This is a genomic window from Microbacterium saperdae (genome assembly GCF_006716345.1).
Classification (GTDB): Bacteria; Actinomycetota; Actinomycetes; order Actinomycetales; family Microbacteriaceae; genus Microbacterium; species Microbacterium saperdae.
In genome coordinates, this window is sequence record NZ_VFOX01000001.1 from 55,165 (window position 1) to 110,553 (window position 55,389).

55 protein-coding genes (2 of these 55 cut by a window edge) are annotated in these 55,389 nt (G+C 69.3%); 28 read left to right on the forward strand and 27 right to left on the reverse strand.

Annotated features, from left to right (window positions below; genetic code table 11):
* Together FB560_RS00280 and FB560_RS00285 are read left to right on the forward strand one after the other, a co-directional pair.
* Positions 1-298, forward strand: partial view of an ABC transporter ATP-binding protein gene (locus FB560_RS00280; RefSeq protein WP_141870529.1) — the 3' portion only. 1,154 nt of this gene lie to the left of the window's left edge; 298 of the gene's 1,452 nt are visible here — the last part of the coding sequence; the start codon falls outside the window, past its left edge; its stop codon occupies positions 296-298.
* Positions 295-1,074 carry an energy-coupling factor transporter transmembrane component T family protein gene (locus FB560_RS00285; protein WP_141870530.1) on the forward strand — a complete coding sequence of 260 codons (780 nt, stop codon included), beginning with the start codon at positions 295-297 and terminating at the stop codon, positions 1,072-1,074. Before FB560_RS00280 ends, FB560_RS00285 begins: the two co-directional genes overlap by 4 nt.
* A gap of 4 nt (positions 1,075-1,078) precedes the next feature.
* Here the strand turns inward: FB560_RS00285 and FB560_RS00290 are convergent, their stop codons facing one another.
* Positions 1,079-1,417 (reverse strand): CHY zinc finger protein, encoded by a 339-nt coding sequence (locus tag FB560_RS00290; RefSeq protein WP_233444064.1) that lies wholly within the window; start codon positions 1,415-1,417, stop codon positions 1,079-1,081.
* 2 nt (positions 1,418-1,419) lie between these two features.
* Entirely contained in the window at positions 1,420-2,145 is a 726-nt protein-coding gene (locus FB560_RS00295) for an aminoglycoside 3'-phosphotransferase (protein ID WP_141870531.1), read from the reverse strand.
* A 168-nt stretch (positions 2,146-2,313) separates the two neighbouring features.
* Between FB560_RS00295 and FB560_RS00300 the strand changes: the two genes are divergently transcribed.
* Entirely contained in the window at positions 2,314-3,072 is a 759-nt protein-coding gene (locus FB560_RS00300) for an SDR family NAD(P)-dependent oxidoreductase (protein ID WP_141870532.1), read from the forward strand.
* Between the two features lie 30 nt (positions 3,073-3,102).
* Complete coding sequence (locus FB560_RS00305) at positions 3,103-3,933, forward strand: SDR family oxidoreductase (RefSeq protein WP_141870533.1); 831 nt, start codon at positions 3,103-3,105, stop codon at positions 3,931-3,933.
* 32 nt (positions 3,934-3,965) lie between these two features.
* Here FB560_RS00305 and FB560_RS00310 read toward each other — a convergent pair whose 3' ends face one another.
* The 3 genes from FB560_RS00310 to FB560_RS00320 form a co-directional block, all read right to left on the reverse strand.
* Positions 3,966-4,715 (reverse strand): sulfite exporter TauE/SafE family protein, encoded by a 750-nt coding sequence (locus FB560_RS00310; RefSeq protein ID WP_141870534.1) that lies wholly within the window; start codon positions 4,713-4,715, stop codon positions 3,966-3,968.
* A complete protein-coding gene (locus tag FB560_RS00315) occupies positions 4,712-5,299 on the reverse strand; it encodes an ankyrin repeat domain-containing protein (RefSeq protein ID WP_229673355.1) in 588 nt (195 codons plus the stop codon). Before FB560_RS00315 ends, FB560_RS00310 begins: the two co-directional genes overlap by 4 nt.
* A gap of 185 nt (positions 5,300-5,484) precedes the next feature.
* Positions 5,485-6,123, reverse strand: a complete 639-nt coding sequence (locus FB560_RS00320; protein ID WP_141870535.1) for a bifunctional 4-hydroxy-2-oxoglutarate aldolase/2-dehydro-3-deoxy-phosphogluconate aldolase — start codon at positions 6,121-6,123, stop codon at positions 5,485-5,487.
* 213 nt (positions 6,124-6,336) lie between these two features.
* Between FB560_RS00320 and FB560_RS00325 the strand changes: the two genes are divergently transcribed.
* From FB560_RS00325 to FB560_RS00345, 5 genes are all read left to right on the forward strand, one after another.
* Positions 6,337-7,677, forward strand: a complete 1,341-nt coding sequence (locus FB560_RS00325; protein ID WP_141870536.1) for a purine-cytosine permease family protein — start codon at positions 6,337-6,339, stop codon at positions 7,675-7,677.
* 64 nt (positions 7,678-7,741) lie between these two features.
* Positions 7,742-9,301 (forward strand): hydantoinase/oxoprolinase N-terminal domain-containing protein, encoded by a 1,560-nt coding sequence (locus tag FB560_RS00330; RefSeq protein WP_141870537.1) that lies wholly within the window; start codon positions 7,742-7,744, stop codon positions 9,299-9,301.
* Entirely contained in the window at positions 9,294-10,394 is a 1,101-nt protein-coding gene (locus FB560_RS00335) for a DUF917 domain-containing protein (protein WP_141870538.1), read from the forward strand. Before FB560_RS00330 ends, FB560_RS00335 begins: the two co-directional genes overlap by 8 nt.
* 28 nt (positions 10,395-10,422) lie before the next feature.
* Positions 10,423-11,481: a DUF917 domain-containing protein gene (locus tag FB560_RS00340; protein WP_141870539.1), complete on the forward strand. Its 1,059-nt coding sequence runs from the start codon at positions 10,423-10,425 to the stop codon at positions 11,479-11,481.
* Positions 11,478-13,031, forward strand: a complete 1,554-nt coding sequence (locus FB560_RS00345) for a PucR family transcriptional regulator (protein ID WP_229673357.1) — start codon at positions 11,478-11,480, stop codon at positions 13,029-13,031. The genes FB560_RS00340 and FB560_RS00345 overlap by 4 nt, the downstream gene beginning before the upstream one ends.
* A 29-nt stretch (positions 13,032-13,060) precedes the next feature.
* Here the strand turns inward: FB560_RS00345 and FB560_RS00350 are convergent, their stop codons facing one another.
* The 3 genes from FB560_RS00350 to FB560_RS00360 all read right to left on the reverse strand — a co-directional run bounded on the left by FB560_RS00350 (position 13,061) and on the right by FB560_RS00360 (position 18,941).
* Positions 13,061-13,798, reverse strand: coding sequence for an SDR family oxidoreductase (locus FB560_RS00350; RefSeq protein WP_141870541.1), 738 nt, complete (start codon positions 13,796-13,798; stop codon positions 13,061-13,063).
* A gap of 130 nt (positions 13,799-13,928) precedes the next feature.
* A complete protein-coding gene (locus FB560_RS00355; protein WP_170197994.1) occupies positions 13,929-18,167 on the reverse strand; it encodes a DUF4838 domain-containing protein in 4,239 nt (1,412 codons plus the stop codon).
* A gap of 216 nt (positions 18,168-18,383) precedes the next feature.
* The gene (locus tag FB560_RS00360) at positions 18,384-18,941 is read right to left on the reverse strand and encodes a ribosomal protein L7/L12 (protein WP_141873047.1); all 558 of its coding nucleotides are present in this window, start codon (positions 18,939-18,941) and stop codon (positions 18,384-18,386) included.
* A gap of 71 nt (positions 18,942-19,012) precedes the next feature.
* Here FB560_RS00360 and rlmN point away from each other — a divergent pair, with 71 nt between their 5' ends.
* Entirely contained in the window at positions 19,013-20,257 is a 1,245-nt protein-coding gene (gene rlmN / locus FB560_RS00365; protein WP_141870543.1) for a 23S rRNA (adenine(2503)-C(2))-methyltransferase RlmN, read from the forward strand.
* A gap of 31 nt (positions 20,258-20,288) precedes the next feature.
* Here rlmN and FB560_RS00370 read toward each other — a convergent pair whose 3' ends face one another.
* On the reverse strand, positions 20,289-21,197 hold the full coding sequence (locus tag FB560_RS00370; protein ID WP_141870544.1) for a LysR family transcriptional regulator: 909 nt from the start codon (positions 21,195-21,197) through the stop codon (positions 20,289-20,291).
* A gap of 92 nt (positions 21,198-21,289) precedes the next feature.
* Here FB560_RS00370 and FB560_RS00375 point away from each other — a divergent pair, with 92 nt between their 5' ends.
* The 3 genes from FB560_RS00375 to FB560_RS00385 are packed head-to-tail and all read left to right on the forward strand — an operon-like array spanning position 21,290 to position 23,993.
* On the forward strand, positions 21,290-22,060 hold the full coding sequence (locus FB560_RS00375) for a 3-hydroxybutyrate dehydrogenase (protein ID WP_141870545.1): 771 nt from the start codon (positions 21,290-21,292) through the stop codon (positions 22,058-22,060).
* A complete protein-coding gene (locus FB560_RS00380) occupies positions 22,057-22,929 on the forward strand; it encodes an alpha/beta hydrolase (protein WP_170197995.1) in 873 nt (290 codons plus the stop codon). The genes FB560_RS00375 and FB560_RS00380 overlap by 4 nt, the downstream gene beginning before the upstream one ends.
* A complete protein-coding gene (locus FB560_RS00385) occupies positions 22,926-23,993 on the forward strand; it encodes an alpha/beta fold hydrolase (protein WP_141870547.1) in 1,068 nt (355 codons plus the stop codon). Before FB560_RS00380 ends, FB560_RS00385 begins: the two co-directional genes overlap by 4 nt.
* Positions 23,994-24,012: 19 nt before the next feature.
* Here FB560_RS00385 and FB560_RS00390 read toward each other — a convergent pair whose 3' ends face one another.
* Positions 24,013-24,573 (reverse strand): NAD(P)H-dependent oxidoreductase, encoded by a 561-nt coding sequence (locus FB560_RS00390; protein ID WP_141870548.1) that lies wholly within the window; start codon positions 24,571-24,573, stop codon positions 24,013-24,015.
* 65 nt (positions 24,574-24,638) lie between these two features.
* Here FB560_RS00390 and FB560_RS00395 point away from each other — a divergent pair, with 65 nt between their 5' ends.
* Together FB560_RS00395 and FB560_RS00400 are read left to right on the forward strand one after the other, a co-directional pair.
* Positions 24,639-25,205, forward strand: a complete 567-nt coding sequence (locus FB560_RS00395) for a TetR/AcrR family transcriptional regulator (RefSeq protein WP_141870549.1) — start codon at positions 24,639-24,641, stop codon at positions 25,203-25,205.
* Positions 25,206-25,354: 149 nt separating this feature from the next.
* On the forward strand, positions 25,355-27,019 hold the full coding sequence (locus FB560_RS00400) for a DUF4407 domain-containing protein (protein WP_141870550.1): 1,665 nt from the start codon (positions 25,355-25,357) through the stop codon (positions 27,017-27,019).
* Here the strand turns inward: FB560_RS00400 and FB560_RS00405 are convergent.
* Positions 27,007-27,315, reverse strand: a complete 309-nt coding sequence (locus tag FB560_RS00405; protein WP_141870551.1) for a hypothetical protein — start codon at positions 27,313-27,315, stop codon at positions 27,007-27,009. The genes FB560_RS00400 and FB560_RS00405 overlap by 13 nt on opposite strands.
* Before the next feature lie 19 nt (positions 27,316-27,334).
* On the opposite strand from FB560_RS00405, the gene FB560_RS00410 reads away from it, so the two are divergent.
* The 3 genes from FB560_RS00410 to FB560_RS00420 all read left to right on the forward strand — a co-directional run bounded on the left by FB560_RS00410 (position 27,335) and on the right by FB560_RS00420 (position 30,461).
* The gene (locus FB560_RS00410) at positions 27,335-28,825 is read left to right on the forward strand and encodes an aminotransferase-like domain-containing protein (protein WP_170197996.1); all 1,491 of its coding nucleotides are present in this window, start codon (positions 27,335-27,337) and stop codon (positions 28,823-28,825) included.
* A 78-nt stretch (positions 28,826-28,903) separates the two neighbouring features.
* Positions 28,904-29,395, forward strand: a complete 492-nt coding sequence (locus FB560_RS00415) for a hypothetical protein (RefSeq protein WP_141870552.1) — start codon at positions 28,904-28,906, stop codon at positions 29,393-29,395.
* A 52-nt stretch (positions 29,396-29,447) separates the two neighbouring features.
* Positions 29,448-30,461 (forward strand): aldo/keto reductase family protein, encoded by a 1,014-nt coding sequence (locus FB560_RS00420; protein ID WP_141870553.1) that lies wholly within the window; start codon positions 29,448-29,450, stop codon positions 30,459-30,461.
* Between the two features lie 116 nt (positions 30,462-30,577).
* Here the strand turns inward: FB560_RS00420 and FB560_RS00425 are convergent, their stop codons facing one another.
* The 4 genes from FB560_RS00425 to FB560_RS00440 all read right to left on the reverse strand — a co-directional run bounded on the left by FB560_RS00425 (position 30,578) and on the right by FB560_RS00440 (position 35,050).
* A complete protein-coding gene (locus tag FB560_RS00425; RefSeq protein ID WP_211349928.1) occupies positions 30,578-31,483 on the reverse strand; it encodes a carbohydrate ABC transporter permease in 906 nt (301 codons plus the stop codon).
* Entirely contained in the window at positions 31,480-32,427 is a 948-nt protein-coding gene (locus tag FB560_RS00430; RefSeq protein WP_141870554.1) for a carbohydrate ABC transporter permease, read from the reverse strand. The genes FB560_RS00425 and FB560_RS00430 overlap by 4 nt, the downstream gene beginning before the upstream one ends.
* Before the next feature lie 3 nt (positions 32,428-32,430).
* Complete coding sequence (locus FB560_RS00435; protein ID WP_141870555.1) at positions 32,431-33,741, reverse strand: ABC transporter substrate-binding protein; 1,311 nt, start codon at positions 33,739-33,741, stop codon at positions 32,431-32,433.
* 73 nt (positions 33,742-33,814) lie between these two features.
* Positions 33,815-35,050, reverse strand: coding sequence for an aminotransferase class V-fold PLP-dependent enzyme (locus tag FB560_RS00440; protein ID WP_141870556.1), 1,236 nt, complete (start codon positions 35,048-35,050; stop codon positions 33,815-33,817).
* A gap of 164 nt (positions 35,051-35,214) precedes the next feature.
* On the opposite strand from FB560_RS00440, the gene FB560_RS00445 reads away from it, so the two are divergent.
* Positions 35,215-35,898, forward strand: coding sequence for a FadR/GntR family transcriptional regulator (locus FB560_RS00445; protein WP_141870557.1), 684 nt, complete (start codon positions 35,215-35,217; stop codon positions 35,896-35,898).
* 120 nt (positions 35,899-36,018) lie between these two features.
* Here the strand turns inward: FB560_RS00445 and FB560_RS00450 are convergent, their stop codons facing one another.
* From FB560_RS00450 to FB560_RS00470, 5 genes are all read right to left on the reverse strand, one after another.
* Entirely contained in the window at positions 36,019-36,534 is a 516-nt protein-coding gene (locus tag FB560_RS00450; RefSeq protein ID WP_141870558.1) for a glycine cleavage system protein R, read from the reverse strand.
* A 183-nt stretch (positions 36,535-36,717) separates the two neighbouring features.
* Positions 36,718-37,776 carry a PLP-dependent cysteine synthase family protein gene (locus FB560_RS00455; protein ID WP_141870559.1) on the reverse strand — a complete coding sequence of 353 codons (1,059 nt, stop codon included), beginning with the start codon at positions 37,774-37,776 and terminating at the stop codon, positions 36,718-36,720.
* Positions 37,777-37,818: 42 nt separating this feature from the next.
* Positions 37,819-38,667 carry a GntR family transcriptional regulator gene (locus tag FB560_RS00460; RefSeq protein ID WP_229673360.1) on the reverse strand — a complete coding sequence of 283 codons (849 nt, stop codon included), beginning with the start codon at positions 38,665-38,667 and terminating at the stop codon, positions 37,819-37,821.
* 1 nt (position 38,668) lies between these two features.
* On the reverse strand, positions 38,669-39,073 hold the full coding sequence (gene rbsD / locus FB560_RS00465; protein ID WP_141870560.1) for a D-ribose pyranase: 405 nt from the start codon (positions 39,071-39,073) through the stop codon (positions 38,669-38,671).
* A gap of 31 nt (positions 39,074-39,104) precedes the next feature.
* Positions 39,105-40,067, reverse strand: a complete 963-nt coding sequence (locus tag FB560_RS00470; protein ID WP_141870561.1) for a ribokinase — start codon at positions 40,065-40,067, stop codon at positions 39,105-39,107.
* Between the two features lie 123 nt (positions 40,068-40,190).
* Here FB560_RS00470 and FB560_RS00475 point away from each other — a divergent pair, with 123 nt between their 5' ends.
* Positions 40,191-40,853, forward strand: a complete 663-nt coding sequence (locus FB560_RS00475; RefSeq protein ID WP_141870562.1) for a transaldolase family protein — start codon at positions 40,191-40,193, stop codon at positions 40,851-40,853.
* 110 nt (positions 40,854-40,963) lie between these two features.
* On the opposite strand, the gene FB560_RS00480 is transcribed toward FB560_RS00475, so the two are convergent.
* Positions 40,964-41,641 (reverse strand): FadR/GntR family transcriptional regulator, encoded by a 678-nt coding sequence (locus tag FB560_RS00480; protein ID WP_141870563.1) that lies wholly within the window; start codon positions 41,639-41,641, stop codon positions 40,964-40,966.
* 46 nt (positions 41,642-41,687) lie between these two features.
* On the opposite strand from FB560_RS00480, the gene FB560_RS00485 reads away from it, so the two are divergent.
* Complete coding sequence (locus tag FB560_RS00485; RefSeq protein ID WP_141870564.1) at positions 41,688-42,656, forward strand: amidohydrolase family protein; 969 nt, start codon at positions 41,688-41,690, stop codon at positions 42,654-42,656.
* Between the two features lie 148 nt (positions 42,657-42,804).
* On the opposite strand, the gene FB560_RS00490 is transcribed toward FB560_RS00485, so the two are convergent.
* The gene (locus FB560_RS00490; protein WP_141870565.1) at positions 42,805-43,557 is read right to left on the reverse strand and encodes an SDR family NAD(P)-dependent oxidoreductase; all 753 of its coding nucleotides are present in this window, start codon (positions 43,555-43,557) and stop codon (positions 42,805-42,807) included.
* The gene (locus FB560_RS00495; RefSeq protein WP_141870566.1) at positions 43,554-44,414 is read right to left on the reverse strand and encodes a fumarylacetoacetate hydrolase family protein; all 861 of its coding nucleotides are present in this window, start codon (positions 44,412-44,414) and stop codon (positions 43,554-43,556) included. The genes FB560_RS00490 and FB560_RS00495 overlap by 4 nt, the downstream gene beginning before the upstream one ends.
* A gap of 121 nt (positions 44,415-44,535) precedes the next feature.
* Between FB560_RS00495 and FB560_RS00500 the strand changes: the two genes are divergently transcribed.
* From FB560_RS00500 to FB560_RS00510, 3 genes are read left to right on the forward strand one after another with little or no spacing between them, the layout of a single operon-like run.
* Positions 44,536-45,831, forward strand: a complete 1,296-nt coding sequence (locus FB560_RS00500; protein WP_141870567.1) for an L-fuconate dehydratase — start codon at positions 44,536-44,538, stop codon at positions 45,829-45,831.
* The gene (locus FB560_RS00505; RefSeq protein ID WP_141870568.1) at positions 45,818-46,798 is read left to right on the forward strand and encodes an aldo/keto reductase; all 981 of its coding nucleotides are present in this window, start codon (positions 45,818-45,820) and stop codon (positions 46,796-46,798) included. The genes FB560_RS00500 and FB560_RS00505 overlap by 14 nt, the downstream gene beginning before the upstream one ends.
* A 36-nt stretch (positions 46,799-46,834) precedes the next feature.
* Complete coding sequence (locus FB560_RS00510; RefSeq protein ID WP_141870569.1) at positions 46,835-47,254, forward strand: RbsD/FucU family protein; 420 nt, start codon at positions 46,835-46,837, stop codon at positions 47,252-47,254.
* A 120-nt stretch (positions 47,255-47,374) separates the two neighbouring features.
* Here FB560_RS00510 and FB560_RS00515 read toward each other — a convergent pair whose 3' ends face one another.
* Positions 47,375-48,376 (reverse strand): LacI family DNA-binding transcriptional regulator, encoded by a 1,002-nt coding sequence (locus FB560_RS00515; protein ID WP_141870570.1) that lies wholly within the window; start codon positions 48,374-48,376, stop codon positions 47,375-47,377.
* A gap of 159 nt (positions 48,377-48,535) precedes the next feature.
* Here FB560_RS00515 and FB560_RS00520 point away from each other — a divergent pair, with 159 nt between their 5' ends.
* The 4 genes from FB560_RS00520 (at position 48,536) to FB560_RS00535 (ending at position 53,332) form a co-directional block, all read left to right on the forward strand.
* On the forward strand, positions 48,536-49,456 hold the full coding sequence (locus tag FB560_RS00520; RefSeq protein ID WP_229673362.1) for a sugar phosphate isomerase/epimerase family protein: 921 nt from the start codon (positions 48,536-48,538) through the stop codon (positions 49,454-49,456).
* 200 nt (positions 49,457-49,656) lie between these two features.
* Positions 49,657-51,159, forward strand: coding sequence for a sugar ABC transporter ATP-binding protein (locus FB560_RS00525; protein ID WP_141870571.1), 1,503 nt, complete (start codon positions 49,657-49,659; stop codon positions 51,157-51,159).
* Entirely contained in the window at positions 51,159-52,193 is a 1,035-nt protein-coding gene (locus FB560_RS00530) for an ABC transporter permease (protein ID WP_141870572.1), read from the forward strand. Before FB560_RS00525 ends, FB560_RS00530 begins: the two co-directional genes overlap by 1 nt.
* Before the next feature lie 143 nt (positions 52,194-52,336).
* Complete coding sequence (locus tag FB560_RS00535) at positions 52,337-53,332, forward strand: ABC transporter substrate-binding protein (RefSeq protein ID WP_141870573.1); 996 nt, start codon at positions 52,337-52,339, stop codon at positions 53,330-53,332.
* A gap of 148 nt (positions 53,333-53,480) precedes the next feature.
* On the opposite strand, the gene FB560_RS00540 is transcribed toward FB560_RS00535, so the two are convergent.
* The 3 genes in view from FB560_RS00540 to FB560_RS00550 are tightly spaced (at most 32 nt apart) and all read right to left on the reverse strand, a layout consistent with a single transcriptional unit that may run on beyond the window.
* Entirely contained in the window at positions 53,481-53,777 is a 297-nt protein-coding gene (locus FB560_RS00540; RefSeq protein ID WP_141870574.1) for a putative quinol monooxygenase, read from the reverse strand.
* A gap of 32 nt (positions 53,778-53,809) precedes the next feature.
* Positions 53,810-54,757 carry a phosphotriesterase family protein gene (locus FB560_RS00545; protein WP_141870575.1) on the reverse strand — a complete coding sequence of 316 codons (948 nt, stop codon included), beginning with the start codon at positions 54,755-54,757 and terminating at the stop codon, positions 53,810-53,812.
* On the reverse strand, positions 54,754-55,389 hold the 3' portion of the coding sequence (locus tag FB560_RS00550; protein WP_141870576.1) for a shikimate dehydrogenase family protein. It continues 330 nt past the right edge of the window; 636 of the gene's 966 nt are visible here — the last part of the coding sequence; the start codon falls outside the window, past its right edge — the gene reads right to left on this strand; its stop codon occupies positions 54,754-54,756. Before FB560_RS00550 ends, FB560_RS00545 begins: the two co-directional genes overlap by 4 nt.

Sequence of the window (55,389 nt, forward strand, 5' to 3'; positions counted from 1 at the left end):
CGTCGTCGACGAGCTGCTGGAACGATTGGGGCTCGCTCCCCTCGCCCTCGCCAACCCGTTCACGCTCTCGGGCGGTCAGAAGCGGCGCTTGTCCGTGGCGACGGTGCTCGCGGGGGCGCCGGAGGTGATCGTGCTCGACGAGCCGACCTTCGGGCAGGACCGGCGCGGATGGATCTCGCTCGTCGCCCTCCTGCAGGAGGAGATCGCCCGCGGTCGATCGATCGTCGCGGTCACGCACGACGACGCGGTGATCCGGCATCTGGGCGGACACCGCATCGAGCTGGCGGCGGCCTCATGACCACGACCGAGACGGCGCGCACGGTGTGGCTCGACGGCGTCAATCCCGTGACGAAGCTGCTGCTCGCGGTGCTGCTGTCGGTGCCGCTGTTCGCGTCGATCGACGTCACGAGCGCCCTGGCCGCGATCGGGCTGCAGCTGCTGTGCCTCCCGCTGACCGGGCTGCGCCTGCGCACGGTGCTGAAACGGCTGCTGCCGATCGTGATCTTCGCGCCGATCGCCGGCGTGAGCATGCTGCTGTACGCCGAGCCCGCCGGCCACATCTACTTCACGTTCGGTTTCGCGACGATCAGCGACGACTCGATCACGCTGGCGATCGCGGTCAGCCTGCGCGTGATCGCGCTCGGTCTGCCCACGATCCTCCTGTTCGGCGGGACCGATCCCACGCAGCTCGCCGATGCTCTCGCCCAGGTCGCGAAGCTGCCGAGCCGCTTCGTGCTCGGCATCCTGGCGGGCACCCGGATGCTGGGACTGTTCCTCGACGACTGGCGCACCATGAGCCTGGCTCGCCGCGCCCGCGGCGTGGGCGATCGCGGCGTGCTGCGCCGGTTCTTCTCGATGGCGTTCGTGCTGCTCGTGTTCGCGGTGCGCCGCGGCTCCAAGCTGGCGCTGGCGATGGAGGCGCGCGGCTTCGGCTCCGGCATCCCGCGCACCTGGTCGCGACCCTCGCGACTGCATCCCCGCGACGCGGTCGCCCTGCTCGGGGGCATCGCGATCATGGCGCTCGCTCTCACGGCTGCGGTCGTGGCCGGCACCTTCCGCTTCGTCTGGAGTTAGTTGGCTAGCCCGGGCCGAGCTGGAAGTAGTGCTCGCGGTGCAGTTCGCATCCTTCGTTGAAGAGTGCCGCACATTGAGGGCATGCCGTGGCGGCGAAGTACTCGGTGATCGTGAGCTCGTGCCCGCAGGCCCCGCAGAGGATCGCCTCCCTGTCGTGCTGATCCGTCGCCCACTGCTGCGCAGGATGTCCCGCCGTCTCCTCGTGGCAGAGGTGGCACGGATAGTACTCGCCGCAGCAGGCGAAGCGGATCGCGACGATGTCGGTCGCGCCCTGGTAGTGCACGCAACTGGTCATGTCGTCGACGACGGGGCCGAGCACCCGCGGCCGTTCGGGAGACGTCACAGTCAGCTCTCGTTCCAGAGGCGGCGGTAGTAGGCGAGCCGTTCGCGGTCGGGTTCGATGCCGTACGCCTCGATCAGCGTGTCCTCCCAGCCCGGTCCGAAGTTCCAGGCAGTGCTCATCGAGGCGACCGCGATGTCGGCCCAGCGGTCCGCGGTGCCGAGGGCGGCGAGATCGACGAACCCGACAGGGCGACCGGCGTCGTCGAGCAGCGTGTTCGGCATGCAGGCGTCGCCGTGGCAGACGACCAGTCGATCGATCGACGGAGCGTCCCGCAGCTCCGCGGGCACGTCGACGTCGCGCGCTGCCGCGTTGGCCAGCCGCTCCGCGACGCTCCACTCCCATGGGCAGTCGTCGACCGGGAGCGCATCGTGCAGGGTGCGCAGTCCTTCGCCGACGGCACGGACCGAGAGCTCGGGTTCCTCGACCCAGCGCGGATCGACCGCGCTGCGCGCATCGAGCGCGACGGTCACGAGCCACTCGTGGGTGTCGTCCTGCCCCTGCGCGAGCACCTCGGGTGCCGTGATCCAGTGGCGCGCCCAGCGCATCCGTTCGGCCTCGTCGCGCAGGGAGGCTTCGAGGTCCCGCGGGCCCCACTTGATGTAGCGTCCGTCGTCGGTGCGGAACGTGAGTCCGCCGATGCCGTTCAGCCAGACCGGTGTCAGGGCGGCGCCGATGGCGAGCTCGCGCACGCGATCCGGCACGGCGATGTCGTCGGAGGGGATGCTCATCAGGCCATCCTGCCGCACGTCGCACACGTCCCTCCCGCGTTCTCGACGAGGCGGTGTCGTAGGCTCGTCTGCAACGCAGTGCCGACGTGAATCGAGACCAAGACTCACGTATGCTGACACTGCGTTTCATCGCAGTGAGTCGCACGACGACGTTCAAGGGAGAACACGATGCAGATCAGCGGTCAGGGCGCGCTCATCACCGGAGGAGCTTCGGGGCTCGGGCTCGCCACCGCCCGACGGATCGTCGCGGCCGGAGGCCATGTCACGATCATCGACCTTCCCTCCTCGCAGGGCGCCGCGATCGCCGACGAGCTCGGGGGAGTGTTCGTGCCCGCCGACGTCACCAGCGTCGACGAGGTGCAGTCCGCCGTCGCCACCGCGCAGGCCGCCGCACCGCTGCGCATCGTCGTGAACTGCGCCGGCATCGCCCCGCCGGCGAAGGTGCTCGATCGCGAGGGCAACCCCGCGGTGCTCGCCGACTTCGAGCGCGTCGTGCGCATCAACCTGGTCGGCACGTTCAACGTGCTCTCGCAGGCATCCGCCGTGATCGCGAAGAACGAGCTGATCGACGGTGACCGCGGCGTGATCGTGAACACCGCCAGCGTCGCGGCCTTCGACGGCCAGATCGGTCAGCCGGCGTACGCGGCCTCCAAGGGCGGCGTCCACGCGATGACCATCCCCGTCGCGCGCGAGCTCGCCCGCTACGGCATCCGCGTCTGCACGATCGCCCCCGGCATCATGGAGACCCCGATGCTGATGGGCCTGCCGCAGGCGGCGCAGGATTCGCTCGGCCAGCAGGTGCCGCACCCCTCGCGGCTCGGGCGCCCCGACGAATATGCCGCGCTGGTGCAGCACATCGTCGAGAACGGCTACCTCAACGGAGAGACGATCCGTCTCGACGGTGCCATCCGCATGGCGCCGAAGTAAACCGGCATCCACCCGCACGCAAGGAGAACCATGACTCTGGCAGGCAAGACCATCCTGATGTCGGGCGGAAGCCGCGGCATCGGTCTCGCGATCGCGCTGCGCGCCGCGGCCGACGGCGCCAACATCGCGATGCTCGCGAAGACCGACACCCCGCATCCGAAGCTCGAGGGCACGATCCATACCGCGGCGGAGCAGATCCGTGCCGCGGGAGGACAGGCGCTGCCGATCGTGGGCGATGTGCGCGATGGCGACGACATCACCGAAGCGGTCCTGAAGACACAGGGTGAGTTCGGCGGCATCGACATCGTCATCAACAACGCCAGCGTGATCGACCTGTCCCGCTCGCTCGACCTCGGAGCGAAGAAGTACGACCTGATGCAGGACGTCAACGTACGCGGCACGTTCATGCTGTCGCGGGCTGCCGTGCCGATCCTCAAGGATGCCGAGAACCCGCACATCCTGTCGCTCTCGCCGCCGCTCAACCCCAGTCCGAAATGGCTCGGTGCGCACACCGGCTACACGCTCGCGAAGTTCGGCATGACGCTGGCCACGCTCGGCCTCGCGGCGGAGTTCGCGCGCGACGGCATCGCGGCGAACACGCTGTGGCCGCGCACGACGATCGCGACCGCGGCGGTGCAGAACCTGCTCGGCGGGGACAAGGTCATGGCGGCGAGCCGCACACCCGACATCTACGCGGATGCCGCCTACGCGGTGCTGCTCAAGCCGGCTCGCGAGTACACCGGGCAGACGCTGATCGTGGAAGACGTGCTCGAGGCCGACGGGGTCACCGACTTCTCGGGCTACGCCGCGATCCCCGGCACCCCGGACAGCGCGCTGTTCCCCGACATCTTCCTGGACTGAGCGCGCGCACCCCGTCGATGAGGGGCGAGTGCTCAGAACAGCAGGTAGAGCGCGCCCATGATGGTCAGCGCGATCACGATGCGGTCGAACAGGCGCTGGTCCATGCGGCGTGCCAGGCGGATGCCGGCGAGCGCGCCGACCACGACGAGCGGAGCGAGCACCGCGTCCATCAGCAGGACGTGCCCTTCGAAGAGCCCGAGGCCGGCGAGGAACGGCACCTTGATCAGGTTGATGATCGCGAAGAACCAGGCAGAGGTTCCCAGGAACACCTGCACCGGGGTGCGGGTCGCGAGGAAGTACATCGACATGACAGGGCCTCCGGCGTTCGCGACCATGGTCGTGAAGCCGCCGAGGGTGCCGTAGACGCCGGAGAGCACGAGGCCTCCCGGTGTGGGAAGTGCGGCCTCCGTACGGTTCTGCCGCCACCGCCGCCACAGCGTGACCGCGATCATCAGCAGCAGGATCACGCCGATCGCGCGACGGACGATGCCGTCGCCCGCCAGCGCGAGGAAAGCGAAGCCCGCGAGCAGGCCGGCGATCACGGCCGGGGCGAGTCGCAGCAGCGTCGGCCAGTGCGCATGGCGTCGGTAGGTGATGAGAGCGAACACGTCGCCGACGATCAGGAGCAGCAGCATCGCGGCCGTGGAGGTGCGCGCGGGCAGCACGGTCGCGAACAGCGCGATCGCGAGGATGCTGCCGCCGGGCAGTGCGGTCTTGGAGATGCCGATCGTCACCGCGGCGAGAGCGAGCGCCGCCCAGGCCCAGGGGTCGAGCGCGATCACCTGTCGAGCTCGAGGACGATGTCGTCGTACCCGCGGGCCGCGGCGAGTTCCCGGGGGAGCACCCCGTCTCCGTCGCGGATGGTGATGTCGGCGCCCCCGTCGATGAGGGCGCGCACGATCTCGGCGTAGACCGGAGAGCCGTCGCCCAGCACGATCGCCTCATGCAGCGCCGTCCAGCGCAGGTTGTTGATGTGGTTCGGGTCGACACCGGCATCGAGCAGGATCTGGACGGTCGAGAGCAGCCCGCGCTCGGATGCCGGGATCAGCGCGGTGCCGCCGAAGCGGTTGGTGCTCGTGAGGTCTGCGCCGGCGTCGAGCGTGAGGCGCAGGATCTCGTCGTGACCGCGGGCGCCGGCGTAGAGGTAGGCGGAGTCCTGGATGTCGTCCTTCGCATTCACGTCGGCTCCGGCCTCGATCAGGGCCCGCGCCGCCTCGACATGGTCGGCCTTGGTCGCGATGACGAGCGCCGTCATCCCGCCCGCTCCGCGTGATTCGATGTCCGCGCCGTCGCGGAGGGCCGCGCCCACGGCGGCGGCGTCACCGGCGGCGGCCGCATCGAGAAGCTGGCGGCTGGGTGTCGACACGGTGGTCTCCTCGGGCGATGACGGGGGCGGTTCGGCGGGGGCGGCGCAGGCGGACATCGCGAGAAGCACCGCCGCCGCGAGGGCGAGCGTAGCCGGTATCCGTCTCCATGTCACCACTCTGGTATACCAAATGAAGCTGGAGTGTGGATGGGTTGCGCACCCGCCCCGCCCCCCGCCGGTGCGGGTCAGGCGCGCGTGGTGGCGAGGGCGGCGGCGAAGCGAGCCGCGCGCTGCTCGATGTCGGCCCAGTCGGAGGCCTTGATCGAGGCGCCGTTCGCCAGGTCTCCGCCCGCGCCCACGGCGACGGCACCGGCCGCGAACCAGGCGGCGAGATTGTCGGGGCTCACGCCGCCGGTCGGCATGAGGGGTGCATCGGGGAACGGCCCGCGCAGCGCGCCGAGGTAGGAGGGGCCGCCGAGGGAGGCGGGGAAGATCTTCACGACGTCGACGCCGAGTTCGAGTGCGCCCATGACCTCGGTCGGGGTCATGGCTCCGGTCATCACGATGCGACCGGTGTCGATCATGGAACGCGTCAGCGCGGGAAGGGTGCCGGGGCTCACCAGGAACTCGGCTCCGGCGTCGGCGGCGAGGGCGGCCTGCTCCGGCGTGGTCACGGTGCCGGCGCCGATGTATGCCGCGTCGCCGTGTCGCGCGATGAGCTCACGGATCACGGCCGGGGCGTCGGGGGTCGAGAAGGTGACCTCGATGCCGGTGACCCCGCCGCGGATGATCGCCTCTGATGCCTCGAGCGCGAGCTCGGCGGAGGGGGCGCGGAGCACCGCGAGGATGCCGGTGGTGCGGGCGCGGTCGAGACGATCAGACATGGAGCTCCTCAGGGTCGGATGGTTCCCATTCTCCCCTGCACCAGGTTGTAATTACAAGTTGGTGCAGGGAGTCATCAGGGGAGCGCCCAGAGCGGAGCGTGCAGAGTGCACCGTTTCACGCATCGGAAACGACACTTCGCACGTAGTGCTCCGTTCACGTGCTGTCTATGGTCGCAGAAAGCAGGCTTCGCAACTCTCTCCCGAGGAGGCACCATGGCTACTTCTTCCGTCGACGACTACTCGCTCTCCCGCGTCCCGGCATCCGCACGCGTCTCGTGGTTCGCGATCGCGACCCAGCGTCTCGGTCAGCTCTCGGCGCTCAGCTCCTTCGTCGTCGCCGCGACGCTCGGCTTCTCGATGCCGTTCTGGGACGCGATGCTCGCGATCACGATCGGCGCGGTGATCCTCGAGGTGGTGTGCATCTTCACCGGCGTGATCGGGCAGCGCGAGGGGCTGAACACCTCGCTCCTGTCCCGATGGACCGGCTTCGGGCACGCAGGCTCCGCGCTGATCGGTCTGGCCATCGGCGTCAGCCTGATCGGCTGGTTCGGCATCCAGTCCGCGGTGTCGGCATCCGGTCTGCACGCGATCATGCCGTGGCTGCCGGAGTGGACGTGGGGGCTGCTCTTCGGCTTCCTCATCACGGCGATCGTGAGCCTCGGGTTCCACGGCATGCAGTGGGTGGCGAACATCGCCGTGCCGCTCTTCCTGATCCTGGTCGGCTGGGCGGTCATCACCGAGCTGCAGCGGCACGACATCGGCGAACTGGTGACGCAGCCGGCACCCGGTCCGCCTCTGTCCCTGCTCGCCGGGGCGTCGATCATCGCAGGCAGCTTCATCGTCGGCGCTCTCATCTCGCCGGACATGACCCGCTACAACCGGTCGACCGCCGACGTCGTCAAGCAGACCGTCGTGAGCATCACGGTCGGCGAATACCTGGTCGGACTCTCCGGAGTGCTGCTCGCCCATGCCGTGAAGACGGCCGACGTGTCGGCGATCCTGCTCTCGTCCGTCGGCTGGGTCGGGGTGCTGGTCATCGTCCTGGGCACCTTCAAGATCAACGACTGGAACCTGTACAGCTCCGGTCTCGGCGTCGTGAACTTCATCGACACGGTGTTCGGACGCCGTGTGAACCGCGCGGTCGTGACGATCGCGATCGGCCTCGTCGGATCGGTGCTCGCTGCATTCGGCATCCTGGGCTACTTCACCGACTTCCTCATCGTGCTCGGGGTCGCGTTCCCCCCGATCGTCGGCATCATGATCGCCGAGTACTTCGTGGTGAAGAACTGGCGTCGCGATCTCGACGAATCCAGGGAAGCCGGTGTCCTGCCGGCGCGTGCTCCGCGGTGGGTCCCGGTGTCGATCGGCATCTGGATCGTCTCGGCCCTCGTCGGCTACTTCGTCACCTGGGGTCTGGGATCGCTCAACGCCGTCATCACCGCGTTCGTGCTCTATGTCGTGCTCGGCAAGCTCGGCTGGATCCGCGGATACGGCTCGGCGGCCACAGAGCAGGCGATCACGGCTCCCCGCTCGGCGGACCGTGCGCTCTCCTGATCCCGATCGGACCGCCGGGATCGCCCGGCACACCCTCCCTGTCCTCCCAAAGTAAGGAATCACGATGAGAATCGGCATCGACGTCGGCGGCACCAACACGGACGCGGTCCTCATGGATGGCGACCGGGTGGTCGTCGGCATCAAGGAAGCGACGAGCAAGGATGTGACGGGCGGCATCGTCACGGCCATCGAAGGCCTCGATCGCCTGGCCCCCTTCGCTCGCGGTGACATCGAGGGGGTGATGATCGGGACGACTCATTTCATCAACGCCCTCATCGAGGCCAAGGGCCTCACGCCGACCGCCGCCGTTCGTCTCGCGCTGCCGGCCACCGCCTCGCTGCCGCCGTTCGTCGACTGGCCACAGCCTCTGATCACGGCGGTCTCGGGGACCGGCTACCTCGCGCACGGCGGGCATGAATTCGACGGACGCGTGATCGCGCCGCTCGATGAGGACGAGCTCAAGCGGCATGCGGCTGACATCCGTGCGCGCGGACTCCGGTCGGTCGCCATCAGCTCGGTCTTCGCCCCGGTCAATCCGGAGTTCGAGCTGCGTGCAGCGGAGATCCTCACGGCGGAGCTGGGACCCGATGTCGCGATATCCCTCTCGCATGAGATCGGACGGGTCGGGCTTCTCGAGCGCGAGAACGCGACCATCATCAATGCCGCGCTGAGAGAGCTCGCGGCGCACATCGTCGCCGGCCTGGAGAGGGCGGTGCGATCGCTCGGAATCGCCGCCCCGCTCTACCTGAGCCAGAACGACGGCACGCTCATGAGCGTCGACTTCGCTCGCAACTACCCCGTGGCCACATTCGCCTCGGGGCCGACCAACTCGATGCGCGGCGCCGCTCTGCTCTCGGGCCTCGAGACCTGTGCGGTCGTCGACATCGGGGGGACCACCAGCGACGTCGGCGTGCTGACAGCGGGCTTCCCGCGCGAGGCGACAGCGGAGATCTCGGTCGCCGGTGTGCGCACGAACTTCCGCATGCCGGACGTGTACTCGATCGGTATCGGCGGTGGTTCGCTCGTCCGCGACAACGGCCTGAGCATCGGCCCCGACTCGGTCGGCTATGAGCTCACCCGGCGCGCGCTGGTCTTCGGCGGCGACACCCTGACGACGACCGACATCGCGGTGGCCGCCGGATACTCGGACATCGGTGATCGGGCGCTCGTGAGGCACCTCGACCGTTCCCTGGTCGACAACGCCCTCGCAACGATCGTGGCGCGTGTCTCGGATGCCGTCGAGCGGATGCGCACCACTGTCGAACCGCTGCCCGTGGTCGCGGTCGGCGGCGGCTCCATCCTGCTGCCCGAGGAACTGCCCGGACTCGGAGCGGTGCGCCGGCCCGAGAACTTCGCGGTCGCCAACGCCGTCGGCGCAGCCATCGCCCAGGTCAGCGGTGAGGTCGACCGCGTGTTCAGCGTCAGCGAGTCCACCCGCGCAGCGCGCCTCGACGAGGCCCGTCAGGAGGCCGTGGATCGCGCTGTCGCGGCCGGAGCGCGCCCGTCCAGCGTCTCGATCGTGGACTTCGACGAACTCCCCATCCCCTACCTGCCCGGCAACGCCATCCGCATCCGTGCGAAGGCTGTGGGCGATCTCGACCTCCGGAAGGCCACGCATGTCTGAACGACGACTCTCCTCGATCACCGCCGATGTCCTGCCCGCGATCGCGCGCGGCGCCGCGATCCTCGGCACCGGGGGAGGGGGCGACCCCTACATCGGCCGACTGCTGGCCGCCGAGGCCATTCGTCAGCACGGCCCCATCCCCCTCGTGGATCCGCAGGATCTGCCGGATGATGCGGTCGTGCTCCCGGTCGCGCTGATGGGTGCTCCGACCGTCATGGTGGAGAAGGTGCCGACGGTGGACCAGCTGTCCTCGGCGATCCTCGCCCTGGCCCGCTACCTGGGCGTGACGCCCACGCACGTCGCGTGCATCGAGGTCGGCGGGGCGAACTCCACGATCCCGATGGTCGCGGCGGCTCAGCTCGGGCTCCCGCTGGTCGACGGCGACGGGATGGGCCGGGCGTTCCCCGAGATCCAGATGGTCATGCCCACGCTCTCCGGCATCTCCTGCACGCCCATGTCGTTCGCCGATGAGAAGGGCAACGTGGGTGTGGTCGACACCATCGACAACACGTGGGCGGAACGGCTCACGCGTCCGGTCGCGGTGCAGATGGGGAGTTCGATGATCGTCTCCAACTACGCCATGACCGGTGCGCAGGTGCGGGAATCGTTCATCCCCCACACCCTCTCGCTCAGTCACGAGCTCGGATCGCTGGTCGAGGATGCGCGGGCGTCGCTCTCCGATCCCGTGGCCGCGGTCGTGCAGCGACTGGGAGGCGCCGAGCTGCTGTCGGGCAAGGTCGTCGATGTGTCGCGCCGGACCGTGGCGGGCTTCGCGCGCGGCGAGGCGCGCATCGAGGGACTCGATGCCGATCTGGGGCACGAGCTCGTGCTCGGATTCCAGAACGAGCACCTTCTCGCCACACGCAACGGCACACCGATCGTGTCGACACCAGACCTCATCATGGTGCTCGACAGCGAGACCGGTGAGCCGATCACGACCGAGACGCTTCGCTATGGACAGCGGGTGCGGGTGATCTCGTGCCCTTCGGACGAGCGGTGGCACACCGAAGACGGCATCGCCCTGGTCGGTCCTCGCTATTTCGGATACGACGTCGACCCCGTGCGTTCTCCCGTGACGGCGACGGCCGGGTGACGGCGGGGCTCCGGTGTAGCGTGTGCACGTGAACCGAGACCTCGGAGTCGATCGACTGAGCGCGCTGGCCGCAGGGCTGTTGCTGCTCGGTTCCGGCGGGGGAGGAGACCCCGGTCTGCTCGCCCCGGCGGCGCGTGCGGCGATCGCTGAACGCGGCCTGCGGACCATCGGCATCGACGACCTCGGTGACGACGACCTGGTCGCCCCCATCGGCTTCATCGGCTCGACCTCTCTCCTGCGCGAGAAGCTCCCGTCAGGCGGTGAGATCGGTCAGGCCGTCGATGCGCTGCGCCGCTGGACGGGGCGGAATCCCACGGCGCTCATGTCGATCGAGATGGCCGGGGTCAACGGATTCACCCCGATCGTCCCCGCGGTGGAGATGGGGCTGCCCCTCGTCGATGCGGATCTCGCCGGTCGCGCCCTGCCGCGGCTCGACATCGTGAGCCTGGTCGCCGCGGGCAGCGCGCTCGTGCCCTGCGCGGTGACGGGTCCCGGCGGTCAGGTGATCGTGCTCGACCAGGTGGATGCCGGACAGGTCGAGCGCCTCCTGCGGGAGTTCGTGGCCCGCACGAGCGGCTGGGGTGCCCTCGCGCTGCCGTTCCAGACGGCAGCAGGTCTGCGGGATCGGGTCGTCACGGGAACGCTCGAGCGGGCGCTGCGGATCGGAGAAGCGCTCGCCGCGACTCCGGCCTCCGCCTCGGCGCTCGAGATGGCGACGGCGGTGGGCGGACGGCTCCTCGGCGCCGGACGGGTGCTGGACTCGGAGACCGGCGCCTCTCTCGGCGGCTTCGATCACACCACGGTCACGGTGCGCGACTCCGCGTCCGGATCGATCCTGCGCGTCGAGGCGGAGAACGAGTTCATCCTGGCGCAGCGCGACGGCGAGATGGTGGCGACGGCGCCGACGATCATCACTCTTCTCGCGATCCCCGAGCGACGCATCGTGGCGGTGGACGATGTGCGAGCAGGGCTCGACGTCGCGATCCTCGCTCTTCCCGCGCCCGGATGGTGGGTCGAGACCCCGGTGAGGGCGGCGCACATCTCGCCGGCCGCGTTCGGCTTCGAGCAGGAGGTGGTGCCCTGGTGATCGCTCCCGCAGAGCGGCGAGGACTCCGGCTGAGCGCGGTGCTGCAGCATCCGTCGCTGTCGGATGTCGAGAGGGTGGCCGGAGCGACCGATCCGGTGGTGGCGACGATCGGGGCGACCCATGCCGCCGAGCTCGCCGGCATGCTCGCCTCGGTCCCGAGCGACGTCGTCGTGCTCCTGGACGAGACCGTGCAGACGGACTGGCGCTTCGATGCCGCCCTGCGCCGCGCCGCGGACGCTCAAGTCGCCGTGCTCGTCCTCCATCGCACGAGCGTGGTGACCGCGGCCACGCGGGCGCTGGCCGACCGGCTCGACGTGGTGCTGCTGGCCTGCGCGAATCCGTGGGCGACGTCTCTCGCTCTCCGGGATCGCCTCACCGGCGGGGACGACGCCCTCATCCGCATGATGACCGCTCTCATCGAGGCCGTGCAGCAGGCCGGCCCCGACGTCGCCGACGTGCTGCACGCGGCGGGTCGTCATCTCGGCCGCACGATCCTCCACGTCGACACCGCCGGGCGCGTGCTGGCCCCCCTCGACGGCACGGCGTCGGTGCCCCGCCCCACCGACGCCCGCGCGTCGCTCTCCGGTGTGCTCATCGAGGACATCGACGATGGTGTGCTCGCCTCCGTGCCGGTGCAGTCCGGCGTCATCGCGCCGTCGTGGCTGCGGGTGTCGCTGCCCGCGGCCGCCGCATCCGAGGTCGCCGCGGTGCGGCTCGCGCTGCCCGCGATCGCGCTCGCGGTCGGTCATCGGCTCTCGGTGCGGCGCGTGATCGATGAGCGGGAGGCGCGCTGGCGGACCGCTCTGATCGGCGAGCTGACGGAGGCAGGCGAGGCGCCGTCCGCCAGCACCCTGAGACGTGCGCTCGAACTGGGCTGGCGTGTGGAGGGCTGGCACATCGGCATCCGCGTGGTCACCCGCGCCGACGTCGACATCGTGGCCATGCGCTACGAGATCGTCGAGGCGCTCGGCGGCGAAGGGCTCGATGCCGATGTGGTCGAGCAGAGCGATGGCTGGGCGGCGTGGCTGACCTTCGAGCTGCAGCCCACGCTCGCCGAGGTGACCGCGGCAGCGCAGGCGGTGCGGCGCGCACAACTGCGGTGGAACGAGCACTTCCCCACGCACGTCGGCATCGGCCGGGTGCTGCACGGGCCGTCAGGCATCACCGCCTCACTGTCGGAGGCGGGCGACGCTGCCCGCCTCGCGGGGTCCCGCCCGCAGTCCGGCCACTTCCTCCACGTCGACCGGCTCGGGCTCGCGCAGCTGCTGCTGGCCTGGACCCAGACGGACACCTTCCAACCGGCCGCGCTCGAGCTTCTGGCACCGCTGCGCGAGCAGACGACAGGCGACCTGCTGCGGACGCTCGCGAGCTATCTGGACGCGGAGTCGTCGATCGTCGAGACCGCGTCCGTTCTCGGTATCCACCGCAACACGGTCGCCGAGCGCATCCAGCGCATCCAGCGCATCCTCGCCGTCGATCTGCAGGATGCCGAGACGCGGCTGGCGCTGCACCTCGCGTGCCGCACGGTGCTGGCGTCGACCGACGGTTGACCGAGAGGGCAGGCGCCGGCCGGGCGGCGTCAGCGCAGTGAGTATCCGCCGTCGACGTAGAGAGTCGAGCCCGTGGTGTAGCCGTTCGTGAAGAGGTGGATCACCGCGCCGGCGACCTCCTGCTCGGTGCCGGGGCGGTGCAGCACCGTGTCAGCGCTGAACTGCGCGAACGCGGCTTCCCGCACCGCGTCATCGCGGTGGGCCCAGAGGTTCCCGTCGATCGTTCCCGGGGAGACCGCGTTCACCCGTACGGGAGCCAGCTCGACCGCCAGGCCCCGTGCGAGTCCTTCGATCGCGGCATTCGCGGCCACGTAGGCAGGAGCTGCGGCCGGGGGCCGGACGCTCGCGGCGCCCGACATCAGCACGATCGATGCGTCGGGGGTGAGTCGGTCCAGAGCGGCGCGGACCACCCGGTACTGGCCCCAGAATTTGGACGCGAAGGGGGAAGACGCCTGGTCGGCGTCGAGGTCGCGCATCGAGCCGACGACGTAGTCCGCCGCGGTCGTGAACAGTGCGTCGACCGCCGGGATGCGCTCGAAGAAGGCGGCGACGGATGCCTCGTCCCCGGTGTCGACGGTGGCCCAGGTCGCGCGCTCGCCGAGCGATGCCGCGGCGGCGTCGAGTCGCGCGGCTGTCCGTCCGCCCAGCACGACGGAGGCGCCGAGCGCGATCGCGCGCCGTGCGACCTCCAGACCGATTCCGGATCCGCCTCCGATCAGCACGATCGTGCGGTCGGCGAGCAGGGAGGAGGGATCGTACGAGGTCATGCGCTCAGCCTAGGAGCGGTCGGAGGAGGCGCACTATGTGCAGGGCGCATGCTCCCGAGGCCGACGCGGTGCAGTGCGCCCATCGGGGCCCGCCGAGCGTCGTGCTCGACGGGCCCCGAAACGGACGGGATCAGGACGAACGGCGACGCCGCAGGGCGAGGGCGCAGCCGATCGCGACGACGCCGAGCGCCAGGACGAGCACCGTCAGCGGCATCTGCCCGCCTGTCACCGCCAGCTGGCCGGCGGCGACGACCGTGATCGCGATCCGGAGGGGAGCTTCGCCCGCCGCGGTGATCTCGAGCGTGTGCGGACCCGGCGCGAACCCGGCGGGGATGTGCACGGGAAACGACACGGCCCCGCTCGCACTCGCCCGCGGGATGCCGGCCACCTCCATCGGTTCGCTGTGCACGGTCGCCTGGATCTGCTGACCCGCCTCGAGCCCGCTCACGTGGACCGAGAGTGTTCCACCGACCTCCACCCGGGCATCTCCCACGTCGATCGACGCCCACGCGGGTCCGTCCGTCGGCTCCGGGGCGGGTCCGTCTGTCGGCTCCGGAGTGGGGCCGTCTGTCGGCTGCGGAGTGGGGCCGTCTGTCGGCTGCGGATCCGGATCGAGCACGAAGTCGTACAGCTGAGCGTCGGCCCAGACGGCGTGCGCCGCGAGGGGGGAGGCGTTCATCGAGGTGACCAGCCGCAGCTCGTCGACGTCGTCGAGCGGGACCGACAGGGGGGTCGGGACCGCGCCGAGCCCGGCAGTCCCGGTCGCCAGCAGCTCGTCGTCGCCGTAGATCGAGAACTCGATCGGGGCGAAGCCGTCGACCTCCGCCGCGGTGTAGGCGACCGGCTGGCTGTTGTAGGTGATCGTTCCGGCATCCCAGGTGTCGACCGTCAGCCCCGACACGGTGAGGGTCGACACTCCGAACGACCCGGCGAGCCACATGTCGAGTTCGACCTTGGTCACGTCCGCCAGATCGATATCGGCAGGAAGGTCGAAGGACAGGTAGCTCTTCGCGATGCCGTTCCCGGCGCCGGCGAGCTGCTGCATCTGTCCGACATCCGTGTTGTCGAGGTTGGTGTCGGGCATCCAGTCGCGCACATCGACGCTCCTGGTCGCGCGGACCTCCCTGACGGGTTCGTCGCCCGTCACGATGCGCAGGAGCGGGCTGTAGACCGGCGGAAGATCCGCATCTCCGAGGTAGGAGGATCCGCTGTCCCTCGTGCTGAGCTGGAAGCTCACCACCCCGTCGTCGCCGTGCGTGGTGACGAACTCCGTCTGATCCACGGCGAAGCGCGAGCTCAGGGCCGGCAGGCTCACGTCCGTCGCGAACAGTCGAGGGATGTCGACACCCGCGTCGACGGCGGGAGTCGCCTGGAACGTGTCGACCTCGAGCGCGCTCAGGTCGTAGACCAGCTCCGAGGGGGCGGCGACGCCGACAGCCTTCGCGGACGGCGCCGGGCCGCCGTCCGCCTCGACCAGATACGGCAAGCCATCGGCGTTGAGGTCCAGATGGATGCCCGCCTGAGACCCCGACTCGGGCGACCAGGAGCGGGTCTGGTCGTAGGGGACGTCGGACAGCCACTGTCGGTTCTCGATGGTCGACGGACGCATCACGAGGGCGGCGAACGCATCGCGGACATCGTCGAGGAGCGCATCGAGTGCGGGCTGCGTGGTCACCCCGTACCCGCGGATCGCGGCGATCACCGCGTCGTACGCGTCCTGGGCGACGGCGAGCGACGCGGGCGTGTAGCGATCGGCCTGCGACGTCTCGAGGATGCGGGTGTAACTGCCGCGCACCGTATCGAACGCGGTGGTGTCGAGCGGGGTCGACTGCGAGAAGCCGAAGTCGTCGAGATAGATCGGCACGCCGTCGGACTGCTGGTACACCTCCATCTGCAGCAGGATGTCGGTCACCGCGACGCCCCCGACCTCTGCCGGGATGGCGAACTGCAGCCGCGACTCCTTCCATGCACCGGTCCCCGCCGACGCGTTCAGGGAGTCGGTGTACGCGTGGTTGAGGGCGAGCGTCGTACCGTTCGCGCCGAGCAGTCCGACCTTGAACCACAACGTCGCGGTCGAGTTCGTGCCGGCCGGCGTGCGGTAGTGGGCGATCGCCGTCGCTTCTCCTGCCGTGACGGGCAGGACCTGCGAGACCGCGCTGAACGCCACGTCCGTCGCCTTCACGCTCTTCGTGCCGGTGCGGGCGACATCCTCCGAGGAGGCGAAGTCGCCACCGGACGCATTGGTCTGCGTGTACCAGGTCCCCGATCCGGTGAGAGTGCCGGTCTGGGCCTCGAACGACGGATCCTCCAGCGTGTTCTCCGACGGCACGCTGCGCACGAGGATCTCCCGGGCGAAGGTGCGCAGCAGCGTGTCTGCGGGAGCACTGGCGAGATCGCGCAGACGTTCCGTCACCGGTCCGCCGGAGGGCTCCGAGGCGGCGAGGTATTCGACGAACCGGGCCTGCAGGTGCGTGTTCACGCCGTTCCAGTTGTTCCCGGACCCGAACAGGCGCGGGTCGCCGTACAGCGCCGAGTCCGTGCGGGCCAGCTCGGTGTCGAGGAGCTGGTTGCGCAGCGCCGCCTTCTCGATCGCGGTCGCCACACCTCCTTGGTCATCGAGCCAGTCCAGGGCTTCCTGTTCGGAGGCGACCGTGACGGTGGACTTCGGATAGCTCGCCATGGAGGCCGCGTAGATCTCGGCGCTGCGGGTGAGCACATCGGCCCTGGCCTGCTGATCGGCGGTCACGGCGAGGGTGTCGACCTGCGCCATCAGCGACTCGGTCAGATCGATGTCGGCCTGCGTCACGGCATCGAGGTACGAGGACGTGTGGATGTTCAGGTAGATTCCGCGTTTCGATGCCTCCCACCACTCGGTGTCGGTGACCCTCGTGGTCCAGAAGTCCTCCCAGTGCTCGTAGTACTCGATGAGCGGCACGGCGGCAGCCGCACCGACCGCCAGAGTCGCCCATGATTCGAGCAGCTGATCGACGTCGAGGGAGGGATCGCGGCTCAGCTTCGCCTGGATGTAGGCCTTCGGCCCTTCGCCCCACCCGGGCTGCCACTCCGCGAAGTACGACTTCACGTCGATGGACTCGAGGTACTCGTACGAGTCCTGCATCAGATGCGGGTAGTAGCGCGGGATGGCGTAGTACGTGCCGTAGGTGTAGTCGTAGATGCCGATCTCGGAGGCGGCATCCTTCCACTCCGAGATCCAGTCGCGGTCGCTGTCGCGGATCGCCGTGTCGAGCCAGATGCCGACGTCCTTGGTCAGGAACGGCACGACCTGCGGATCGAGGTCGAACGAGGGGGCGTCCTGGAGCGCGCTGTACGCCACCACGCCGAACTTCTTGTCCTGATAGAGCGTGCCGTTCGCGGTGACCGTCGCGACGATGTCGTTGACCCAGGTGAAGTACGGATCGGACACGCTCGGCACCCCGATCGAGTTGACCGGAGCGTTCAGCGTGTACTCGTCATCGAACCCGTTCTCATCGTTGACTCCGAGCGAGAACCATTCGGCATCCGGGTGGCTCGCGAAGTAGTCGACGATGTAGTCGACGACGACCTGCTTCGTCTCGGCCGTGAACCGCGGGTTCCACTGGTAGTGCCCCGGCACCCCGTTGCGCCCGGGGATGAGACGCTCTCCGTTGACCACGGGGTAGTACTCGGGGTGCGTGTCGGCGTAGAGACCGGGAGTGAAGATGCGGTACATGTTGTGGCTGAACCGGTCGCCGGGGTCGGAGGAGCGCTGCATCGCCATCCTCTCGATCCACGGGTTCTCCGGGATCGAGTAGAGCTCGCCCTTGCTGAAGGCCGGCTCGAATCGGAGGTTGACGGCGGGGACCTCGAGGTCGGACACCGCGGGCACGTGGTCGCCGAAGGCCCAGGGCATCAGCCAGGCGACACCCACCTCCCGTTCCAGGAACGCCATGGTCGCCGCCCAGACGCCGTCCTCGGTCGGGGCGACCAGCTCGATGACGCCGGGGGATGACGTGCCGGGGGCGTGCGCGTGCACCACCCAGCCGTCGTCGGACAGGCCCGCATACTCGGCGTCCATGACCGACTGGGTGTGGGGGTGGATCCCCACCATCAGGAGTGTCAGCGACGGGTCGGGCGGGGTGGGGCCGCCCAGCGCCGACACCGGGATGATCTCGGGGGCAGCGCCCCCTGACGCTTCGGCGAGCAGGGCGGCGAGCGATTCGGCGGCCGCGTCGACGCGATCCTCCGGATCATTCGGTACGACGATGACGGCCGTGACGGTCCCGTCGACGATGACGGGGATGCCGGGGTCATCGGCGGCGGCTGCCGCGGGGATGCTCGCCGCCAGAAGTGAAGCGCCTACCGCCAGTGCTAGAAACGCTCGGAATCGCATGGAATCGGTCCTCTCGACATGAGTCGCGTTGCGTTGCGGATCGCGGAGAGGACGGTTTAGACCGTAATACCCGCGCATTGCTAGGTCTTTGCTATCTCATATAGCAAACGTTTGTCCAGCAAAAACTGCTTTTCGGGTATTTCGGTCATTGCGGCGCGCGGCAGAGGCGCCGTGCTCGCGGGCCCGGTCTGATGTACGGCGGCGGTGGTGCGGGGCTCAGCGAATGCTGTGCGGGCCCCAGGCGTCGATCACGTTCTTCGATTCCTTCAGCCCCAGGCCCGTGTGCTCGCGGACCAGCTTGATCGCCGCGATCTGCTGGTTTCCGGCGACCAGCCTGTCGATGTCCGCCACGACGGATGCCGGGAGTGCCGCTCGCACCGACGACGGGGTGGCCGACGCCGGAGTGATCGAGGAGTACGCCGCATTGGCATTCGAGACAGCGGCGAGGTGCGGCGCGGTGGTGCTGACCGACCAGTGGTCGATGCGGTCCTTCGCGTCCTTCAACCCGAGGGCGGAGTGATCGCGCAGTACCTTGATGGCGTTGATCTTGTGCCCGGCCGCCACCAGCCGATCGATCTCGGCGATCACCGCGGGAGTCAGGCCGGAGACGGTCGACATCGCGGAGGTCGCGGGGGCGGAGCGCGGCGTCGCGGCGGTCGGCGTGTACACCTGAGCCTCCGGTGCCTTCGGGCGCATCCCCTTGAACGCCGCGTTCAGGATGATCACGATGATGATCAGTGCGACGACGGTCCCGATGACCCAGACGATGTCCATGCGGTCAGTCTACGGAGGCGGCTCCCGCCGCCCCAGGGCTCTCCCATCCGGAACCCCGTACCCTGGAAGGTATGACTGAGCCCACTCGCATCCGTTCCACGGGTCCCGCCACGCCGCAGGTGCGCCCGAAGACGGAGGGATGGACCCAGCAGAAGGATGCCGAGGGTCGTCCGCTCCTGCAGTTCGCCAGCCCCAAGCGCGGCAAGCCGCCGGTGCACCTGGCCGACCTCACCCCCGACGAGCGCGTCGAGAAGGTCAAGGAGCTCGGGCTGCCCGGCTTCCGCGCCAAGCAGCTGTCGACCCACTACTTCCGTCACTACACGTCCGACCCGGCGCAGATGACCGACCTCCCCGCCGACACCCGCGAGCAGCTCGTCGCCGGGATGCTGCCGCCGCTGCTCACCGAGGTGCGGCGCCTCGAGACCGATCGCGGCGACACGATCAAGTTCCTGTGGCGCCTCCACGACGGCGCCCTGGTCGAGTCCGTGCTCATGCGCTACCCCGGCCGCATCACGCTGTGCGTGTCGAGCCAGGCCGGCTGCGGCATGAACTGCCCGTTCTGCGCCACCGGCCAGGCCGGTCTGACGCGCAACATGTCGACCGCCGAGATCGTCGAGCAGATCGTGCGCGCGAACCGGCTGATCGCCGAGGGCGGCCTCGGCGGCAAGAAGTCCGACGACCACAGCATGGAGCGCGTCTCCAACATCGTCTTCATGGGGATGGGTGAGCCGCTCGCCAACTACAAGCGCGTCATGGACGCGGTGCGCTGCATGGTCGCCCCGCAGCCCGAGGGTCTGGGAATGAGCGCGCGCGGCATCACGGTCTCGACCGTCGGCCTGGTTCCCGCGATCAAGAAGCTCGCGGACGAGGGCATCCCCGTCACGTTCGCGCTGTCGCTGCACGCCCCCGACGACCACCTGCGTGACGAGCTCATCCCGGTGAACTCGCGCTGGAAGGTCGACGAGGCCCTCGACGCCGCCCGCTACTACTACGAGAAGACCGGTCGTCGCGTCTCGATCGAGTACGCGCTGATCAAGGACATGAACGATCACGCCTGGCGCGCCGATCTGCTCGCCGAGAAGCTCAACGAGCGCGGTCGCGGCTGGGTGCACGTGAACCCGATCCCGCTGAACCCGACCCCCGGATCGATCTGGACGTCGTCGACGCGCGAGGCGCAGAACGAGTTCGTGCGTCGACTCAACGACGCGGGCATCCCGACGACTCTCCGCGACACCCGCGGCAAGGAGATCGACGGCGCCTGCGGTCAGCTCGTCGCGACGACCGAGGACGAGGCCGCCTCCGCCGCCATGGCCTGAGCTCGCAGCTAGCAGCTCGCAGCTCCCCGGCTCAGCGCGCGCCGAGGAGCTGGGGGCGTACCGCGACGAGGCGCTCCTGCAACGCGTCGAGGAATGCGGCGACCGCGGGCTGACGCAGCGCCTCCGGACGCGCGACCAGCCAGTACGGCAGGCGCTGCGCGACGAGATCCGGCATCAGCCGCACGAGGTCGTCGTGGGGATCCGCGAGGAACGCGGGCAGCAGTCCGAAGCCTGCGCCGCCACGCGTCGCATCCACGTGCACGTAGACGTTGGTGCTGGCGACGGCATCCGTCATCCCCGGCACCGCGCGACGCGCATCATCGAGGGAGTCGACGTGCAGCATCGACTCGATGAAGTACACGAGCGGCTTGCCGGCGAGGTCGTCGAGCGTCTCGGGCGCCGGGTGCCGACGCAGATAGTCCCGGCTCGCATACAGGCCCAGTGCGTAGTCGGCCAGGTGCACGGCGCGAGCGCGCCGTACCTGCGGGCGGCCGACCACGACTTCGAGATCTGCTCCGGCGCGCTGCTGTGAGGCCTGCCGGGTGGCGGTGACGATCTCGAGACGGACGTCGGGATGCCGTTCCTGCAGTGCTGCCATCGCGGGGGCGGCGACGAAGCCGCTGAAGCCGTCGGTCGCCGAGAGGCGGATGAGCCCTTCCACCCGAGCATCGTCGCGGGCGTCGAGGCCGCCGAGCGCGCGCTCCACGTCTTCCGCCGCGGTCAGGGCGCGGGTGCCGAGCGGGGTCAGCTCCCATCCGCCGTCCGCGCGGGAGACGACCCGACCACCCAACTGCGCCTCGAGCGCGGAGATGCGTCGGGCGATCGTGGTGTGGTTGAGTCCCAGCTGCTGCCCGGCGGTCGTGTAGCGGCCGGTGCGCGCGACCGCGAGGAGCACGAGCAGGTCGTCCGCGCTCAGGGGCGGTGCGGGGAAATGCGCCATCACATCTGCAGTTTTGCATATCGTGCGCCCTGGTGCCTGTGCCGGAAGCTGAACTACTCTCCAGTCATGGCGACGGCGCAGAAGCACAGACGATGACGCCGCTGGGGACCGCACGCGGCACGGATCTGAAGGGCCGGACCGCTCTCGTCACGGGAGCGGCCAGCGGGATCGGTGCCGCGTGCGCCGCCGCGCTCGCGGACGCGGGCGCGCAGGTACTGGTCGCGGACCGCGACGCGGACGGCGCCGCACGCGTGGCCGCCTCGGTCGGCGGGGAAGCTCTCGTGATCGACCTCGGCGATCTCGACGCCCTCGCCGCCCGCGCATTCGATGCCGACATCCTGGTGAACAACGCCGGCATCCAGACAGTCGCGCCGATCGTCGACTTCGACCCGCTGATCTTCCGACGGATGCTCGACATCATGGTCACCGCGCCCTTCCTGCTCACCCGAGCGGTGCTGCCGGGCATGTATGCCCGCGGGTGGGGGCGCATCGTCAACATCAGCTCGGTGCACGGCATCCGTGCGAGCGAGTTCAAATCCGCCTATGTCACCGCGAAGCACGCGCTGGAAGGGCTCTCGAAGGTCACCGCCCTGGAGGGTGCTGCGCACGGTGTCACCAGCAACTGCCTCAACCCCGGCTACGTGCGCACGCCACTGGTCGAGAAGCAGATCGCCGACCAGGCGCGGGTGCACGGCATCCCCGAAGCCGAGGTGGTCGAGAAGGTCATGCTCGTCGAGTCCGCGATCAAGCGGCTGCTGGAGCCGGCGGAGGTCGCGGATCTCGCCCTCTGGCTCTGCGGAGACACCGCGGCGTCGGTGACAGGCGCCTCGTACGCGATGGACGGCGGATGGAGCGCGCGATGAGCGGGTTGACCGTCTCGACGTTCGGACCCTCGGATGCCGGGCCGGCGCTGCTCGCGATCCACGGCATCACGGCGAACGGGCGGTCATGGGAGACCGTCGCCGCGCACCTGCCGCAGCATCGCGTGCTCGCCCCGGATCTGCGCGGCCGTGGCCGCAGCAACGGTCTGCCCGGCCCGTACGGACTTCAGCAGCACGCGCTCGACCTGGCCGCGGTGCTCGACGCCGACGGCGGAGGAGCGCGGATTGTGCTCGGGCACTCCATGGGAGCCTTCGTCGCGGTCGCTCTGGCCGGGGCGCGCCCTGACCTCGTCGACCGCCTGGTGCTGGTCGACGGAGGATTCCCGCTCGCGCTGCCGGTGGGCGTGACGAGCGCCGAGGGTCTCGACATCGGCGCACTGCTGGGGCCCGCCGCGCAGCGGTTGTCGATGGAGTTCGCCGACGACGACGCGTACCTCGACTTCTGGCGACGGCATCCGGCGTTCCTCCGGGACTGGTCGCCCGCCGTGGAGTCCTATGCACGCTACGACCTCGACGGCGAACCGCCCCACCGTCGGCCGTCCACGGTCCCCGCGGCGATGCTCCAGGACGGCGCCGAGCTCTACGGCCCCGACTGGTACGTCGACGCGCTCCGCTCACTGCGGATGCCGGTGACGGTGCTGCGCGCCCCGCGCGGTCTGACCGACGCGGAGCCGTTGTACGCGCCGGGGGCACTCGAGGGCTTTCGCGGGCTCGTACGCGATCTCATGATCGTCGAGGTCGACGACGTGAACCACTACACGATCCTGTTCGCCGACCGGGGTGCCGCTCAGGTCGCGGCGGCGGCATCCTCTGCACCCTCACCCGAGAATCCGACGAAGGAGTCGCCATGACCGCTGCCCTGTTCGATGGCATCGATGCCCACCGCATCGAGACCGCCCGCTACACCGCCAACGTGCTGGAGCGTCCGGCGGCCGACCGCGCGGCGCCGACCGCAACCGTGGTGTTCGTGCATGGCAACGTCTCGTCGTCGCACTTCTACCAGCCGACCATGCTCGCTCTTCCTGCGGGGGTGCGTGCGCTCGCGATCGATCTGCGCGGGTTCGGTGACAGCGAGACCAAGCCGGTGGATGCCACGCGCGGGCTGCGCGACTTCGCCGACGACGTGCGGGCCGTGCTCGATGCCCTCGACCTCGATGCGGTGCACCTCGTGGGCTGGAGCATGGGCGGCGGCGTCGTGCTGCAGGTCGCGCTCGACGCCCCGGAACGCGTGCAGTCGCTCACGCTCGAGTCACCGGTGTCTCCCTACGGCTTCGGCGGCACGCACGGTGTCGACGGTGCGCGCAACGACGCCGACGGTGCGGGCACGGGCGGCGGTGGCGCGAACCCCGATTTCGTCGCGCGGCTGCAGGGCGGAGACACCACCGCCGAGGAGCAGACCTCGCCGCGCACCGTGTATCGCACGGCCTACGTCGCGCAGCCCGAGCGGCAGGTGGCGAACGAGGACGCCTGGGTGGCCTCGATGCTCACCACCAAGACCGGCGTCGACAACTACCCCGGTGACGGCGTGGCCTCGGAGAACTGGCCTGGATTCGCCGCCGGCACCCGCGGAGTGCTGAACACCATGGCCCCGCAGCACCTGGACGTCTCGGGCATCGTCGACCTCGCCGTGAAGCCTCCGATCCTCTGGGTGCGCGGGGAGAAGGACGCGATCGTGTCGGATGCCTCCTTCTTCGACCTCAACCAGCTGGGGCTGCTCGGAGTGATCCCGGGGTGGCCGGGTGCCGACGTCGCACCCCCGCAGCCCATGATCGCTCAGACCCGTGCCGTGCTCGACCGATACGCCGCCGCCGGTGGCACGTACCGCGAAGTCGCCCTCCCCGAAGCCGGGCACGCCCCGCACCTCGACGAGCCGCAGATCTTCGACCGCGAGCTGGCTGCGCACATCGGGGTGTGAGGGACGGGGCGCGTAGAGTTCAGCGGGCGTCGGCGGCACCGAGCCGTTCGGCACGGTCGAGCCAGCGGCTCACGGTGGGCTCGGTGGCATCCTTGACGCCCAGCATCCGATGCGTGCGCACGGAGCGGATGCCGCACAGTCGCATCGTGTTGCGGGCGACGTGGGTCTGCGCGGGCAGTCCGGTGAACGGTGCCGCGAACCAGGGGGTGTCGGCGAGCAGCAGCAGGCGTCCGCGGCGAGCGGGCAGCAGCCCCACCGGCAGGCCGAGCTTCGTGTAGCGGTACTCCTGCTGGGGGAGCAGGGCGCGGTCGAAGAAGCCCTTCAGCACGGCGGGCACGGATCCCCACCACAGCGGTGTCGTGACGACGATGGTGTCGGCCTCGCTGAGCGCGCGCTTGGCGTCGACGAGGTCGGGCTCGAGCGTCATCCGCTCGCGGTAGCCGAAGCGCAGGTGCGGATCGAAGTCGAGATCCCGGAGCGCGAGCACGCGGGCGTCGCCGTGCCCCGCGGCATAACGCTGCGCGAGCGAGGCGGTCAGAGAGCGGGCGTCGGGGTGGCCGTCGATCACGAGAGCGGACATGCGCGGTTCCTATCTGGACACTGTCAAGCAGGTGGACACTGTCAAGATAGGAGATGATGTTGCGCATGTCAAGTTCGAAGGACGGCTACCACCACGGAGACCTCGCCCGAGCTCTGGAGGATGCCGCGATGCAGCTGCTGGAGCGGATGCCGGCAGCCGACATCAGCCTGCGCGAAGTCGCCAGAGCCGCGAATGTGAGCCACAACGCGCCGTACCACCACTTCGCCGATCGACTGGGTCTGCTCAAGGCGATCGCCGAGCGCAGCATGGCCGATCTCCTGGCGCAGGTGCGCGCCGCGGCATCCGGGGCGAAGACGCCCAGGGAGCTGCTGATCGATGGGGGTTCCGCGTACATCCGCTTCGCCGTGGAGCATCCGCACGCCTTCGACGCGGTCTACGATCCGACCGTCTGCGTTCCCGGCTCGCCGACCGCCACCATGGCGCCGCTGATCGACGGACTCGAGGCGGTGCTCGCCGAAGCGGCGGTCACGGCGGGGCTCGACCGCCCCGGCGACGTCGTCTCCCTGTGGGGGCTGATCCACGGACTGGGAACCCTGGCCGCCGCCGGCCACTTCACGCTCGACGACGCGCTCGCCGCGCACGCCTCGACCGTGGACCGGCTGCTGGACTGAGCCGCGGCCTGTCCGTCCGGCCTCCGAGCGCGAGAGCACCGAAATCGCGGACGACCGGTGCTTTTCCGCGACGGGAGCGAACCAATCCTGTGAATGGTTCGCAGGACTCTTCCAACCGATGCACAGGGATGCTTCCCTACATTGGTCTGATGCCCTATTCCGCCCACCGACCGGGTCGCTTCGACTCGCAGGGTCGGATCATCCTCGACAGCGACCCGAACGCCGACACGGATGACCTCGACTTCCTGCGTGAGTTCGAGCCCACCGGCGCCGACGAGCAGCCCGAAGAGACCCCGGTCTCCGCGCGGTCCGACGTGACCCCGGATCCGGATGCCGCTTCGGATGCCGCCGAAGCTCCTGCGCCCGTGAAGCCGCCGCGTCCGCCGCGGGCCCGTCGTGTCCGGAAGCCCCGCGCCCCCGGATCCCGGGCCAGGACGCTGGCGATCCTCGGTGGCGCGGAGGGCGAGATCCTCGACCGCGTGCCCGGCGAGACACCGCGCTTCGTGCAGATGTTCTTCGTACTCGCCGGAACCGCGCTGGTCTCGGCGATCTCGATGCTGTTCGCCCTGACGACCGGCGTGCAGGCGGCCGTGTGGCTGGCCGTGCCGCTCGCGGTCGTGTGGGCGCTGATCATCTTCAACCTCGACCGCTTCCTGACGTCGACCATGAGTTCCACCAGGAACGTCTGGCGCCTCATCGGTCTCGCCATCCCGCGTGTGATCATGGCGGCGATCATCGGCTTCGTGGTCGCCGAGCCGCTCGTGCTGCAGATCTTCCACAACGACATCGCCCGTGAGGTCGCCTCGACCAACATCACGCAGTCGCAGTCCGACCAGGAGGCGCTCGAGAGCGGCCCCGAGAAGATCGCACTGGATGCCGCGACCGCCCGTGTCGCCGAGTTGGAGAACCAGGCGGCGACGGGCATCGTCGCCGGTACCGACTCGTCGTCGGCGACCGAGTCGGCCGCACAGGCCACGGTCGACGACGTCACCGCGAAGATGACCGCGCAGCAGGAGGTCATCGACCAGGCGCGCACGCTCTACCAGTGCGAGCTCACCGGCGAGGGCGCAGGAACAGTCCCCGGATGCACCGGCGTGAACGGCGAGGGCGCGAGCTCTGACGCCGCGAAGGCCCAGCTCGCGGAAGCGCAGCAGACCTACGACGCGCTGGCCGCCCAGCTGCGCACCGCCAACGAGGAGCTCGCCGCCGCCGGTACCGCCGCCAAGGAGAACACCACCTCGTCGGAGTCGCAGAACCGCGAGCAGGCGCAGGCGCAGCTGCCGGCCGCTCGCACCACGTACGACCAGGCGCTCGCCGCCTACAACGCCAGGGCGGATGCCGTGGCGCAGGGGAACGCCGGCGCGATCGGACTGCTGAGTCAGATCAGCGGTCTGAACCGGCTGAGCGAGAAGGAGCCGACGATCCTGTGGGCGCACATCCTGATCGCGGCGCTGTTCTTCATGATCGAACTGCTCCCCGTGCTGGTGAAGGTGCTCACGAGCTACGGCGACCCGAGCCTGTACGAGAAGGCCGCGGCGATCCGCAAGCAGGTCGCTCTCGACAAGGTCACCGCGGAGGGCTTCCGCGACCGCGCGGCCATCGTGACCTCGCAGTCGCAGGAGATGCAGGCGGATGCCGGCACCGGCGAACCGCGGACGCGTGCGGAGCGCCGAGAGACGGCCGAGGCGCAGGAGCGCGAGCGGGCGGAGAAGCGCGCACAGGCGCAGACGCTCGAAGAGCAGGAGCAGCTGGTCCGCCCGGCGGAGTCGGATGCGCCGGCCGTGGGTGCGGTGCCGGCCGGTCAGGCGAGCTGAGGGATCCGCTCCGGCGTCTCCGGCGCGTGCTGCGGGCCGAGCTCGCGGATCCGCATGCCCCGGAGTGCCGGGTCCTGACGGAGAGCCTCGACGAGGGAGCGGATCAGGGCGATGGTCGACGGGGTGCCTGCCCAGTGGACTCCCGTGATCAGGGCCTCGATGCGGGCGAGCGGATGCCGCAGAGCGGCCTCGTGCTGACGGGCATCATCGCTGAGCCACTGGATGAGATCCGCAATGGTCCAATCCGGATCGATTGGTCCAAGATGTGACGTCTTGGTGGCGATGAAGGTGTTCATTGGTCCAGAATCGGTTCTCATGAGCACCGATCACAGGGCCAATGTCGTGCCAGTGGACCACGGATCGGCCACGAGCGCCTCGTCCGCGCTCGTGCGGGCCGGGGAAGTGTCCTCCGAGGGGCTCGCCGCCCGCCTCGGGCGCTGGACGCACGGCGACGGCACACTCGCGTCGCGGCTGTCCCGTGGCATCGCCGACCTCATCACGGGAGGGGAACTGCGGCCAGGAGACCGTCTGCCTGCCGAGCGTGCGCTCGCCGCCGCGAGCTCGGTCTCACGGGGCACCGTGGTCGCCGCCTACGCCGACCTCGCCGAGAACGGCCTGGTCGAGCGGCGTCAGGGGAGCGGCACCCGCATCGCCGGCAGCGCGGTGCCCGCATCCACGGCGCAGCGGGCCGGTCGAGGTGAGGCGCTGTTCTCCGCGCTGCCCAACGCGATCGATCTGCTGCGCACCGTGCCGCAGATCCCCGCGCTCGCGGTGCAGCTGATCCGCGACCACCAGCCCCGGCTCGACCTGGCACTCCTGCCGGAGACGGATCCCGCCGGGCTCCCCGTGCTGCGCGAGCTGATCGCCGAGATGTACCGCGCCGAGGGGACACCGACCACGCCGGAGCAGATCCTGGTGACGCACGGCGCGCAGCAGGCGATCAGCCTCGTGGTCAACGCGCTGGTGGGACCGGGAGACGTCGTGCTCGCGGAGGACGTCACGTGGCCGGGAGTCACCGACTCGGTCGGGCTGCGCGGGGGCACCGTGCACGGCATCCCGATGGGGGTGGACGGCCTGGACGTCGATGCGCTCGAGGTCGCGATCGCACGGCTGCGCCCCGTGCTCATCGCGGTCAACCCGCACCACCAGAACCCCACCGGCACGCGCCTTCCCGCCGCCGCGCGGCACCGTCTCGCCACGCTCGCCGCGCAGTACGGTGTGCCGGTGATCGAGGACAGGGTGGTCGCGGGGATCTCCTTCGACGGCGTCGTTCCGCCCACGCTCGCCGCCGAGCGGCCGGACGCCCCGGTGATCGTGGTGGAGTCCGTGTCGAAATGGGCGTGGGCGGGACTGCGGATCGGATGGCTGCGCGCCGACCCCGTTCTCGTCCGTCGGCTGCGCGGCGCGCGGCAGCTGGCCGACCAGTCCACGAGCGTGCCGGGGCAGTTGATCGCCCTCGACCTCATCGCGCACGCCGCCGAACTGCGGCGGGAGAACAGCAGGATCCACCAGCAACGGCTGCGGCTCCTGGAGCAGCTGATGTCGGAGCATCTTCCCGACTGGCGCTACGACGCTCCCCGGGGCGGGCTGTCGCTGTGGGTCGCGCTGCCGATCGGCTCCTCCGCCGCACTGGCCCGCGTCGCCGCGACCCACGGCGTCTCGATCGCCGGCAGTGCCGCGTTCGCGGCATCCGTGTCGCCCGACGACCACATCCGCATTCCGTTCACCGCTCCCGACGAGGTGCTCACCGAGGGCATCTGGCGGCTCGGGGCCGCGTGGCGGGAGTATCGGGACACCATCTCCTGAGGAGTCACGACACGCCGTGCCGGAAGAGCGGGGCGCGGCGTGTCCTGACCTCTCAGCGAGCGTGCCTAGGGTGTGGGCATGAAGAGGCGCCGGCAGACCGTGTGGATATCGATCGTCGGTGTGGTTGCGGTGACGCTGTATGCGGCGTTCGCCGCGGTGCAGATCCTCGTGCTCAATCCGCTCGCCGCGATGCCGGGTCTCACGCTCGACGAGATCCGTGGTCGGATGTCCGGGGCGGGGGAGGCGGTCGGCCAGCCGATGGTCCTCGGCATTCTCGGCGCGGGCGTTGTGTTCGCGATCGGTGTGGCGGTGGTCGCAATCGTGCGGGGCGCGCATCCGATCGTCACGACGATGTGCTTCCTGGCCGTGCTGGCCGGTGGTGCGCCGGCGTACTTCGTCGCCGCCTTCGGGCCCGGGATGGCGCTCGCCGACACGTTCATGATCGGTGGCGGAGATGCCTCGCACTGGTCGCTCGTGCTCTACGTGATCAGCGTCCTGTCACTGCTCGTCGTCCTCATCGGGGCCGTCGTGGCGGCCCGTCGATCGGACCTGGCCCTCGCCCGCAGCTGAGACCGGTCACGGATTCCGCCCCCGGCGGTTCGCGAGCCAGTAGCGTTGGACCATGGTCAACTATCGCTATCTCGGCAACAGCGGTCTCAAGGTCTCGGAGATCACGTACGGCAACTGGGTCACGCATGCCTCGCAGGTCGGTGACGACGCGGCCGTCAAGACGGTCCATGCGGCACTCGATGTCGGCATCACCACGTTCGACACCGCCGACACGTACGCCAACACGGCGGCAGAGGTCGTGCTCGGCAAGGCTCTCGCCGGCCAGCGCCGCGAAGGCCTCGAGATCTTCACCAAGGTCTACTTCCCGACCGGCGCCAAGGGCCCGAACGACACCGGCCTGAGCCGCAAGCACATCCTCGAGTCGATCAACGGCTCGCTCTCGCGTCTCGGCACCGACTACGTCGATCTGTACCAGGCGCACCGCTTCGACTACGAGACCCCGCTCGAGGAGACGTTCCAGGCCTTCGCCGACGTCGTGCGCCAGGGCAAGGCGCTCTACATCGGCGTCTCGGAGTGGACCGCGGAGCAGCTGCGCGAAGGACACGCGCTCGCGAAGCAGCTCGGCATCCAGCTCATCTCGAACCAGCCCCAGTACTCGATGCTGTGGCGTGTGATCGAGGGCAAGGTCGTGCCGGCATCCGAGGAGCTCGGCATCTCGCAGATCGTCTGGTCGCCGATGGCGCAGGGCGTGCTCAGCGGCAAGTACCTCCCGGGTCAGCCCGTGCCCGAGGGCTCGCGGGCGACCGACCCGCACAGCGGCGCGGACTTCATCAAGAGCTTCCTGCAGGATGACATCCTCACCGCCGTGCAGCGCCTCAAGCCGATCGCCGAAGAGGCGGGCCTGTCGATGCCGCAGCTCGCGATCGCGTGGGTGCTGCAGAACCCGAACATCGCTGCGGCGCTGGTCGGAGCATCCCGTCCGGAGCAGCTCGCCGAGACCGTCAAGGCGTCCGGGGTGAAGCTCGACGCCGACACCCTGGCGGCGATCGACACCGCCCTGGGCGACGCGGTCAACCGCGATGCCGAGGCGACGTACTCGACCTCGCCGAAGACGCGCCTGGTCTGAGGTTCCGCGCGCGCACTGCGTGCCGAGACCCACCGGAATCACCGAGACCCACCCCCGCCGACGTGCGCGGGGGTGGGTCTCGGCGTTTCCGGTGGGTCTCGACGAAGACGAGCGCCCTACTCCTTCACGGCGCCGGCGGTCAGGCCCTGCACGATCCAGCGGCTCGCGAGCGCGAACATCACCATGGTCGGCAGGATCGTCAGCACCGCGGCGGCGCTCATGGAACCCCAGTCGATGTTGAACGTCGAGATGAAGCCGTTCAACGCCGACGGGACCGTGCGGTTCGCATCCGTGTTCATCAGCACGACCGACAGGAACAGCTCGTTCCAGCAGTTCACGAAGTTGAAGATGAACGCCGCGATGATGCCGGGGGTCATGACCGGCACCAGCACTCGGACCAGCGCACCGAGGCGGGAACAGCCGTCGATCATCGCCGCCTCCTCCAGCGCGTCGGGCACGTTCTCGAAGAAGCCCCGCAGCATCACGGTGGAGAACGGGATGCAGACGGCGATGTAGACCAGGATCAATCCGGGCTTGGTGTCGACCAGCCCGAGGTCGGTCATCATCGAGTACAACGGTCCGAGCGCGATGAACGCCGGGATCATCTGCGTCAGCAGGAAGGCGATCAGCACCGCGCCCTTGCCGCGGAACTCGAAGCGCGCGATCACGTAGGCGCTCAGCAACGCGATCAGCGTCGCCACTGCACCCGCGATGATCGCCACGAGTGCGGAGTTGCCGAGGAAGACCCCGAAGGAGCTGTTCTGGAACAGGCTGATGTAGTTCTCGAGCGAGGGCTCGCTGGGCCAGTACTCGATCGGGAACCTGTTGATCGTGCCGGGTGACTTGATCGACGTCAGCGCGATCCAGTACAGCGGGAAGAGCGTGATCACGAGCCAGAGGCCCAGACCGACGACGCGCACCACGCCGCCCACGGTGAGCTTCCGCTTCGGGCGGGGCGCCTTGGCGAGGTCGGGGACGGTGAGACGCCGGGTCTCGGTGACGGTGGTTCCGGTGATGGTCATCGCTGAGCCTTCCGCATCGCCATCAGGTAGAAGGCGCAGAACACGAACAGGAATGCGACCACGATGAGGCCGATCGCGCTCGCGATGCCGTAGTTGCCCTGCTGGGTGTAGTTGATCATCCACGTGGTGATGATGTGGGTCTGGTTGGCCGGTCCGCCATTGGTCATCGCGTAGATGATGTCGGGGAAGTTGAAGATCCAGATCACGCGCAGCAGCACCGTGAGCAGGAGCGTCACCGAGATGTACGGGATGATGATCGAGAACAGCTGACGGGCCTTGCCGGCGCCGTCGAGGCTCGCGGCCTCCAGCATCTCGTCCGGGACGGACTGCAGCGCCGCGAGGATCATGATCGCGAAGAAGGTCACGCCGTACCAGATGTTCGCGACGATCACCGCGAACATCGCGAGTTTCGGGTCCGCCAGCCAGGGCAGCGGTGCGTCGATCAGCCCGGCCTTCATGAGCAGGTCGTTGACCACCCCGAACTCGGCGTTGAACATCCAGCGGAACAGCATCCCGATCAGGAAGCCGGACACCGCCCACGGGAAGAACACGAGCGCCTGGTAGAGCCCGCGGAAGCGGAACCGCTTGCGCAGAGCGAGCGCGATCAGGAACCCGATCACGAGCTGCGGCACGAGCGAGCCGACCACCCAGAGGATCGAGTTCCACGCCACGACCGGGAAGGCCGGGTCCTGGAACACGGCCACGAAGTTGTCGAAGCCCACGAACGGCGTCGACGTGAGGTCCCACAGGTTCCAGTCGTGGAACGCCATGCGGGCGCCCTGCAGCATCGGCCAGTACGTGAACCAGCAGACGAACACGATCGCCGGGGCCAGGAAGGCCAGGAGCGTCAGAGCGTGGCGTCCGCGGAACGGCCGGCGCCGCGGGCCGCGGGGGGCTCCGCCGGCGGTGCCGACGGAGCCCCCTTCACGAAGTGCGGATGCCACGGATCACCCCTTCTCCGCGGCGTACTTCTCGGTCCAGAAGGTGTCCCACGAGGAGAGCAGGTCGCTGGTCGACATGTTGCCCAGCAGCACGTTCTGCACGTCCTGGTCGGACTTCTGGATCCACTCGGTCCACCAGCTGACCCCGCGCGGCTGACGCACGTTGACGTACGTCTCCGGGTCCTCCGTCATGGTGACGTAGCTCGTCCACGGGCCGGTCGAGTAGAAGTCGTCATCTGCGGCGGAGGCGATGATCGGCACCAGACTGTTCGCCTGGGCGAACTCGGTCGCCGGCTCGGCGGAGGACAGGAACTCGACCAGCTTGACGGCCGCGTCCTTGTTCTCGCTCTTCTCGGCGACACCCCACCCGGCGACGGCCAGCGGCTGCGCGGCCTTGCCCGAAGGGCCGACGAGCAGCGGAGCGGTGTCCCACTGGTCCTCGGTGAGCGAGGAGTCCTGCACGGTCGCGATGACCTCGGGGTCCTGCAGCAGGAACGCCGTGGTGCCGTTCGTGAATCCGGCGACCATCTCGGGGTAGCCCCACGACACGGCCGAGGGCGGCGAGGCTTCCTTGAACAGGTCGAAGTAGTCGTCGACGGCGTCCTGTGCCTCGGGGGCGGCGAAGATCGTCGAGCCGTCCTCCATCAGGAACGCGTCGTCGACATCGAGCCCGTCGATCGTGTACGCCTCGATCGCGGCGACCACGTTGCTGTTGGCGTTCGCGCCACCGCGGAACGCGTAGCCGTAGATGTTGTTCGAGGGGTCCTGGATGGCGCTGGCCTGCTCGAGCAGGTCCTTCCAGCTGTGCGGAGGGCCGTCGAAGCCCGCGTCGGCGACGAGGTCGGTGCGGTAGAACAGCGACAGGCCGTAGAAGCCGTAGGGGACGAAGTAGCTCTTGCCGTCGGCGGCCACCGAGGCGGACTGCGCGTTGTCGGTCAGGGCATCCCAGCCGTCCCACTTCTCGAGGTCGGGACCGAGGTCGTAGAGCCAGCCGTTGTTCGCGAACGGACCGACCGTGATGTCGCGGACCTCGAGGAGATCGACGCCCTTGCCGGACTGCAGCATCTGCTGGATCTTCTGATCCGCCTGCTCGGTGGGCGGCGAGACCAGGTTGACCTTGATCTTCGGGTTGTCCTTCTCGAACTCGTCGAGCAGGCCGCGGATGAGCTCCGTGCGGGCGGGGTTGGTCAGGCTCTCGACCATCTGCAGGGTGACGGTGCCGTCCGCGGACGGACCGCTTCCTGCCGAGCAGCCGGTGAGCGCGAGGACGGCGACGGTGCCGAACCCCGCGGCGGTCGTCAAGATCTTGTGCTTCACGATGTGCCTCTCAGTTGGGTGGGTGGTGGGTGGTGCGGGTCTGGTGGTGATGCGGTCGTGCGGGATGGTGCGATCAGGGGATGACGAGGGATGCAGCAGGGCGGATGCCCGCGCGCTGCAGGATCTGCGGGACGCAGCGGTCCACGAAGGCCTCGAAGTCGGAGGCCTCGGTGTACAGGTGCGCCGACAGGCGGAAGTAGCCGACGCCGCGGAAGCTCGTGAACGCCGTCTCGACCCCGGTCTCGTCGAGCAGCTGCATACGCAGCTCGTCGGCCTCTTCGCGGGAGGCGCCGAGTCCGAGCGGCAGCCGCACGAGGCGCATGGAAGGCACAGGGGAGGGCAGCGGGGTCAGCGGGTCCTCGTCGCCGTAGGGGCGCAGCGCCTCCGCGATGATCTCGGCACCGGCATCCGCCCGCTCCGCCATCGCTGTGCGGGCGTTCGCCCAGCCGTATTCGCTCTCGATGTAGTCGATCGCCACGGGCGTGCTCAGATACGTCGTCGCGTCGATCGTGCCCTGGGTGTCGAAACGGACGGGGTACTGCTCGTTGGCCGCCCAGGAGTCGATCAGCGGCCACAGCTCGTCGCGGTCGGCGGCGTTCGTGACGAGCAGCGCCGACCCCCGCGGGGCGCACGGCCACTTGTGCAGGTTGCCGAACCACCAGTCGCCGCCGGCGACCGCAGCCGCGTCGGCGATGAGGCCGGGGGCGTGCGCGCCGTCGACGAGCGTGCGCACGCCGTGGGCGGCGGCGAGTTCGGCGATGCGGCGGGTGGGCAGCAGCCGGGCCGTGGGGGAGGTGATCTGGTCGACCACGATCAGGCGCGTGCGCGGAGTGAGGGCGTCGGCGAAGTGCTGCACGACCTCGTCGTCGGAGGCGAGCAGCGGAAGCTCGACCGTGCGCACGCTCGCGCCGAAACGGCGGGCGAGACGCTGCGCGCCCATCGTGATCGCGCCGTAGCCCTGGTCGGTCACCAGGATCTCGTCGTCGCGATCGAGCTGCAGCGCGTTGTAGACCACGGTCGCGGCGGCCGAGGCGTTCGGCACGAAGGCGCTGTCGTCGGCATGCGCGCCGACGAAGGGAGCCGTGCGCTCTCGTGCCTCGCGGACGCGTTCGCCGATGCGGGGGAACCACTCGACGGGGCTGAGGTCGGCCTGGCGACGCAGAGCGTCCTGATGGGTGACGACGGCGGTGGGCACCGCGCCGAACGACCCGTGGTTGAGGTGGATCACACCGGGATCCAGCGGCCACGCATCCCGCGCCCTGACGCCGGAGTGCAGCGTGAGCGGAGCGGGGAAGGGGGAGACGGGCATAGGTCCTCATCGGGGAGAGTGGCGAGTTGTTGCACAACTTTGCCACAGGAGTTCCGAAATCGCCATGAAAAGGTAAAGATGAAACATAGTTGTCATACGAATTTGTCGAGGCGACAGCATCCGACAGACTCGCAGGAGGTTGGACGGCATCGGGGAGGATGACGATGAGCGCACTGGATACGGCGCTTCACGGATTGCGCGCACTGATCGCCGACGGCGCGCTGCGCCCGGGCGACCGCTTGCCGAGCGAGGGCGAGCTCTGCGAACGGCTCGGCGTCTCGCGTGGATCCCTTCGCGAGGCGATCCGGATGCTCGCGGCACTCGGTGTTCTCGACACCCGCCACGGCTCCGGGAGCTACGTCAGCGAACTGCGCGCCGCGGATCTGATCGGCAGCCTCTCGCTCACGGTCGGACTGCTGCCCATGGCCGGCGTGCTGGAACTCACCGAGCTGCGTCGGGTGCTCGAGCCGCATGCCGCCGCGCTCGCCGCCGCCCGCATGGACTCCGAGACCATCGAGCGCCTCGACGGCATCCTCAGCGAGATCGAAGCGAGCGACGACTTCGAGGATCACTCACGGCTCGACCACGACTTCCACATGACCATCTCGCGTGTCGCCGGCAACGAGGCGCTCACGAGCCTGATCGACGTGCTGCGCTCGCGGTCTCGGGCGTACCGGATCCCCGACGCGCACGACGCGGCCGAGCTCAAGCTGCATTCGGATGCCGGACACCGGGCCATCCTGCGCGGACTCGCCGCCGCTGACCCCGTTGCCGCGAGCGCTGCGGCCTCCTCGCACGTGGCGTACACCGAGTACTGGGTGCGTCAGTACACCGACGTCGATGACTGAGGAGCTTCTCGCCGGGCGCGAAAACCCAGACGAGGTGCGATGAGCGCGGCGCGCCGGCTGACGGCGCGCCGACAGGATGCGGGATCGTCTCCGTTTCGGTGCGCGGAGCGCGGAGGCGGCTCAGCCGAGCGTGATGTCGACCTGGATCTCGGCGGCCAGGCGCTCGAGGTCGTCGCGCAGTGCGTCGAGGTCGACCGATGCCGGCACACGGGCGGTGACGGATGCCTCGAACAGGCGCCCGCCGGCCATCGCGGCATCGCGGGTCTCGGTCGCCAGCTCCTCGATGCTCAGGGCGTGGGCGTTCAGCACGCCGGAGATCTCGCGCACGATTCCGGGGCGGTCGTTGCCGAGTACCTGGATCTCGAGCAGCTGGTCCTCGTCGCCTGCGGCGTCGGCGCTACCGGTGAGCACCGCGAGCGTCAGGAGGCCTTGTCCCTGCAGGCCCCGCAGGGCCGACTGCAGCTCGTCGGAGCGTTCGGCCGGGACCGAGACCTCGATCACGCCGGCGAAGGTGCCGGCGAGCTCGGCCAGCGAGCTGTTCTCCCAGTTTCCACCGTGCGCGTCGACGACATCGGCGACGGCTGCGACCAGGCCGGGGCGGTCGGCGCCGGCGACGGTGAGGATCAGAGTAGTCATGCGGCCAGCGTAGCCCGGGGGGTCTGGGGAGCGGTGGTGCCACAACTCCGGAGAATCGCGTAGTGGATGCCAGGGAGCTTCGGAATCGGGACGAGAGTCGACAGATCTCCGGAGTTATGGCGCCGCGAGGAGGGAGCCCTTCGACAGGCCCAGGGACCCAGGGACGGAGGTCCGGGCGCGGGGCTACTCGACCCAGACGCCGGACTCCAGGAACGTGTCGAGGCGTGCGCGGTGCGGGGCGAGGTCCCAGCCCTGGCCGGCGACCCACTCGTCGGAGTAGTACGTGCCCGTATAGCGGATGCCGCTGTCGCAGATGAGGGTCACGACGCTGCCGGTCTCTCCGGCCGCCCGCATCTGCGCGATCAGCTGGAACGCGCCGTACAGGTTGGTTCCGGTCGAGCCGCCTGCCCAGTGCAGCGTGCGCTCGCGCAGCAGGCGGATCGCGGCGATGGAGCCGGCATCCGGCACCTGGATCATCTCATCGATCACGCTCGGCACGAAAGACGCCTCCACGCGCGGTCGGCCGATGCCCTCGATGCGGCTCGGGCGTCCGGCCGGAGCGTCCGGTGTGCCCTTCCAGCCGTCGTAGAAGGCGGAGCCCTCCGGGTCGACCACGGCGATCTGCGTCTCGTGGCGCCGGTACTTCACGTAGCGGCCGAAGGTCGCACTCGTGCCGCCCGTGCCCGCGCCGACGACGATCCAGCGCGGGATCGGATGCCGCTCCTGGGCGAGCTGGCTGAACACGCTCTCGGCGATGTTGTTGTTGCCGCGCCAGTCGGTCGCGCGTTCGGCGAACGTGAACTGGTCGAGGTAGTGGCCGTGGCAGTCGGACGCGAGGCGCTGGGCCTCGGGCGACATGTCCTCCGCGCGGTCGACGAAGTGGCAGCGTCCGCCGTAGAACTCGATGAGGTCGATCTTCTCCTGGCTCGTCGACCGGGGGACGACGGTCACGAAGGGCAGTCCCAGCATCCGCGCGAAGTACGCCTCGGAGACGGCCGTGGAGCCGCTGGACGACTCGACCAGCGTGGTGTCCTCGTGGATGCGTCCGTTCACCAGGCCGTAGAGCAGCAGCGAGCGGGCGAGCCGGTGCTTGAGGGAACCGGTCGGATGCACCGACTCGTCCTTCAGGTACAGGTCGATGCCCCATTCGGGCGGCAGCGGGAACAGGTGCAGGTGCGTGTCGGCACTGCGGTTCGCATCGGCCTCCAGCAGGGCGATCGCGGTGCTGGTCCAGGAGGTCATGGAAACGAGGCTACCTGTCCGAGGCGCCGAACCTCAGGCCGCTCAGCTCACGGTGCCGGCGCGGGAGGCGCCGCCGTCGCCGTCGATGTGCAGCAGTGATGCCTGCGACTGCTCCTGCTGCAGCTGGAACTCGAAGCGGGACCGGTCGCCGCGGTGATACGCCACGAAGTATTCGATCGGCGCACCGTCCTCACCGCGGCTGACGCTGCGCAGCCGCAGCAGAGCGGAGCCGGCACTGACGCCGAGGTGCTGCGCCTGCTCGTGGGTCGCGACGGTGGCCTCCGCCGAGCGCACGCCGCTCGTCGCGATGACGTCGTTCTCGGCCAGCAGCCGGTACAGCGAACGTTCCGCGAGATCGACGCCGAGGGTCAGAGACCCCACCGCTTCCGGCATCCAGGTCGTGGAGAGCGACCACGGTTCGCCGTCGACGTGGCGCAGGCGTTCGAGCACGACGACCGGGGACCCGACGGGTACGTCGAGCGCGAGTGCGATCTCCTCGTCAGCCGTGGTGCGCTCATGACGCAGCACGTCGCTGTGGACATGACCGCCTCGGCGCTCGACATCGTCGTACAGCCCCACCAGTGTGTGCACCAGGCTCTCGCTCGTGCGTGGGCGCGAGACGAAGGTGCCCTTGCCCTTGACGCGCTCGACGAGTCCTTCATGCTCGAGCTGCGCGAGCGCCTGACGCACGACCGTGCGCGAGATGCCGTAGCGCTCGCACAGGCGGTGCTCGCCGGGCAGGGGGTCGCCCGGCTGCAGGCCATCACGGGCGATGCCGTCGATGATGAGCTGCCGCAGCTGGTCGTACATCGGAGCCGCCGAGTGGCGGTCGATCGCGTCGGTGCCGGTGCCGATCGTGTCGGTGTCGCTCATCGTGATCGTCTCGCTCATCTCAGTACGCGACCCCGGCGTGCAGGATCACGTTCGCGTAGGGGGTGAACTCCCCGGAGCGCACGAACGCGCGTGCCTGATGGGTCAGCTTCTTGAACTCGACGTGCGGGATGAGCTCGATCTCGAAGCCCATGCCGGCGAACCGTTCCCGCAGAGCCTCGAGGACCTCTGGGCTCTTCTCCGCGACCTCGGCCGAGACCGTCGCTCCTTCGACCACGAGCTCGGCGAGCACGGTGTCGAGCACGTCGAGGAACGCCGGGGAGCCTGGTCGGTAGGCGAGATCGATCCGCTCGGAGGTGGGCGGGATCGGCAGACCGGCATCCGTCACCACCAGCAGATCGGTGTGCCCGGTCTCGCTGATCACACGGGAGAGCGCCGGGTTGATCGTCGTTGCTGTCTTGCGCATCGGTTGTTCCTCCGTCGGCCGCGTACGCGGATCAGTTCGCCACGGGCGCGGATTCGCGCGCGGCGAGGAAGGCGTCGACCTCGGCCCGCAGCGGCAGGCTGGGGGAGGCTCCCTGTTTCGTCACGGTCAGTGCGCCGGCGGCGGTCGCGAGACGCACGGCATCCGTGAGTGTGCTCCCGTTCGCGAGAGCCGCACCGAGGTAGCCCGCGTAGGCGTCGCCGGCGGCGGTCGTGTCGACGGCCTCCACCGGGAACGGCGGGACGACGGTGGCGCCCTCGGCCGTCACGACGCACGAGCCCTGTCCGGCGAGCGTGATGACCGCGGCGCCGACACCCTGTGCCAGGAACCAGCGTCCTGCCCGTTCGGCCGAGGCGGCATCCGTCACCTCGATGCCGCTGATCAGCGTGGCCTCGGTCTCGTTCGGCGTGACGATGTCGATGCTGCGCCACACCTCGGCGGGGAGGGTCGCTGCGGGCGCGGGGTCGAGGATCACGGTCATGCCGTGCTCGCGTCCGCGGGCGGTGATGTGGGCGGTCAGCGCCGAGGGGGTCTCGAGCTGCGTGAGCAGCACCGAGGTGGTCGAGGCGAGGGCGGCCAGAGCCGTGTCGATCTGCTCGGTGCTCAGCGCGGCGTTCGCGAGCGGAACCATGACGATGTCGTTCTGCGCGGAGGAGTCGACGCGGATGTGGGCGATGCCGGTCGGCCCCGGCACGGTGCGCAGGTGGGCGAGGTCGACGCCGGCATCGCCGAGTCCGTTCACGACGAGGTCGTGGAACAGGTCGTCTCCGACGCAGCCGACGAAGCTCGTGCGGGCACCGGAGCGTCCGGCGGCGACGGCCTGGTTCGCACCCTTGCCGCCGAGCATCAGGGTGAACTCATCGCCCAGGATGGTCTCTCCGCGGGCGGGGAGCCGCTGCGAGAAGGTGGTCACATCGGCGGTGACGCTCCCGACGATGACGACGCCGGAACGGTCAGCGGGGTGTGCGAGGGACATGTCGCTCCTGATCTTCTTCGACAGCATGCGCGCACGCCATCGGTGTCTTTGACATCGTCGGCGGCTGTCATTACATTAGCCGAAGCTGAACCTGTAACGACAGGTTGCTCGCAAGGAGACCCGATGACCTCGATCGCGCCCCGCCTCTACGTCGACAGCGCCGACCTCGATCGCGTCTCCCGCCTGCTGGTCGCCGGCGTCGTGCACGGCGTCACGACCAACCCCACGATCCTCGAGCGTGGCGGCCGCACGGCCGCGGAGATCCCCGATCTGTATGCGCGGTGGGAGTCCGAGGGCGCTCGCGAGATCTTCTTCCAGACCTGGGGCGGCGACACCGCGTCCTTCCTGCGCAACGCCGAGGGCATCCGTGCGCTCGGTCCCCGGGTGGCCGTGAAGGTGCCGGCGACGGCCGACGGTTTCGCCGCGGCATCCGCTCTGGTCCGCGACGGCGCGACGGTGCTCGTCACCGCCGTCTACTCCATCGCGCAGGCGCTCGCGTGCGCGACGATCGGCGCGCACTACATCGCGCCCTACCTCGGCCGGATGCGCGACGCGGGCATCGACGGCGACTTCGTGATCGCGCGCATGCAGGAGGTCTGCGCCGGCAGCGGATCGAACGTGCTCGCGGCATCGCTGCGCTCGGCGGATGACATCACCGGCCTCCGCCTGGCCGGAGTGCCCTACTTCACCGCGGCACCCGATGTGATCGACCAGGTGCTGTTCCACGAGGTCAGCGACAGCTCGGCGGCCGAGTTCGACGCGGCCATGGTGCGGCTCGGGGCCTGAGGCGCTTCCCCTCCCGCGCTCGCGCCCCGCGCCCCTCGCGCGAGGGGTCAAGACACGCCCTGCCGCGCGTTCGTGGTGCGGCGCGTTGCGACTCCTCGCGGGCCTGGATGCTAGGCGGATGCCGCCTGCCGCAGCCACCGTTCGACGCCGGCGATGTGGGCCGTGGCGAGCGAGGTCGCGAGCGCGGAGTCGTGCAGCGCGATCGCATCGGCGATGGCGCGATGCTCCGACAGCGTGCGCTCCACCACCCCGCCCTCGGTGAGTCCTCGCCACACCCGTGCGCGGACGGTCTGACTGCTCAGGTGCTCGATCAGACTCGCGAGGTAGGCGTTGCCCGCCATGCGCACGATCTCGCGGTGGAAGCGGATGTCGTGCTCGACCAGCGCCTCGATGCTGACCGAGGCGTCGATGCTCGCCACCTCCTTCACGAGCTCCGCGATCTCGTCGTCGCTGCCGAGGGTGGCGGCCAGGCCCGTGGCCTGCGACTCGAGCATCCGGCGCACGGCGAAGATCTCGAGCATCGAGTCGTCGTCGTGCATGTCGACCACGAACGAGATCGCCTCGAGCAGCAGGTGCGGCTCCAGACTCGTCACGTAGGTGCCGTCTCCGCGGCGCACGTCGAGGATGCGGATGACCTCGAGCGCCTTCACGGCCTCGCGCATCGAGTTGCGGGAGAGGCCGAGGCGGTCGGACAGCTCCTTCTCGGGCGGGAGCCGATCGCCGGGGGCCAGTTCGCCCGACACGATCATCGCCTTGATCTTCTCGATCGCATCGTCTGTGACAGCCATGGCGTCATCCTAGCGATTGATCGGATGTCTGAGGCAGGATGGTCGCATGCGCGTTCTCGATTCACACCTGCACCTCTGGGATCCGGAGCTTCTCGAGTACGACTGGCTGGAGGGCCCGCTCGCGTTCCGATTCGCGGACACCGAGCTCGAGCACGCCCGGCTGGAGCATGCCACGACCGAGAAGTCGGTCTTCGTGCAGGCCGAGACCGTGGAGGATCGCTTCCTCGACGAGGTGCGCTGGGTGACCACGATGGCCGAGCCGCTCGGGATCGTCGGGATCGTCGCCGGGGCGCGGCTCGACCGCGGATCCGACACGGTCGCACACCTCGACGGCCTCGCCGCCGAACCGCTCGTCGTCGGCGTGCGGCACAATCTGCAGGGCGAACCGGACGGACTCGCGGTGTCCGCGGCGTTCGTCACGGGCGCGCGCGATGTCGCGCAGCGCGGATGGAGCTTCGACGCCTGCGTCCGTGCCGACCAGCTGCCCGAGATCGCCCGTCTGGCGGGAGCCATCCCCGAGCTGCGGATGGTGCTGGATCACCTCGGCAAGCCCGCGGTGGGCACGGCCGCAGAACCGCTCGCCCCGACGAGCGAGTGGGTGCGCGACCTCGACGAGCTGGCGCGGCATCCGGAGGTGTTCTGCAAGCTCTCCGGTCTGCCCGGCGAGGCGGCAGGCGACTGGGATGCCGGGCAGCTGGTGCCGTTCCTCGACGCCGCGGCCGACGCCTTCGGCCCCGAGCGGCTGATGTGGGGGAGCGACTGGCCCGTGTCGGTCATCGGCCCGGCGGAGGAGGGGGATCCGCACGCCCCCGCCGACGGCTCGCCCACCTATCAGTACACGGCCAGGTCACGCTGGGCGGATGCCGTCGCCGCATGGGCGGCGGACAGAGGGCACGGCGTCGACGCGATCATGTGGGCCAATGCCGAGAGCTTCTACCGGACGGACGCGCGACCGACGGTCTTCACCGATCCTGCGCCGCGCCGCCGCGGCATCCTGGGGTGGCTGCGCGGCTGAGGTGCAGGTGCCTCACCCGCACCCCCGCCCGGCCGCCCGCCCGCCGCGTCGAGTTGGCACCTGTTGCCGTTGAGGTGCGCTCCGTGCGTCAACAGGTGTCAACTGCTCCGGGCGGGCGGGCGGGCGGCGGGCGGCGGTGTCGCGACGACTACTCGGGACGCGGGCGCAGCGACGCCATGCCGCCGTCGACCTCGATGAAGGTGCCGGTCGTGGAGCCGGAGGCCGGCGACACCAGGTATGCGACGGCGCCGGCGACCTCGTCCGGGCTCACCAGACGGCCGTGCGGCTGACGGGCGGCCAGTGCAGCGCGCTCGGCGGCCGGGTCGGTGGCGGAATCCAGCAGGCGGCCGACCCACGGGGTGTCGGCCGTGCCGGGGTTCACGGAGTTGACGCGGATGCCCTCGCGCAGGTGATCCGTGGCCATCGCGCGGGTGAGCGCCGCCACGGCCCCCTTCGACGCGCTGTACAGGGCGCGCTGCGGGAGTCCGGTCGTCGCGGCGATGGATGCCGTGTTGCAGATCGCCGCGGCGGGGGACTGGCGCAACCACGGCAGTGCCGCCGCTGTCACGCGGGCGATGCCGGTGACGTTGATCGACAGCACGCGCGCCCACTCGTCGTCGTCGTTCGCGGCGATGTCGCCCTGCGCCCCGATGCCGGCGTTGTTCACGACGATGTCGATGCGGCCGAACTGCGCGCCGACCGCTGCGATGGCGGCTTCGACGCTGGTGCGGTCGGAGACGTCGGCGGTGAAGGCCGCGAACTTCTCATCCGCATGAGTGGTGTCGCGGTCGAGCACGGCGATCCGGGCACCGTCGTCGTGCAGACGCTGCGCGATCGCGGCACCGAGCCCGGATGCTCCGCCCGTGACGATCGCCACGAGTCCGTCCAGTGGACCGGTCATTTCTGTGCCTCCCATGCCACGAACTCCTGGCGCTGACGGCCGAGGCCGTCGATCTCGATCTCGACCACGTCGCCGGCGGCGAGGTAGGGGTACTTGCCCGAAAGCGCGACGCCCTGCGGCGTGCCGGTGAGGATGAGGTCACCCGGCTCCAGGGTCACGTACTGCGACAGGTGGTGCACGATGTGCTCGACCGAGAAGATCATGTCGCTCGTGTTGGAGTCCTGCCGGGGCTCGCCGTTCACGAAGCTGCGCAGGCCGAGTGCGTGGTGATCGACTTCGTCGGGGGTGACCAGCCAGGGGCCGGTCGGGTTGAACCCCGGGGCGATCTTTCCCTTGGACCACTGGCCGCCGGAGACCTCGATCTGGAAGGCGCGCTCGGAGACGTCGTTGGCGGTGACGAAGCCGGCGACGTGGGCGAGCGATTCCTCGGGGGAGTCGAGGTAGGAGGCGCGGGCGCCGATCACGATGCCGAGCTCGACCTCCCAGTCGGTCTTCTCGCTGCCGCGGGGGATCGTGACCGCATCGTTCGGGCCGACGACCGTGTTCGGGGTCTTCAGGAAGATGATCGGGATCGTCGGCGGCTCCGAGCCGGATTCGGCCGCGTGGGCCGCGTAGTTCATGCCGATGCAGATCACCGCGCTCGGCCGGGCGATCGGTGCGCCGATGCGGAGGGCCGCGGCATCCTCGAGCTCGGGGAGCTCGTCGGCGGCCAGCGCGGCGGCGATGCGAGCGCGGAAGTCGCCGGCGAGGAAGTCGCCGTCTACATCGGATGTCAGGGAGCGGAGGTCGAGGTGGCGGTCGCCCTCGATGAGGACGGGGATCTCGGTCCCTGGGTCGCCAAGCCGCGCGAACTTCATGATTCTCCTGATTCGTCGGGGAGCCGCCGTGCGACGGCCTGTCTCGTTGACAGTATAGACATCGGATGTTTACACTCCAAGAGGTCTGCACGGGATTTCTCCGTGCATGGAGAGGAACCCCGTGAGCCGTATCGTCGCACTCGACACCACCGACATCCGCTTCCCCACGTCGCTCAGCCTCGACGGCTCGGATGCGATGAACCCCGACCCCGATTACTCCGCGGCCTACGTCGTGGTGCGCACGGATGCGGCCGACGGCATCGAGGGTCACGCGTTCGTCTTCACGATCGGCCGAGGCAACGACGTGCAGGTCGCCGCGATCGACGCCCTGGCCGGCCACCTGGTCGGACGCGAGATCGAGCCGCTGCTGGATGACATGGGCGGCACGTTCCGCGACATCATCGGCGACTCGCAGCTGCGCTGGCTCGGCCCGGAGAAGGGCGTCATGCACATGGCGATCGGCGCGGTCATCAACGCGCTGTGGGACATCAAGGCCAAGCGTGCCGGCCTGCCGCTGTGGCAGCTCCTCGCCCGGATGACGCCGGAGGAGCTGGTCGACCTGGTCGACTTCCGCTACCTCACCAACGCCCTGACCCGCGAAGACGCCCTCGAGATCCTGCGCGCCGCCGAGCCCGGCCGTGCCGCACGCGAACAGGAGCTGCTCGCCACCGGCTACCCGGGCTACACCACGAGCCCCGGCTGGCTCGGCTACTCCGACGAGAAGCTGGAACGGCTCGCCCGCGAGGCCATGGCCGACGGCTTCACGCAGATCAAGCTGAAGGTCGGCGCCGACCTCGACGACGACATCCGTCGTTTCCGCAAGGCGCGCGAGGTGTGCGGCCCCGACTTCCCGATCGCGATCGACGCGAACCAGCGCTGGGAGGTGTCGGAGGCGATCGAGTGGGTGAACGCGCTCGCCGAGTTCCACCCCGCCTGGATCGAGGAGCCCACGAGCCCCGACGACGTGCTCGGCCACGCCGAGATCGCCCGCGGCATCGCGCCCATCCGTGTCGCGACCGGCGAGCACGCGCAGAACCGCGTCATCTTCAAGCAGCTGCTGCAGGCCGAAGCCATCTCGGTCATGCAGATCGATGCGGTGCGCGTCGCCGGCGTGAACGAGAACATCGCCAACCTGCTGCTCGCCGCGAAGTTCGGCGTGCCGGTCTGCCCGCACGCCGGCGGCGTCGGCCTGTGCGAGGCCGTGCAGCACCTCTCGATGTTCGACTTCGTCGCCGTCACCGGCACGCGCGAAGGCCGCATGATCGAGTTCGTCGACCACCTGCACGAGCACTTCGTCGTACCCACCGACATCCAGGGCGGCTCGTACATGGCGCCGACCGCACCGGGCAGCAGCATGGAGATGAAGGCCGAGAGCATCGCCGCCTACACCTGGACGGGCGCCCATGTCGTCGCCTGAGGTCGGCACGCCTCGACTCGACATCCCGACGCTCGGATACGGCGCCGCGAACGTCGGCAACCTCTTCCGACCCCTCGGCGATGACGAGGCGTGGGCCGTGCTGGACGCGGCGTGGGAGAGCGGCATCCGCTACTACGACACCGCCCCGCACTACGGGCTGGGACTGTCGGAGCGCCGGCTCGGCGCGTTCCTGCAGACCAAGCCCCGCGAGGAGTACGTGCTGTCGACCAAGGCCGGACGTCTGCTGCGGCCGAACCCGGAGCACTCCGGCGGCCTCGACACCGCGAACGACTTCCACGTGCCGGACGACCTGCAGCGCGTGTGGGACTTCTCGGCCGACGGCATCCGTGCCAGCGTCGAGGAGTCGCGCGAGCGGCTGGGCATCGAGCGCATCGACCTGCTCTACCTGCACGACCCGGAGCGGCACGACCTCGACCTGGCGCTCGCCGAGGCGCTGCCGGCGATGCAGCAGTTGCGGGACGACGGCGGGGTGACTGCGATCGGCATCGGCTCCATGGTGTCGGAGGCGCTCGCCGCGGCCGTGCGCGCGGCCGACCTCGACCTGATCATGGTCGCGGGCCGGTACACGCTGCTCGAGCAGCCCGCCGCGGTCGACGTGCTGCCCGCGTGCCGGGAGACAGGGACCGGGATCGTCGCGGCATCCGTCTTCAACTCCGGGCTCCTCGCCTCGAGTGAGCCGCGGCGCGACGGCCGCTACGAGTACGGACAACTGCCGGATGAGCTGTGGGACCGGCTGCTGCGCATCGCCGCAGTGTGCGCGGCGCACGACGTACCGCTGCCCGCGGCCGCGATCCAGTTCCCGCTGCAGGCCGCCGAGGTGCACTCGGTGGTCGTCGGCGGCAGCCGCCCCGCGCAACTGGTGCAGAATGCCGAGTATGCGGCCCTCGACATCCCGGTCGCGCTGTGGCAGGACCTCGCCGCTGAACGACTCATCCCCGCGGTCTGACGCGGTGTCTCCCGCACCCCACCGAGAGGAGCATCCGTGCTCGAAGGAATCAACCCGCTGCTCACAGGCGAGCTGCTGCTGCACCTCGACCGGATGGGGCACTCCGACTCCGTCGTGATCGCCGACGCGCACTTCCCGGCCTGGGCGCTCGGTGCGCGTGTGGTCGATCTGCCCGGCACGTCGACCCCGGAGGTCGTGGCGGCGATCCGGAGTGTGCTGCCGCTGGACGACGCCCCGGGCATCGATCTGATGACCTCGGCCGACGGTACGGTGCTCGACGTGCAGCACGAGCTGATGGCGGCGGCCGGGACAACGGTCGACTCGACCCGCTTCGTGGAGCGCTTCGCGTACTACGAGGTCGCGAGGAGCGCGTACCTCCTGGTGCGCACGGGCGAGACCCGCAAATACGGCAACGCGCTGCTGCGCAAGGGAGTCGTGGGGCACGCCTCGGCCTGAAGCAGGTCCAGAACTCCGGAGAATCGGGCGCTTCGGGCCGGATCTGACCGTGGAATCGGTTTCGGCCGCAGTTCTTCCGGAGTTGTGGACGCGCGGCGGTCGAGGCTCAGCGCCTGACGCTCAGCGGCCGACGGTCGACTCGCGCACGACGAGTTCGGCCGAGAACGGCGTCGGCGCGGGCGGTGGTGCGCTCGGATCGGCGAGCTGTTCCAGCAGCGCGGCGCCGGCCGCACGGCCGATCGCGTAACCGGGCTGGCGCACGCTGGTCAGCGGCACCACGCTCTGACGCGCCTGGTCCACGTCGTCGAACCCGACGAGGGCGATGTCCTCCGGCACACGGATCCCGTGGCGCAGGAGCTGCGTGAGCACCCCGGTGGCCACCATGTCGTTCGCGGCGAAGACGGCATCGGGGCGGTCCTCGGGGGCCATCGCGACGATCTGCTCTGCGGCGCGCAGCCCGTCCTCCGTGATCAGGTTCTGCACGTCGAGCACCGAGACGGATGCCCCCGCGCCGGCGACCGCCTCGCGTAGTCCCTGCAGCCGGTCGTTCGACTGACTCACGGTCGGGCTGCCGAGGAACAGGATCCGTCTGCGCCCGATCGACAGCAGATGCTCGCCGGCCAGGCGTCCACCGCCGACGTCGTCGAACAGCACGGATGCCACCTTCGACGAGGGCGCGATCGGGCCGACGACCACCGAGCGGATGCCGCGGTCGGCGAGACGTTCGAGCTGCGGCACCACGTCGTCGAGCGGGTAGATCACGATGCCCTGCACCCGGTGCGCCTCGAACATCTCGATGTTGCGCCGTTCCTGCGCGCTGTCGCGATTGCTGTTGCTGAAAAACAGCGACCAGCCGCCCTCGCGCGTGACGTCCTCGACGCCCCGGGAGAGGTCGTGGAAGTACGGCAGCCACGCGTCGAGAAGGATGAGCGCCAGCGCCTTGCTGGAACCGGCGCGCAGCTGACGGGCCGATTCGTTCGGCACATACCCGAGCTGTTCGATCGCGGCGCGTACGCGCTCCCGGCTGGCCTCGCCGAGCACGTGCGGATGGTTGAGGTAGTTCGACACGGTCGAGGAGGAGACCCCGGCGAGCGCGGCGACGTCTTTGACGCTGGCGGGCATCGATACTCCTTCGTGGTCGGGTGGGCATCCGGATGCCGGTGTCGCTCAGGAGACCGGAGGCGACCTGACCACAGTAGCGAACGAATTGGCACGTGCCAAGAAAGTTCTTGACACGTCGGCAGGGCCCGACGTAGCGTGTCTCCCAGATCGAATTGGCACGTGCCAATCGGTCGAGGCGACGGTGCCGCACACCCGCCTCCGAGGGATCTCATGAACATCGGCTGCCACGGGCTCGTCTGGACCGGGAACTTCGATGCCGACGGCATCCGTCACTCGGTGGAGAAGACGAAGGAGGCCGGCTTCGACCTCATCGAGTTCCCGTTGATGGACCCGTTCGCCTTCGATGTGCAGGCGGCGCGGGAGTCCCTCGAGGAGCACGATCTCGCGGTGAGCGCCTCGCTCGGTCTGTCCGAGGCGACGGATGTCACGAGCTCGGATCCGGCTGTCGTCGCCGCCGGAGAGGCGCTGCTGCTGCGGGCGGTCGACGTGCTCGCCGATCTGGGCGGGCAGCACTTCTGCGGCGTGATCTACAGCGCCATGAAGAAGTACATGGAGCCGGTCACTCCCGCCGGACTCGAGAGCAGCCGTCGCGCGATCGCCACGGTCGCCGACCATGCCGCCGCGCGCGGGGTGTCCGTCGCGCTCGAAGTCGTGAACCGCTACGAGACCAACGTGCTGAACACCGCTCGTCAGGCGATCGAGTACCTCGCCGAGGTCGATCGTCCGAACCTCGGCATCCATCTCGACACGTACCACATGAACATCGAGGAGTCGGATATGTTCGCGCCGGTCCTGGATGCCGAGCCGAGCCTGCAGTACGTGCACATCGGCGAGAGCCACCGCGGCTACCTGGGGACCGGAACCGTCGATTTCGACACGTTCTTCAAGGCTCTCGGCCGCATCGGCTACGACGGTCCGATCGTGTTCGAGTCGTTCTCCTCGGCCGTGGTCGCGCCGGACCTGAGCCGCATGCTCGGCATCTGGCGGAACCTCTGGACGGACAACACCGAGCTGGGGGCGCACGCGAACGCGTTCATCCGCGACAAGCTCGTCGCGGTGGACTCGATCCGCCTGCACTGAGACCGCCGGAGACGGCGGGATCGGTCGGATCGGAACCTGTGGCCAAGATGTTATTACAGGTCTTCCCATCCGGCCCGACGTTAGATACATTTAGATACAACTTGCGCAAGACGCGGCGTAGGCTACAGAATTGATCCGATGTTTACGGCAGCCCGAACTGTCGGCATCGAAACGGGACCTCCAAGGAAGCAGGTGAGCACATGAGCGATCCCATTCTCAGAGTCGAGGGAATCAGCAAGGGTTTCCCCGGTGTGCAGGCGCTGAAGGACGTGCACCTCGAAGTGCGCGCCGGTGAGGTGCTCGTACTCGTGGGTGAGAACGGCGCCGGCAAGTCGACGCTCATGAAGATCCTCTCCGGGATCTACACCAAGGACGAGGGGACGATCACGTTCGAGGGCCAGCAAGTCGAGCTCACGAGCCCGCTCCAGGCCCAGGAGCTCGGCGTCACGATCATCCATCAGGAACTCAACCTGATGCCGGATCTGACCGTCGCGCAGAACATCTTCGTAGGCCGTGAGCCGAAGACGGGGCCGTTCCTGTCCGAGCGCAAGCTCAACACGCAGACCGCGGAGCTGCTCACGCGCCTCGACATCCGCCTGAACCCCCGCCAGCTGGTCGGGGAGCTCACGGTCGCCGAGCAGCAGATGGTCGAGATCGCCAAGGCGCTGTCGTTCAACGCCAAGGTCCTGATCATGGACGAGCCGACATCCGCCCTCACCGACTCCGAGGTCGAGACGCTCTTCGTCCTGATCGAGCAGCTCAAGGCGCGGGGCACGGGCATCGTCTACATCTCGCACCGCATGGACGAGCTGCGTCGTCTCGCCGACCGCGTGACCGTGCTCCGCGACGGCACATACATCGGATCACTCGACAAGTCCGAGGTCAGCATCCCCAAGATCATCGAGATGATGGTCGGACGCCCGATCGACGAGGGAACCCGTCCGCAGGCGCGCGAGCACATCAACGACCCGATCGTGCTGAAGGTCGAAGGGCTCTCCACCAAGGCGCTGCTCAAGGACGTCTCCTTCGAGCTGCACAAGGGCGAGATCCTCGGCTTCGCCGGGCTCATGGGCGCCGGCCGCACCGAGACCGCCCGCGCGGTCATCGGCGCCGATCCCCGCGATGGCGGCACGGTCACGATCGGCGGACGTGCCACCAAGATCAGCCAGCCCGCGGATGCCGTCAAGCACGGCGTCGGCTACCTCTCCGAGGACCGCAAGCTCCTCGGCCTCATGCTCGAGCAGGACGTGACCTTCAACACGGTGCTCGCCTCGCTCGGCTCCTACGCCAACGCCATCGGCTGGATGGGCGACGGCAAGGCCAAGAACCGCACCAAGGAGTACGTCCAGCAGCTGCGGGTCAAGACGCCCTCGGTCAACCAGGTCGTCAAGCTGCTGTCCGGCGGCAACCAGCAGAAGGTCGTCATCGCCCGCTGGCTGATGCGCGACTGCGACGTCCTCATCTTCGACGAGCCGACCCGAGGGATCGACGTCGGCGCGAAGGAAGAGATCTACCGCCTCATGCAGCTGCTCGCCGAGCAGGGCAAATCCATCATCGTCATCTCGTCGGAGCTGCCGGAGATCCTTCGGGTGGCGAACCGCATCGCGGTCTTCGCCAACGGTCGGATCACCGGGACCCTTCGCAACGAGGAAGCAAGCCAGGAGAAGATCATGCAACTCGCAGCCCACGGGGAGGAAGACTGATGAGCGCTCCACAGCAGCCCGGATCGTCGACGACGACGATCATCCAGACGGCGGTCTCGGAGAACACCGACAAGCGCGACATCGTCGGGTTCCTCAAGAAGCAGGCGCAGCAGTCGCTCGCCTTCGGCACGCTCGTCGTGCTGGTGGTCTTCTTCGCGATCGCCAGCCCCAGCTTCTTCACGGTCAGCAACATCACCACCGTGCTGCTCTCGACCGCGGTGATCGCGATCCTCGCGCTCGGCACGACGTTCGTGATCATCACCGGTGGCATCGACCTCTCGCTCGGCACCGGAATGGCGCTGGCCGCCGTGATGACCGGTGTCTTCGTCACCAAGATGGGGCTGCCCGTGTGGGTCGGCGTCATCGGCGGCATCGCGACCGGTGTGCTGATGGGCCTGATCAACGGCGTCAACATCACCTTCCTCCGGCTTCCTCCGTTCATCGCGACACTCGCGATGATGATGATCGCCGGTGGTCTCGCCCTCGTGATCTCGGGCGTCGCGCCGATCTACTTCGCGGCCGACAACGGATTCCAGCAGGCCTTCGCGATCGGCACGCTGATCCCCGGCCTCCCCAACGCGGTGCTCATCACCGGCATCCTGGCGGTCATCGCCTGGCTCGTGCTGTCGAAGACACTGCTCGGCCGCTACACGTTCGCGATCGGCTCCAACGAAGAGGCGACGCGCCTCTCCGGTGTGAACACGCGCCGCTGGACGATCCTCGTCTACATGTTCGCGGGTGCCTTCACCGGCATCGCGGGCGTGGTGATCGCCGCCCGCCTCGGCTCCGCGCAGCCGCAGATCGGAACCGGCTACGAGCTGCAGGCGATCGCGGCCGTCATCATCGGCGGCACCTCGCTGCTCGGTGGGCGCGGATCCATCCTCGGCACCGTGATCGGCGCACTCATCATGAGCGTGCTCGTCAACGGTCTGCGCATCATGTCGATCCAGTCGGAATGGCAGAACATCGTGGTCGGCGTCGTGGTGCTGATCGCCGTGTTCTTCGACTCGCTGCGCAACCGCACCCGTACCTGACCCCTGAACCACGGAGAGTGGCACCCGTGCCCGCCATTCCCCGATCGGCACCAGCCGAACCCGCGGAGCGATCCGCACGGCACACAGCACCAGGAATGTCCACACCGTCGACGCAGTCGGCACTCACAAACAACGGAGTTTCCATGAAGTTCGGCAAGAAGACCGCATTCGCGGCACTCGTCGCCTCGGCGGCACTCGTCATGGCCGGATGCGCGGGCGACACGGGCGGCGGCGACGCCGGCAGTGGCGACGGCGGCAGCGGCGACAAGATGTACATCGCACTCGTCTCGAAGGGCTTCCAGCACCAGTTCTGGCAGGCCGTCAAGAAGGGCGCCGAGGAGCGCGCCGCCGAGCTCGGCGTCGACATCACCTTCGAAGGCCCCGCAGCCGAGACCGAGATCGACGCGCAGCTGCAGATGCTGCAGACCGCGATCGACAAGGGACCGGATGCCATCGCCTACGCCGCCCTCGACCCCGAGGCGTGCGTCACCCCGCTGCAGCAGGCCAAGGACAAGGACATCCCCGTGGTGTACTTCGACGCACCGTGCGACGGTGACGTGGGCCTGAGCCTGTCCGCCACCGACAGCAAGGTCGCCGGTGCGCTGGCAGCAGAGCACATGGCCGACCTGATCGGCGGCAAGGGCGAGGTCGGCATCGTCGGCCACTCGCAGATCAACTCGACCGGTGTCGAGCGTCGTGACGGCTTCGTCGAGAAGATCGAGGCCGACTACCCCGACATCAAGATCGTCGACATCCAGTACGGCGACGGCGACCACCTGAAGTCGGCTGACATCGCGAAGGCCATGATCGCGGCTCACCCCGACCTCAAGGGCATCTACGGCACCAACGAAGGCTCCGCCATCGGCGTCGTGAACGCGGTCAACGAGCTCGGCCTCGAGAAGGGCAAGCTCACGATCGTCGGATTCGACTCCGGCGCAGCGCAGATCAACGCGATCAAGGACGGCACGATGGCCGGCGCCATCACGCAGGACCCGATCGGCATCGGCGCACAGGTCGTGCAGGCGGCGTACGACGCCGCCAACGGCAAGGATGTCGAGGAGTTCTACGACACCGGTTCGTACTGGTACGACAAGACCAACATCGAGGACCCGAAGATCGCTGCAGTTCTCTACGAGTGATCTGAGTCCAGGAAGAAGCCCCTCGCCTTCGGGTGAGGGGCTTCTTCTGTGTGCGGGTGGGTGGTGGGGCTTGGGATGTTGTGGGCACCTCGTGTCGGAATGGGGGTGTGGTGGCGACGTGAGGTGTCAACTTCTGGGGAGGGGGGGCTCAGAGGCGGCGGAGGAAGGTGAGCTGCGACGAGGGCTCGACGATCAGCTCCTGCAGCGCGGCGTTGAAGGGCACCCCGGCGGGAGACGCCAGGTGCGCCTGGAACGCCTCGTCGTCGCGGTAGACCTCGTAGACGAAGAAGCGGTCGGAGTCGTCGACCAGGCGGGTGGCGTCGAAGACGACGTTGCCGTCCTCGGCTCGCACACCTTCGGCGAAGTCGCGCAGCAGCGCGGCCACACGGTCTCCTTCCCCCGGGCGGGCGGTGAACGTCGCGTGCAGGATGGTCGGCTCGGACATGAGGCTCCTCGGGAGGGGATCGGGATGCAAGGTCAGGACAGCGTCAGCAGGCGTGCGGGATTGGCGATGAGCATGCGCTCGACCGCCGCGTCGCCGACCACGTCGCGCAGCCGGGGGAGGTAGCGCTCGCCGAGGTACGCGAGGCCGGGCATGCCTCCGTAGGCGCTGTACCGCGTGCGGCGCGCGACGTCGCCGCCGAGCACGATCCGGTCTCCGGCGCCCTGTGCGACGGCCGCGGCCGTCAGTGCCAGCAGCTCCGCGTCGGAGCGGGTGCGAGGGCGGGCGAATCCGTCGTAGCCGAGGTAGGCGCCGCGCTCCGCGAGGGAGGCGTGCAGACCGGCGTCCGGGTCGCGGTCGGCGTGCGCGAGCACCACGCGCTCCGCAGCCACCCCCTCGGAGGCGAGCAGGTCGAGCACCTCGTGCGCGGCCGTGCAGAACTCCAGGTGCACCATGATCGCGGCACCGGTCGCGCGATGCGCCGCGGCGAGTGCCTGCAGGGTCGTGCGCTCGAAGTCGCTGATGCGCCAGTAGTCGATGCCGCCCTTGAGGACGCCCGCGCGCACGCCCGCGCCGTCCGGCGTCCGGGCGCGCGGGCCGCTCGCTGCGGCATCCGTCAGCGGCATCCCCTCGGTGATCTCGGTGACGAACTGCTGCGCGAGCTGCGCGGCGTCCCGGGACCGCGTCGGGTGGTGCTGATCGTAGTGCGCCTCGCGGTGGCGGCCGGTCGTGGCGACCACGTGCAGTCCGGTCGTGGCGCTGATGCGCGCGACCGCCTCCGGGTTGCGGCCGAGCCCGAACGGGGTCGCGTCGACCATCGCGGAGAATCCGCTGTCGCGCAGGAGCCCGGCCTCGGTCGTCGACCGCATCTCGTCGTCGAGCTCATCGCCCGGCAGGAGCGGGGTGATCTGGAACAGGTGCTCGTGATAGTTCGTCGACCCGAGCAGCGCCGGGTCGATGTCTCCGAGGACCGTGCGGATCATCGGCGTGCGAACTCCGCGGCCTCGGCGAGCTGTTCGACGATCTCGGGGGTGAGCTCGAGCTCGAACACGTCGGCGACGACCTGCGACCAGCCGTGGATGAAGTAGCGCCACCCGTCGACCACGTGCAGTGAGCGGGCCTGCTCCTGCGCGCGTGCCTGGTGCAGGAACTCGAGCGAGCCGCGGTAGTTGAACTCCCAGACGACCGCATTCTCGGGGAACACCACGTCGTCGGGCAGGGGAGAGCCCGGACGATCCTTGCCGAGCCCGGTGGCGTTGACGATGAGAGAGCCGGCCGGCGCGGCGGCGATGAGGGCGGCGGCCTGCTCCGGGGTGTCGGTGCGCACGTAGGTGATGAGCCCTTCGGGGGTGCCGTGCTGCGCGTGGACCTCCCGGAGGTGCGCGAGCTTCTCGTCGTCGCGGGCGGTGACGGTCACCTTCGACGGGGCATCCGCCCGCTCGGCGAGGGCCCAGCTCAGCGCGGTGCCCGATCCGCCGGCGCCGAGGATGACGACCTCCGCTCCGGTGCGGGCGAAGTGGTCCACCGGCAGGAAGTCGTTCAGGGCGAGGTCGACCGTGAGCGGGTCCTTGGCGCGCCCGATGAGCCGGTCGCCGCGCTTGGAGATGCTGGAGAT

What these genes read in the sequence shown, in the direction of transcription:
- FB560_RS00285 (WP_141870530.1), top strand. Translation starts at nt 295, where the DNA reads ATGACCACGACCGAGACGGCGCGCACGGTGTGGCTCGACGGCGTCAAT.
- FB560_RS00295 (WP_141870531.1), bottom strand. Translation starts at nt 2,145, where the DNA reads ATGAGCATCCCCTCCGACGACATCGCCGTGCCGGATCGCGTGCGCGAG.
- FB560_RS00300 (WP_141870532.1), top strand. Translation starts at nt 2,314, where the DNA reads ATGCAGATCAGCGGTCAGGGCGCGCTCATCACCGGAGGAGCTTCGGGG.
- FB560_RS00305 (WP_141870533.1), top strand. Translation starts at nt 3,103, where the DNA reads ATGACTCTGGCAGGCAAGACCATCCTGATGTCGGGCGGAAGCCGCGGC.
- FB560_RS00320 (WP_141870535.1), bottom strand. Translation starts at nt 6,123, where the DNA reads ATGTCTGATCGTCTCGACCGCGCCCGCACCACCGGCATCCTCGCGGTG.
- FB560_RS00325 (WP_141870536.1), top strand. Translation starts at nt 6,337, where the DNA reads ATGGCTACTTCTTCCGTCGACGACTACTCGCTCTCCCGCGTCCCGGCA.
- FB560_RS00330 (WP_141870537.1), top strand. Translation starts at nt 7,742, where the DNA reads ATGAGAATCGGCATCGACGTCGGCGGCACCAACACGGACGCGGTCCTC.
- FB560_RS00335 (WP_141870538.1), top strand. Translation starts at nt 9,294, where the DNA reads ATGTCTGAACGACGACTCTCCTCGATCACCGCCGATGTCCTGCCCGCG.
- FB560_RS00350 (WP_141870541.1), bottom strand. Translation starts at nt 13,798, where the DNA reads ATGACCTCGTACGATCCCTCCTCCCTGCTCGCCGACCGCACGATCGTG.
- FB560_RS00355 (WP_170197994.1), bottom strand. Translation starts at nt 18,167, where the DNA reads ATGCGATTCCGAGCGTTTCTAGCACTGGCGGTAGGCGCTTCACTTCTG.
- FB560_RS00360 (WP_141873047.1), bottom strand. Translation starts at nt 18,941, where the DNA reads ATGGACATCGTCTGGGTCATCGGGACCGTCGTCGCACTGATCATCATC.
- rlmN (WP_141870543.1), top strand. Translation starts at nt 19,013, where the DNA reads ATGACTGAGCCCACTCGCATCCGTTCCACGGGTCCCGCCACGCCGCAG.
- FB560_RS00370 (WP_141870544.1), bottom strand. Translation starts at nt 21,197, where the DNA reads ATGGCGCATTTCCCCGCACCGCCCCTGAGCGCGGACGACCTGCTCGTG.
- FB560_RS00375 (WP_141870545.1), top strand. Translation starts at nt 21,290, where the DNA reads ATGACGCCGCTGGGGACCGCACGCGGCACGGATCTGAAGGGCCGGACC.
- FB560_RS00380 (WP_170197995.1), top strand. Translation starts at nt 22,057, where the DNA reads ATGAGCGGGTTGACCGTCTCGACGTTCGGACCCTCGGATGCCGGGCCG.
- FB560_RS00385 (WP_141870547.1), top strand. Translation starts at nt 22,926, where the DNA reads ATGACCGCTGCCCTGTTCGATGGCATCGATGCCCACCGCATCGAGACC.
- FB560_RS00390 (WP_141870548.1), bottom strand. Translation starts at nt 24,573, where the DNA reads ATGTCCGCTCTCGTGATCGACGGCCACCCCGACGCCCGCTCTCTGACC.
- FB560_RS00395 (WP_141870549.1), top strand. Translation starts at nt 24,639, where the DNA reads ATGTCAAGTTCGAAGGACGGCTACCACCACGGAGACCTCGCCCGAGCT.
- FB560_RS00400 (WP_141870550.1), top strand. Translation starts at nt 25,355, where the DNA reads ATGCCCTATTCCGCCCACCGACCGGGTCGCTTCGACTCGCAGGGTCGG.
- FB560_RS00405 (WP_141870551.1), bottom strand. Translation starts at nt 27,315, where the DNA reads ATGAACACCTTCATCGCCACCAAGACGTCACATCTTGGACCAATCGAT.
- FB560_RS00410 (WP_170197996.1), top strand. Translation starts at nt 27,335, where the DNA reads ATGAGCACCGATCACAGGGCCAATGTCGTGCCAGTGGACCACGGATCG.
- FB560_RS00415 (WP_141870552.1), top strand. Translation starts at nt 28,904, where the DNA reads ATGAAGAGGCGCCGGCAGACCGTGTGGATATCGATCGTCGGTGTGGTT.
- FB560_RS00420 (WP_141870553.1), top strand. Translation starts at nt 29,448, where the DNA reads ATGGTCAACTATCGCTATCTCGGCAACAGCGGTCTCAAGGTCTCGGAG.
- FB560_RS00425 (WP_211349928.1), bottom strand. Translation starts at nt 31,483, where the DNA reads ATGACCATCACCGGAACCACCGTCACCGAGACCCGGCGTCTCACCGTC.
- FB560_RS00440 (WP_141870556.1), bottom strand. Translation starts at nt 35,050, where the DNA reads ATGCCCGTCTCCCCCTTCCCCGCTCCGCTCACGCTGCACTCCGGCGTC.
- FB560_RS00445 (WP_141870557.1), top strand. Translation starts at nt 35,215, where the DNA reads ATGAGCGCACTGGATACGGCGCTTCACGGATTGCGCGCACTGATCGCC.
- FB560_RS00450 (WP_141870558.1), bottom strand. Translation starts at nt 36,534, where the DNA reads ATGACTACTCTGATCCTCACCGTCGCCGGCGCCGACCGCCCCGGCCTG.
- FB560_RS00455 (WP_141870559.1), bottom strand. Translation starts at nt 37,776, where the DNA reads ATGACCTCCTGGACCAGCACCGCGATCGCCCTGCTGGAGGCCGATGCG.
- FB560_RS00460 (WP_229673360.1), bottom strand. Translation starts at nt 38,667, where the DNA reads ATGAGCGAGACGATCACGATGAGCGACACCGACACGATCGGCACCGGC.
- rbsD (WP_141870560.1), bottom strand. Translation starts at nt 39,073, where the DNA reads ATGCGCAAGACAGCAACGACGATCAACCCGGCGCTCTCCCGTGTGATC.
- FB560_RS00470 (WP_141870561.1), bottom strand. Translation starts at nt 40,067, where the DNA reads ATGTCCCTCGCACACCCCGCTGACCGTTCCGGCGTCGTCATCGTCGGG.
- FB560_RS00475 (WP_141870562.1), top strand. Translation starts at nt 40,191, where the DNA reads ATGACCTCGATCGCGCCCCGCCTCTACGTCGACAGCGCCGACCTCGAT.
- FB560_RS00480 (WP_141870563.1), bottom strand. Translation starts at nt 41,641, where the DNA reads ATGGCTGTCACAGACGATGCGATCGAGAAGATCAAGGCGATGATCGTG.
- FB560_RS00485 (WP_141870564.1), top strand. Translation starts at nt 41,688, where the DNA reads ATGCGCGTTCTCGATTCACACCTGCACCTCTGGGATCCGGAGCTTCTC.
- FB560_RS00490 (WP_141870565.1), bottom strand. Translation starts at nt 43,557, where the DNA reads ATGACCGGTCCACTGGACGGACTCGTGGCGATCGTCACGGGCGGAGCA.
- FB560_RS00495 (WP_141870566.1), bottom strand. Translation starts at nt 44,414, where the DNA reads ATGAAGTTCGCGCGGCTTGGCGACCCAGGGACCGAGATCCCCGTCCTC.
- FB560_RS00505 (WP_141870568.1), top strand. Translation starts at nt 45,818, where the DNA reads ATGTCGTCGCCTGAGGTCGGCACGCCTCGACTCGACATCCCGACGCTC.
- FB560_RS00515 (WP_141870570.1), bottom strand. Translation starts at nt 48,376, where the DNA reads ATGCCCGCCAGCGTCAAAGACGTCGCCGCGCTCGCCGGGGTCTCCTCC.
- FB560_RS00525 (WP_141870571.1), top strand. Translation starts at nt 49,657, where the DNA reads ATGAGCGATCCCATTCTCAGAGTCGAGGGAATCAGCAAGGGTTTCCCC.
- FB560_RS00530 (WP_141870572.1), top strand. Translation starts at nt 51,159, where the DNA reads ATGAGCGCTCCACAGCAGCCCGGATCGTCGACGACGACGATCATCCAG.
- FB560_RS00535 (WP_141870573.1), top strand. Translation starts at nt 52,337, where the DNA reads ATGAAGTTCGGCAAGAAGACCGCATTCGCGGCACTCGTCGCCTCGGCG.
- FB560_RS00540 (WP_141870574.1), bottom strand. Translation starts at nt 53,777, where the DNA reads ATGTCCGAGCCGACCATCCTGCACGCGACGTTCACCGCCCGCCCGGGG.
- FB560_RS00545 (WP_141870575.1), bottom strand. Translation starts at nt 54,757, where the DNA reads ATGATCCGCACGGTCCTCGGAGACATCGACCCGGCGCTGCTCGGGTCG.